Origin of the sequence: Streptomyces sp. Root1310, assembly GCF_001426425.1 — a bacterium.
GTDB lineage: Bacteria > Actinomycetota > Actinomycetes > Streptomycetales > Streptomycetaceae > Streptomyces.
The window spans coordinates 1,627,466-1,685,136 of sequence record NZ_LMEQ01000001.1 but is presented as its reverse complement, the minus strand read 5'-3'; the positions used below and the strand labels follow the sequence as shown (position 1 = coordinate 1,685,136).

General features: G+C 71.2%; 45 protein-coding genes, 1 rRNA gene and 1 pseudogene (1 of these 47 cut by a window edge). 28 read left to right on the top strand and 19 right to left on the bottom strand.

Annotated features, from left to right (window positions below; translation table 11 throughout):
• Positions 1-868 carry the 3' portion of a hypothetical protein gene (locus ASD48_RS07235; RefSeq protein ID WP_057601052.1) on the top strand. The gene continues 395 nt to the left of window position 1, outside the view, so the window shows 868 of its 1,263 coding nt (coding positions 396-1,263); the start codon falls outside the window, past its left edge; it ends in the stop codon at positions 866-868.
• A 78-nt stretch (positions 869-946) separates the two neighbouring features.
• Here the strand turns inward: ASD48_RS07235 and ASD48_RS07230 are convergent, their stop codons facing one another.
• Positions 947-2,443 carry an oligopeptide:H+ symporter gene (locus ASD48_RS07230; RefSeq protein ID WP_057600533.1) on the bottom strand — a complete coding sequence of 499 codons (1,497 nt, stop codon included), beginning with the start codon at positions 2,441-2,443 and terminating at the stop codon, positions 947-949.
• A gap of 527 nt (positions 2,444-2,970) precedes the next feature.
• Here ASD48_RS07230 and ASD48_RS07225 point away from each other — a divergent pair.
• Positions 2,971-3,648 carry a response regulator transcription factor gene (locus ASD48_RS07225; RefSeq protein ID WP_020128522.1) on the top strand — a complete coding sequence of 226 codons (678 nt, stop codon included), beginning with the start codon at positions 2,971-2,973 and terminating at the stop codon, positions 3,646-3,648.
• Between the two features lie 143 nt (positions 3,649-3,791).
• Positions 3,792-5,066, top strand: a complete 1,275-nt coding sequence (locus tag ASD48_RS07220) for an ATP-binding protein (protein ID WP_057600532.1) — start codon at positions 3,792-3,794, stop codon at positions 5,064-5,066.
• Between the two features lie 6 nt (positions 5,067-5,072).
• Here the strand turns inward: ASD48_RS07220 and ASD48_RS07215 are convergent, their stop codons facing one another.
• Complete coding sequence (locus ASD48_RS07215) at positions 5,073-5,597, bottom strand: GtrA family protein (RefSeq protein WP_063887404.1); 525 nt, start codon at positions 5,595-5,597, stop codon at positions 5,073-5,075.
• 198 nt (positions 5,598-5,795) lie between these two features.
• Between ASD48_RS07215 and ASD48_RS07210 the strand changes: the two genes are divergently transcribed.
• From ASD48_RS07210 to ASD48_RS07200, 3 genes are read left to right on the top strand one after another with little or no spacing between them, the layout of a single operon-like run.
• The gene (locus tag ASD48_RS07210) at positions 5,796-6,956 is read left to right on the top strand and encodes a 5-(carboxyamino)imidazole ribonucleotide synthase (protein ID WP_199875655.1); all 1,161 of its coding nucleotides are present in this window, start codon (positions 5,796-5,798) and stop codon (positions 6,954-6,956) included.
• Positions 6,953-7,474, top strand: a complete 522-nt coding sequence (purE, locus tag ASD48_RS07205; RefSeq protein ID WP_079073641.1) for a 5-(carboxyamino)imidazole ribonucleotide mutase — start codon at positions 6,953-6,955, stop codon at positions 7,472-7,474. The genes ASD48_RS07210 and purE overlap by 4 nt, the downstream gene beginning before the upstream one ends.
• A gap of 5 nt (positions 7,475-7,479) precedes the next feature.
• Positions 7,480-8,658, top strand: a complete 1,179-nt coding sequence (locus ASD48_RS07200; protein ID WP_057600529.1) for a dipeptidase — start codon at positions 7,480-7,482, stop codon at positions 8,656-8,658.
• On the opposite strand, the gene ASD48_RS07195 is transcribed toward ASD48_RS07200, so the two are convergent.
• Positions 8,607-9,746 carry an alkene reductase gene (locus ASD48_RS07195; protein WP_057600528.1) on the bottom strand — a complete coding sequence of 380 codons (1,140 nt, stop codon included), beginning with the start codon at positions 9,744-9,746 and terminating at the stop codon, positions 8,607-8,609. The genes ASD48_RS07200 and ASD48_RS07195 overlap by 52 nt on opposite strands.
• A 61-nt stretch (positions 9,747-9,807) precedes the next feature.
• Between ASD48_RS07195 and ASD48_RS07190 the strand changes: the two genes are divergently transcribed.
• Together ASD48_RS07190 and ASD48_RS07185 are read left to right on the top strand one after the other, a co-directional pair.
• On the top strand, positions 9,808-10,167 hold the full coding sequence (locus ASD48_RS07190) for a MerR family transcriptional regulator (RefSeq protein ID WP_057600527.1): 360 nt from the start codon (positions 9,808-9,810) through the stop codon (positions 10,165-10,167).
• Between the two features lie 126 nt (positions 10,168-10,293).
• Positions 10,294-11,508 (top strand): dipeptidase, encoded by a 1,215-nt coding sequence (locus ASD48_RS07185; protein ID WP_057600526.1) that lies wholly within the window; start codon positions 10,294-10,296, stop codon positions 11,506-11,508.
• A 65-nt stretch (positions 11,509-11,573) separates the two neighbouring features.
• On the opposite strand, the gene ASD48_RS07180 is transcribed toward ASD48_RS07185, so the two are convergent.
• Together ASD48_RS07180 and ASD48_RS07175 are read right to left on the bottom strand one after the other, a co-directional pair.
• The gene (locus ASD48_RS07180; protein ID WP_057600525.1) at positions 11,574-11,972 is read right to left on the bottom strand and encodes a VOC family protein; all 399 of its coding nucleotides are present in this window, start codon (positions 11,970-11,972) and stop codon (positions 11,574-11,576) included.
• A 295-nt stretch (positions 11,973-12,267) separates the two neighbouring features.
• Complete coding sequence (locus tag ASD48_RS07175) at positions 12,268-12,627, bottom strand: VOC family protein (RefSeq protein ID WP_057600524.1); 360 nt, start codon at positions 12,625-12,627, stop codon at positions 12,268-12,270.
• A 93-nt stretch (positions 12,628-12,720) separates the two neighbouring features.
• On the opposite strand from ASD48_RS07175, the gene ASD48_RS07170 reads away from it, so the two are divergent.
• Positions 12,721-13,248, top strand: a complete 528-nt coding sequence (locus ASD48_RS07170) for a CGNR zinc finger domain-containing protein (protein ID WP_057600523.1) — start codon at positions 12,721-12,723, stop codon at positions 13,246-13,248.
• 189 nt (positions 13,249-13,437) lie between these two features.
• Here the strand turns inward: ASD48_RS07170 and ASD48_RS07165 are convergent, their stop codons facing one another.
• The gene (locus ASD48_RS07165; protein WP_057600522.1) at positions 13,438-14,781 is read right to left on the bottom strand and encodes a UDP-glucose/GDP-mannose dehydrogenase family protein; all 1,344 of its coding nucleotides are present in this window, start codon (positions 14,779-14,781) and stop codon (positions 13,438-13,440) included.
• A 198-nt stretch (positions 14,782-14,979) separates the two neighbouring features.
• Here ASD48_RS07165 and ASD48_RS07160 point away from each other — a divergent pair, with 198 nt between their 5' ends.
• On the top strand, positions 14,980-16,137 hold the full coding sequence (locus tag ASD48_RS07160; protein ID WP_020128535.1) for an acyl-CoA dehydrogenase family protein: 1,158 nt from the start codon (positions 14,980-14,982) through the stop codon (positions 16,135-16,137).
• Between the two features lie 103 nt (positions 16,138-16,240).
• Here ASD48_RS07160 and ASD48_RS07155 read toward each other — a convergent pair whose 3' ends face one another.
• Positions 16,241-16,801: an acyl-CoA thioesterase gene (locus ASD48_RS07155; protein WP_057600521.1), complete on the bottom strand. Its 561-nt coding sequence runs from the start codon at positions 16,799-16,801 to the stop codon at positions 16,241-16,243.
• Between the two features lie 120 nt (positions 16,802-16,921).
• Here ASD48_RS07155 and ASD48_RS07150 point away from each other — a divergent pair, with 120 nt between their 5' ends.
• The gene (locus ASD48_RS07150) at positions 16,922-18,202 is read left to right on the top strand and encodes an LCP family protein (RefSeq protein ID WP_057600520.1); all 1,281 of its coding nucleotides are present in this window, start codon (positions 16,922-16,924) and stop codon (positions 18,200-18,202) included.
• A 66-nt stretch (positions 18,203-18,268) separates the two neighbouring features.
• On the opposite strand, the gene ASD48_RS07145 is transcribed toward ASD48_RS07150, so the two are convergent.
• Positions 18,269-18,631: a four-helix bundle copper-binding protein gene (locus ASD48_RS07145; RefSeq protein WP_057600519.1), complete on the bottom strand. Its 363-nt coding sequence runs from the start codon at positions 18,629-18,631 to the stop codon at positions 18,269-18,271.
• Positions 18,632-18,761: 130 nt separating this feature from the next.
• A complete protein-coding gene (locus tag ASD48_RS07140) occupies positions 18,762-20,132 on the bottom strand; it encodes an LCP family protein (protein WP_057600518.1) in 1,371 nt (456 codons plus the stop codon).
• Between the two features lie 225 nt (positions 20,133-20,357).
• Here ASD48_RS07140 and ASD48_RS07135 point away from each other — a divergent pair, with 225 nt between their 5' ends.
• Positions 20,358-21,401, top strand: a complete 1,044-nt coding sequence (locus ASD48_RS07135; RefSeq protein WP_057600517.1) for a glycosyltransferase family 2 protein — start codon at positions 20,358-20,360, stop codon at positions 21,399-21,401.
• Positions 21,402-21,483: 82 nt separating this feature from the next.
• Here the strand turns inward: ASD48_RS07135 and ASD48_RS07130 are convergent, their stop codons facing one another.
• The 4 genes from ASD48_RS07130 to ASD48_RS07115 form a co-directional block, all read right to left on the bottom strand.
• A complete protein-coding gene (locus ASD48_RS07130) occupies positions 21,484-23,067 on the bottom strand; it encodes an LCP family protein (protein ID WP_242432553.1) in 1,584 nt (527 codons plus the stop codon).
• Between the two features lie 132 nt (positions 23,068-23,199).
• Positions 23,200-24,975 (bottom strand): LCP family protein, encoded by a 1,776-nt coding sequence (locus ASD48_RS07125; protein ID WP_079073640.1) that lies wholly within the window; start codon positions 24,973-24,975, stop codon positions 23,200-23,202.
• 241 nt (positions 24,976-25,216) lie between these two features.
• Positions 25,217-26,323 carry an LCP family protein gene (locus ASD48_RS07120; protein WP_348983207.1) on the bottom strand — a complete coding sequence of 369 codons (1,107 nt, stop codon included), beginning with the start codon at positions 26,321-26,323 and terminating at the stop codon, positions 25,217-25,219.
• 688 nt (positions 26,324-27,011) lie between these two features.
• The gene (locus ASD48_RS07115) at positions 27,012-27,770 is read right to left on the bottom strand and encodes a TIGR03089 family protein (RefSeq protein ID WP_057600514.1); all 759 of its coding nucleotides are present in this window, start codon (positions 27,768-27,770) and stop codon (positions 27,012-27,014) included.
• Between the two features lie 139 nt (positions 27,771-27,909).
• On the opposite strand from ASD48_RS07115, the gene ASD48_RS07110 reads away from it, so the two are divergent.
• Positions 27,910-29,634: a peptidoglycan recognition protein gene (locus ASD48_RS07110; protein ID WP_242432521.1), complete on the top strand. Its 1,725-nt coding sequence runs from the start codon at positions 27,910-27,912 to the stop codon at positions 29,632-29,634.
• Between the two features lie 230 nt (positions 29,635-29,864).
• Positions 29,865-30,947 carry an NDP-sugar synthase gene (locus ASD48_RS07105; protein WP_057600512.1) on the top strand — a complete coding sequence of 361 codons (1,083 nt, stop codon included), beginning with the start codon at positions 29,865-29,867 and terminating at the stop codon, positions 30,945-30,947.
• A gap of 89 nt (positions 30,948-31,036) precedes the next feature.
• On the opposite strand, the gene ASD48_RS07100 is transcribed toward ASD48_RS07105, so the two are convergent.
• The 4 genes from ASD48_RS07100 to ASD48_RS07085 all read right to left on the bottom strand — a co-directional run bounded on the left by ASD48_RS07100 (position 31,037) and on the right by ASD48_RS07085 (position 35,332).
• Positions 31,037-32,041 (bottom strand): DNA-3-methyladenine glycosylase, encoded by a 1,005-nt coding sequence (locus tag ASD48_RS07100; protein WP_079073638.1) that lies wholly within the window; start codon positions 32,039-32,041, stop codon positions 31,037-31,039.
• 309 nt (positions 32,042-32,350) lie between these two features.
• Complete coding sequence (locus ASD48_RS07095; protein ID WP_057600510.1) at positions 32,351-33,700, bottom strand: coenzyme F420-0:L-glutamate ligase; 1,350 nt, start codon at positions 33,698-33,700, stop codon at positions 32,351-32,353.
• Positions 33,697-34,656 carry a 2-phospho-L-lactate transferase gene (gene cofD / locus ASD48_RS07090; protein WP_057600509.1) on the bottom strand — a complete coding sequence of 320 codons (960 nt, stop codon included), beginning with the start codon at positions 34,654-34,656 and terminating at the stop codon, positions 33,697-33,699. The genes ASD48_RS07095 and cofD overlap by 4 nt, the downstream gene beginning before the upstream one ends.
• A 130-nt stretch (positions 34,657-34,786) precedes the next feature.
• Positions 34,787-35,332, bottom strand: a complete 546-nt coding sequence (locus ASD48_RS07085; RefSeq protein ID WP_057600508.1) for a cysteine dioxygenase family protein — start codon at positions 35,330-35,332, stop codon at positions 34,787-34,789.
• A gap of 734 nt (positions 35,333-36,066) precedes the next feature.
• Here ASD48_RS07085 and ASD48_RS07080 point away from each other — a divergent pair.
• The 3 genes from ASD48_RS07080 (at position 36,067) to ASD48_RS07070 (ending at position 41,802) form a co-directional block, all read left to right on the top strand.
• Positions 36,067-36,336: a WhiB family transcriptional regulator gene (locus ASD48_RS07080; protein WP_020128551.1), complete on the top strand. Its 270-nt coding sequence runs from the start codon at positions 36,067-36,069 to the stop codon at positions 36,334-36,336.
• 208 nt (positions 36,337-36,544) lie between these two features.
• Positions 36,545-40,258, top strand: a complete 3,714-nt coding sequence (locus tag ASD48_RS07075) for a glycosyltransferase (RefSeq protein ID WP_079073637.1) — start codon at positions 36,545-36,547, stop codon at positions 40,256-40,258.
• Entirely contained in the window at positions 40,255-41,802 is a 1,548-nt protein-coding gene (locus tag ASD48_RS07070) for a DUF5719 family protein (protein ID WP_057600506.1), read from the top strand. Before ASD48_RS07075 ends, ASD48_RS07070 begins: the two co-directional genes overlap by 4 nt.
• Positions 41,803-41,864: 62 nt before the next feature.
• On the opposite strand, the gene ASD48_RS07065 is transcribed toward ASD48_RS07070, so the two are convergent.
• A complete protein-coding gene (locus tag ASD48_RS07065; protein WP_057600505.1) occupies positions 41,865-42,245 on the bottom strand; it encodes a metallopeptidase family protein in 381 nt (126 codons plus the stop codon).
• A gap of 366 nt (positions 42,246-42,611) precedes the next feature.
• Here ASD48_RS07065 and ASD48_RS07060 point away from each other — a divergent pair, with 366 nt between their 5' ends.
• The 9 genes and pseudogenes from ASD48_RS07060 to ASD48_RS07025 all read left to right on the top strand — a co-directional run bounded on the left by ASD48_RS07060 (position 42,612) and on the right by ASD48_RS07025 (position 53,233).
• A complete protein-coding gene (locus ASD48_RS07060; RefSeq protein WP_057600504.1) occupies positions 42,612-43,031 on the top strand; it encodes a DUF3499 domain-containing protein in 420 nt (139 codons plus the stop codon).
• 297 nt (positions 43,032-43,328) lie between these two features.
• Positions 43,329-44,537, top strand: a pseudogene (locus ASD48_RS07055) (L-lactate permease).
• 185 nt (positions 44,538-44,722) lie between these two features.
• On the top strand, positions 44,723-46,087 hold the full coding sequence (locus ASD48_RS07050) for a phosphomannomutase/phosphoglucomutase (protein WP_057600503.1): 1,365 nt from the start codon (positions 44,723-44,725) through the stop codon (positions 46,085-46,087).
• Positions 46,088-46,425: 338 nt separating this feature from the next.
• Positions 46,426-46,596 (top strand): Trm112 family protein, encoded by a 171-nt coding sequence (locus ASD48_RS41595; protein ID WP_079073636.1) that lies wholly within the window; start codon positions 46,426-46,428, stop codon positions 46,594-46,596.
• A gap of 211 nt (positions 46,597-46,807) precedes the next feature.
• Positions 46,808-47,941 (top strand): SIS domain-containing protein, encoded by a 1,134-nt coding sequence (locus ASD48_RS07045; RefSeq protein ID WP_057600502.1) that lies wholly within the window; start codon positions 46,808-46,810, stop codon positions 47,939-47,941.
• Positions 47,942-48,292: 351 nt separating this feature from the next.
• Entirely contained in the window at positions 48,293-49,444 is a 1,152-nt protein-coding gene (gene manA / locus ASD48_RS07040) for a mannose-6-phosphate isomerase, class I (protein ID WP_057600501.1), read from the top strand.
• Between the two features lie 135 nt (positions 49,445-49,579).
• On the top strand, positions 49,580-50,560 hold the full coding sequence (locus tag ASD48_RS07035) for a cation diffusion facilitator family transporter (RefSeq protein ID WP_057600500.1): 981 nt from the start codon (positions 49,580-49,582) through the stop codon (positions 50,558-50,560).
• Between the two features lie 394 nt (positions 50,561-50,954).
• Entirely contained in the window at positions 50,955-52,412 is a 1,458-nt protein-coding gene (gene ahcY, locus ASD48_RS07030) for an adenosylhomocysteinase (protein ID WP_057600499.1), read from the top strand.
• A 194-nt stretch (positions 52,413-52,606) separates the two neighbouring features.
• Complete coding sequence (locus ASD48_RS07025) at positions 52,607-53,233, top strand: hypothetical protein (protein ID WP_057600498.1); 627 nt, start codon at positions 52,607-52,609, stop codon at positions 53,231-53,233.
• A gap of 31 nt (positions 53,234-53,264) precedes the next feature.
• Here ASD48_RS07025 and ASD48_RS07020 read toward each other — a convergent pair whose 3' ends face one another.
• Positions 53,265-54,347 carry an RDD family protein gene (locus tag ASD48_RS07020; protein WP_057601050.1) on the bottom strand — a complete coding sequence of 361 codons (1,083 nt, stop codon included), beginning with the start codon at positions 54,345-54,347 and terminating at the stop codon, positions 53,265-53,267.
• Between the two features lie 129 nt (positions 54,348-54,476).
• On the opposite strand from ASD48_RS07020, the gene ASD48_RS07015 reads away from it, so the two are divergent.
• Both ASD48_RS07015 and ASD48_RS07010 read left to right on the top strand, forming a co-directional pair.
• On the top strand, positions 54,477-55,484 hold the full coding sequence (locus ASD48_RS07015) for a stage II sporulation protein M (protein WP_057600497.1): 1,008 nt from the start codon (positions 54,477-54,479) through the stop codon (positions 55,482-55,484).
• 645 nt (positions 55,485-56,129) lie between these two features.
• Positions 56,130-57,655, top strand: a 16S ribosomal RNA gene (locus ASD48_RS07010).
• Positions 57,656-57,671: the final 16 nt, after the last annotated feature.

Here is a 57,671-nt window from a genome sequence, read left to right as displayed (position 1 = left end):
GACACTGACCCCGGACGCGTACGTCGTCAACGCGCTGTCCACGGACACCAAGTGCGCGCCGACGGAGGCCGTCCAGCCGGCGGCGACCATCACCGTGACGGCGGGGGAGGGGGGTTCGGGATCCGGCTCGGGCTCGCCGAGTACGTCGCCCGACCCCTCGCAGAGCCAGAGCCAGTCACCCTCGGCGAGTGCCTCGGCCACCCCCAGCACCTCCCCTTCGGCGTCCGAGACCGGCGACGGCGGTCAGACCGACTTCACCGGCAAGGTCGTCGACATCCCCTACACCTGCCAGTCGCCGATCGGCGAGAAGAAGGCGACCTCGCCGATCCAGATCAACGCCAAGAAGAACGGCGGGAGTTACGACCTCACCGTGCAGTTCAAGAAGTCGGTCATGGACAGCCCGATCGACATCCCGGCCGGCAAGGTGAAGCCGACCATGCAGATCGTGCTGGGCGGCGCGGACTCCGGCTCGGTCAAGGTGGAGGGCCCGCTGAACTCCGCGCCGATCCCGCAGAACGAACCGATCGAGATCCCGGACCTCACGGGCGTCTACAAGCCCGGCGCGACCGGTGAGTCCACGCTCTCCCCGGGCGTCCTCACGATCGAGGCCATGGGCACGACCACCACCTGCACCCCGGACAGCACGGCCGTCTCCCTCACGCTGAACACCGCGGAACAGGCGAGCGGAGCGTCCGGCGGCAGCGGCTCGTCGTCGTCCTCGGGCGGCTCCGCGGCGACCGGCGGAGGCCTCGCGGAGACCGGCTCCGGCGACCACGGCACCCTGAAGGCGCTGGGTCTGGTCGCGGGTACGGCGATCCTGCTGGGCGGCGCGGTGTTCACGTTCATGCCCAGGAGAAGGGCGAGCTGAGCCGCGCGGCGCGCAACGACGGAGGGCCGCCGCACCCACGCGGGTGTGGCGGCCCTCCGGCATGCGCGGGAGCGGACGTCAGTGGACGTCGCCCATCAGCGCCTTGACCTTCTTGCGGTACATCCACACCGCCACACCGGCGACGACGGCGAGCACCGCCTCCAGGGCGACTATGCCCGTCTTGTTGAGGTCGACGCCCGCGATGGACAGCAGGCCGGTCGTGGCGTCACCGGCGGTGACGGCCAGGAACCAGACGCCCATCATCTGCGAGGCGTACTTCGCGGGAGCCATCTTCGTGGTGACCGACAGGCCGACCGGGGAGAGGGTCAGCTCGCCGACGGTCTGCACGAAGTAGATCGCCGCCAGCCACAGCGCGGCCGCCTTGTGACCGCCCTCGGCGATCGACAGCGGGGCCAGGAAGAGGAAGAAGGACGCGCCGACCAGGACGAGACCCATCGCGAACTTCGTCGCGGTGCTCGGCTCCTTGCCGCGCCGGGCCAGGGCCAGCCAGGCCCAGGCGAAGAGCGGGGCCAGGGCCATGATCAGGACCGGGTTGACCGACTGGTACCAGGAGACCGGGAAGTCCCAGCCGAGGACGCTGTTCTCCGCGGAGGACTCGGCGAACAGGGACAGCGTCGAACCGCCCTGGTCGTAGATCATCCAGAACACGGCCGCGGCGACGAAGAACCAGACGTACGCGGTCAGCTGGGACTGCTCGGCGCGGTCCAGCTCCTTGTCGCGCTTCATCCGGGCGATGACGACGACCGGGATGAGCAGACCGGCGACGGTGATCGGGACCAGCAGCCAGTTCAGCGTGTAGACGCCGGAGACACCGACGACCGCGTAGAAGACGATCGCGACGGCCGCCCAGAACGCGGCCTTGCGCAGAGTGGCCGCCTTCTCCTGCGCGGACAGCGGCGTGGGGACGACGTCCGAGCGGGAGCTCAGGTGGCGGCTGCCGAGCAGGAACTGGGCGAGGCCCAGACCCATGCCGAGCGCGGCCAGCGCGAAGCCCAGGTGCCAGTTGACGTTCTCACCGATGGTGCCGATGATCAGCGGCGCGGCGAACGCGCCCAGGTTGATGCCGATGTAGAAGAGCGTGAAGCCACCGTCGCGGCGCGGGTCGTCGGGCCCGTCGTAGAGGTGGCCGACCATCGTCGAGATGTTGGCCTTGAGCAGACCCGAGCCGATGGCGACCAGGCCGAGTCCGCCGTAGAAGGTGCCGGCGTTCGGCAGCGCGAGGGTCAGATGGCCGAGCATGATGATCGCGCCGGCAACGGCGACGGTCTTGCGGGGGCCGAGCACGCGGTCCGCGAACCAGCCGCCGGGCAGGGCGAGCAGGTACACGAGCGACAGATAGACCGAGTAGATAGCGGTCGCGGTCGCCGCGCTGAGGTGCAGGCCGCCGGGAGCGACCAGGTACAGCGGGAGCAGGGCCCTCATGCCGTAGTAGGAGAATCGCTCCCACATCTCGGTCATGAAGAGAGTGGCCAGTCCGCGGGGGTGGCCGAAGAAGGTCTTCCCGGAGCCGGGTGTGCCCGGGCGGACCGAGTCCTTCGTCAGGCTGGACGCCATGTCGTTCCTTGCTGCTCGGGACGCGCGCCGCGATGGAGCGTTGCGCGCCCGGTGGGGGGCGGCCGGCACCGGCGGAGCGCGTCGTCCACCCCCACGCCCCGGGGGAGTCCGCTCCGGGTCTCGGAGCGGCGGACGGCGACCACCGGGATCCACGCCCCCTCGAGTCGGGGGCCCGGCCACAGGTCATTCCTTTCGAGGCCGGCGGGGACCGGCCCGCACACAAAGGAGACCCTCGACGTCAAGCCGACCGCCGAAGGTCCATGCGTGCTACAGGCGTTACCTCACCATACGGCAGCACAACGCCTGATATGGAAGGACTTGAGACACGGATCACAGGTGATCAAGGAACCGTGGGCGAGCTTTCGAAGGTCTCCACCAGGATGCCATCCACCGACCGTAGGTCCGTACCAAGATCTACGGAGGGACGGCCGACCGCTCGGCACGCCGCCTGTCCGGCATGTCCGTGAGTAAGAAACAGCCGGGCGATCACACTTCGGCCGCCGCCCGGCGCGGACTACCATCAGCTCATGACCCGTGTACTGCTCGCCGAGGACGACGCGTCCATCTCGGAGCCGCTGGCCCGCGCCCTGCGCCGGGAAGGTTACGAGGTCGAGGTGCGTGAGGACGGCCCCACCGCGCTCGACGCCGGAATGCAGGGCGGCGTCGACCTGGTCGTGCTCGACCTCGGGCTGCCCGGCATGGATGGTCTGGAGGTGGCCCGCCGGCTGCGCTCGGAGGGACACGCCATCCCGATCCTCATCCTGACCGCGCGCGCCGACGAGGTGGACACCGTCGTCGGTCTGGACGCGGGCGCCGACGACTACGTCACCAAGCCCTTCCGGCTCGCCGAACTGCTGGCCCGGGTCCGGGCCCTGCTGCGGCGCGGCGCGTCCGAGCCCCAGCAGCCGCCCGCCACGCACGGCGTCCGCATCGACGTGGAGTCGCACCGCGCCTGGATGGGCGAGGAGGAACTCCAGCTCACGGCCAAGGAGTTCGACCTGCTGAGGGTCCTCGTCCGCGACGCGGGCCGGGTCGTCACCCGCGACCAGCTGATGCGCGAGGTCTGGGACACCACCTGGTGGTCGTCGACCAAGACCCTCGACATGCACATCTCCTGGCTGCGCAAGAAGCTCGGCGACGACGCGGCGAACCCCCGTTACATCGCCACCGTGCGCGGCGTCGGCTTCCGCTTCGAGAAGAGCTGAGCGCTGCTGAGCGCTCCGCGGGGGTGGGCCCGGCCGTGCGCGTCGCGTGGCCGGGTGCGTCGGTGGGGACCGGTCGCGCCGTTCCCCGCGCCCTGAGCCGGTTTCCCGCGCCGGTCCTGTGAAGTCACCGTCCGGAGGGCACCGTGCGTCGCCGTCTCATTCAGTCCACCCTCGCCGTGGTGCTCGTCGTCATCGCCGTGTTCGGGGTGTCCCTCGTCATCGTCGAGACCCGCACCATCAGCAACAGCGCCCAGGAACGGGTGGACTCCGAGGCGCTGCGGCTGGCCAGCATCGTGGACAGCCGGCTGGTGGGCTCCGAGCACGTCACCGCCGAGATACTGCGCGACCAGGTCACGCAGGACCGCTACGCCGAGATCCGGATCCCCGGCCGGACGGTCATCCAGGTCGGCACCAGGCCCCAGGGCGATGTGATCAAGGCGACGGCCCGGGGCGAGGAGGGCGAGACCGTCCTCGTGCAGGAGCCGCGCTCCACCGTCACCCGGGAGGTCGGCCGCACGCTGCTGATCATCGGCCTGGTGGCGCTGCTCGCGGTGATCGCGGCGGTGCTGCTGGCCATCCGCCAGGCCAACCGGCTCGCCTCCCCCCTGACCGACCTCGCCGAGACGGCGGAGCGGCTGGGCTCGGGCGACCCGCGGCCCCGGCACAAGCGGTACGCCGTTCCCGAGCTCGACCGGGTCGCCGACGTCCTCGACGCCTCCGCCGAGCGCATCGCCCGCATGCTGACCGCCGAGCGCCGTCTCGCGGCGGACGCCTCCCACCAGCTGCGCACGCCGCTGACGGCCCTCTCCATGCGTCTGGAGGAGATCACCCTCACCGACGACCCGGACACCGTGAAGGAGGAGGCGACGATCGCCCTGACGCAGGTGGAACGCCTGACGGACGTGGTCGAGCGCCTGCTGACCAACGCCCGCGACCCGCGCACCGGCTCGGCGGTCACCTTCGACCTCGACGAGGTCATCCAGCAGCAGCTCGCCGAGTGGCGCCCCGCCTACCGCGGCGTGGGGCGGGCCATCGTCAGCTCCGGCAAGCGCCATCTGCGGGCGGTGGGCACACCCGGCGCGGTCGCCCAGGTCCTGGCCGCCCTGATCGAGAACTCCCTCATGCACGGCGGCGGCACGGTGGCGCTGCGCACCCGTGTCACCGGCAACCAGTCCGTGGTCGAGGTCACCGACGAGGGTCCCGGCGTCCCCGCCGATCTGGGCGCCCGCATCTTCGAGCGGGCCATCAGCGGCCGCAACTCCACGGGCATCGGCCTGGCGGTGGCCCGCGACCTGGCGGAGGCCGACGGCGGCCGTCTGGAGATGCTCCAGGCCCAGCCCCCGGTCTTCGGACTGTTCCTGTCCAGTACGCCCCCGCAGAAGCGGACCGCGGAGGACGGCGAGCCGACGGTCAGATAGGGCCCGTCAGCCGACCCGGGTGCCGGCCCTCGGCTCGGGCTTGCGGGTCTGCTCGGTCACCGTCAGGAACGGCTCGGGGCCGGTCACGCCGGCCACGGCCTCCTTCGCCGGCAGCGTCCGGAACACCCACGTCCGGTACGACCAGAACCGGAACAGCGTCGCGATCCCGATGCCGACGAACTTGAACACATTGCTCTGGATCGGGCTGTCCCAGCCGAAGCCGTACGTCGCCGCGAACAGCAGACCGTTCTCGATCACGAGTCCCACCGCGCTGAACAGCAGGAACAGCGTCATCTCCTTCGTTCGCCCGCTCTTGTCGCGGTCACGGTAGGTGAAGTAGCGGAACCCCACGTAGTTGAAGGCGATGGCCACGACCGTCGCTATGACACTGGCCCGCACCACCTGGAGGTCGGTGAGATGCCGGACAAGGTTGAAGACCCCGAGGTTGACCAGCAGCCCCGCGCCGCCCACCGCTCCGAACTTCGCGAGCTCGCGGACGACCCTCCTCAGCCCCGAGGAACCATGCGCCATGGTCGTACAGGCCCCCGTCCGGGTTCGGTTTCGTCAACCCAGCCATGCTAACCACCACTCTTGTCGGTTTCCTGTGGTCCGGCTCACGGGCCCGTGACCAGCGGGGAAGAAGCGGGGAAACGGTCGGTATGAGACGGGAAAGGTCCCGGTAAGAGGCGCGGAATTCGGCCGCGCCGGCGTGGCCGATACCCTGGGGGCGTGACGTTCCCGGTAGTCGGCATGGTCGGCGGGGGCCAGCTCGCTCGTATGACACACGAGGCGGGCATCCCGCTCGGCATCAGATTCAAGCTCCTCAGTGACACCCCACAGGATTCCGCGGCGCAGGTCGTGAGCGATGTCGTCATCGGCGACTATCGCGATCTCGACACGCTCCGTGAGTTCGCGCGCGGGTGCGATGTGATCACCTTCGATCACGAACACGTACCCACCGAGCACCTCAGGGCGCTGGAGGCGGACGGCATCCCCGTCCGCCCGGGCCCCGACGCGCTGGTGCACGCCCAGGACAAGGGGGTGATGCGCGCGCGGCTCGACGCGATCGGCGTTCCGTGCCCCCGGCACCGGATCGTGACCGACCCGGCCGATGTCGCCGCGTTCGCCGCGGAGGGCCTGGCCGAGGGCGCCGGCGGCGACGGCTTCCCGGTGGTCCTCAAGACCGTCCGCGGCGGCTACGACGGCAAGGGCGTGTGGGTCGTCGACTCGGTCGAGGAGGCGGCGGAGCCCTTCCGGGCCGGCGTCCCGGTCCTGGCGGAGGAGAAGGTCGACTACGTCCGCGAGCTCGCCGCCAACGTCGTGCGCTCCCCGCACGGGCAGGCCGTCGCCTACCCGGTGGTCGAGTCACGGCAGGTGAACGGCGTCTGCGACACGGTGATCGCCCCGGCGCCCGGCCTGGACGGCACCCTCGCCCTGCGGGCCGAGGAGATGGCCCTGCGGATCGCCAAGGAACTGGACGTCGTCGGGCACCTCGCCGTCGAGCTGTTCCAGACCCGCGACGGACGCGTCCTCGTCAACGAACTGGCGATGCGCCCGCACAACTCGGGTCACTGGTCGATGGACGGCGCGATCACCTCGCAGTTCGCCAACCACGTCCGCGCCGTCCTCGACCTCCCCCTCGGCGACCCGCGTCCGCGCGCCGGGTGGACGGTCATGGTCAACGTCCTCGGCGGCGACTACCCGGACATGTACTCCGCGTACCTGCACTGCATGGCCCGCGACCCCCAGCTGAAGATCCACATGTACGGCAAGGACGTGAAGCCCGGCCGCAAGGTCGGACACGTCAACACCTACGGCGACGACCTGGACGACGTCCTCGAGCGCGCACGTCACGCAGCCGGTTACCTGAGAGGCACGATCACCGAATGAGCCCTGTTGTAGGCATCGTCATGGGGTCGGACAGCGACTGGCCGGTCATGGAGGCCGCCGCGCAGGCCTTGGACGAGTTCGAGATCGCGTACGAGGTCGACGTCGTCTCCGCGCACCGCATGCCGCGCGAGATGGTCGCGTACGGCGAGCAGGCGGACGGGCGCGGGCTCAAGGTGATCATCGCGGGCGCCGGCGGCGCCGCCCACCTGCCCGGCATGCTCGCCTCCGTGACCCCGCTGCCGGTGATCGGCGTGCCCGTGCCCCTGAAGTACCTGGACGGCATGGACAGCCTGCTGTCGATCGTGCAGATGCCGGCCGGTGTCCCGGTCGCCACGGTCTCCGTGGGCGGTGCCCGCAACGCCGGTCTGCTGGCCGCCCGCATCCTCGCCACCCAGGACGAGGAGCTGCTCGCCCGCATGCGGGACTTCCAGCAGGAGCTGAACGACCAGGCCACCGAGAAGGGCAAGCGCCTGCGTGCCAAGGTCGCGGGTTCGAACGGCTTCGGTTTCGGAAAGTGACGCAGATGACCTCACTGGACGCGGCCCGCGAGCTCCTGCGCGAGTTCCCCGTCGTCGACGGCCACAACGACCTGCCCTGGGCGCTGCGCGAGCAGGTCCGCTACGACCTCGACGCCCGTGACATCGCCGGCCACCAGCACGCCCACCTGCACACCGACATCCCCCGGCTGCGCGCGGGCGGGGTCGGCGCGCAGTACTGGTCGGTGTACGTGCGCGCGGACCTGCCCGACGCGGTCCCGGCGACGCTGGAGCAGATCGACTGCGTACGGCGGCTCATCGCCCGCCACCCGCGGGACCTGCGGGCCGCGCTCACGGCCGCGGACATGGAGACGGCGCGCACGGAGGGGCGTATCGCCTCGCTCATGGGGGCGGAGGGCGGCCACTCCATCGCCAACTCGCTCGGCACCCTGCGCGGCCTGTACGCACTCGGGGTGCGCTACATGACGCTCACCCACAACGACAACGTGGACTGGGCGGACTCCGCGACCGACGAGCCCAAGGCCGGCGGCCTGACCGCGTTCGGCCGCGAGGTCGTGCGCGAGATGAACCGCGAGGGCATGCTGGTCGACCTCTCGCACGTGGCGGCGACGACGATGCGGGACGCGCTCGACGCGACGGCCGCGCCGGTGATCTTCTCGCACTCCTCCGCGCGGGCGGTGTGCGACCACCCCCGCAACATCCCGGACGACGTCCTCGGACGCCTCTCCGCCAACGGCGGCATGGCGATGGTGACCTTCGTGCCGAAGTTCGTCCTGCAGGCGGCGGTCGACTGGACGGCCGCCGCCGACGACAACATGCGCGCCCACGGCTTCCACCACCTCGCCACCACGGCCGAGGCGATGAAGGTCCACCGGGTCTTCGAGGAGACGAACCCCCGCCCGATCGCCACCGTCGCCACGGTCGCCGACCACCTCGACCACATGCGCGAGGTCGCCGGCATCGACCACCTCGGCATCGGCGGCGACTACGACGGCACCGCCTTCACGCCCGACGGCCTCGACGACGTCTCCGGCTATCCCAACCTGATCGCGGAGCTCCTCGACCGCGGCTGGTCCCGGCCGGACCTCGCCAAGCTGACCTGGCAGAACGCGGTACGCGTGCTCGGCGCGGCGGAGGACGTGGCCCGCGACCTTCAGGCGACCCGGTCGCCGTCCCACGCGACGATCGAGTCGCTGGACGGCTGAGCGGGTCCGTCGGACAGGGCGGGGTAGTCGGTGTAGCCGACCGCCCCGCCCACGTACATCAGGTAGCGCTCCCGCAGCGGGTTCAGCGGGGCCCCCTGCCGCAGCCGGGCGACCAGGTCGGGATTGGCCAGGAACGGCCGTCCGAGGGCGACCAGGTCGGCCCCGGCGGCGAGCAGCCGGTCGACCGCGCGGGAGACGGCGTCCGCGGTGAGTTCCGTCAGCACGGGGTTGGCGACGAGCGCCCCCGGCCACTCGGCCCGGATCCGGCGGAACAGCGGTGCGTCCGGCTCGGCGTACACCACGTGCAGGTACGCGAGCCCGAGACCCTTCAGCCGCTCGACGAGCGCCGGGTAGAGCTCCGCCGTGTCGTCGTCCTCCTCCTCGATGCCGTTGAAGGTGACGCCGGGCGAGATCCGTACGCCCACCCGCTCCGCGCCGATCTCCGCGGCGACCGCCTCCGCCACCTCCGCCGCGAACCGGATCCGCCGGGCGACCGGGCCGCCGTAGGCATCGGTGCGGTGGTTGGTGTTGCCGGCCAGGAACTGGTGCAGCAGATGGCCGTTCGCGGCGTGCACCTCCACGCCCTCGAACCCGGCGTCGAGCGCGTTGCGGGCGGCCGAGGCGAAGTCGGCGACGGTGGCCGCGATGTCGTGCGGGTCCATCTCCCGGGGCGTGACGGCGGGCCGGTGACCGTCCGGCGTGAAGATCGTCTCCGGCAACGGGACGGGGGAGGGGGCGACCGGCGTCAGCCCGCTGGTCGCCGGATGCCCCACCCGCCCGCCGTGCTGGAGCTGGAGGAACATCCGCCCGTCCGCCTCCCGTACGGCGTCGGTGACCCGCCGCCATCCGGCCACGTGCTCGGGCCGGTGGATCGCGGTGATGTTCGGATACGTCTGCCCGACCGCGTTGGGCGTGGCGGCCTCGGCGATGATCAGGCCGGCGGACGCACGCTGGGCGTAGTACTCGACCATGAGGTCGCCCGGCGTGCCGTCGGCGGCGGCTCGGTTGCGGGTCAGCGGGGCCATGACGAGACGGTGGGGGAGGGGGAGTTCTCCCAGCCGGAACGGGGTGTCCTTGGTCGGTGTCATGGCGGTACCGTAAAAGCTGACACTGATGTCAGCTTCAAGTCATTCGGGACCGGGGGCGGCCATGCGGATCGGTGAACTGGCGCGGCGCACGAACGTCAGCGAGCGCTCCCTGCGCTACTACGAGGCCCAGGGGATGCTGGCCGCCGACCGCACCCCCGGCGGCCACCGGGACTACCCCGAGCGGGCCGTCGACCGGGTCGTGCTCATCCAGGAGCTGTTCGCGGCCGGGCTGCACAGCACCAGGATCGCCCAGCTGCTGCCCTGCATGCGGGACTCCGACGGCGGCCCCTCGGCCGTCGCCACCCCCCGGCTGGTCGCCGACCTCGCCGCGGAGCGCGACCGCATCGACCGCACCATCGCCGACCTGGTCCGCTCCCGGGACACCCTGGACGAGGTGATCCGGGTGGCCGAGGGCACCTGACCGGGCGCCGGGGCGTCCGTACCCCGATCGCCCAGTGACCCGTACCCCGAACGCCCCGTCCACCAGGAAGCCGGCCGTCCGCCGTGCGACGGTGACCGTACTGCTGATCGACGTACGGAGACCGCCATGGCCGACCTCCATGACGAGCCGCACACCCTTCCCGAGGTCGGTGAGCTCGACGGCGAGGCGCAGGCGGCTCCGTCCGGCCCGTCCGGCCCGCCCAGCCCGTCCGGCCCGTACGCGCCGCTCACGGCCGAGAAGGCCGCGGAGGCCGTCCTCCCGGCCCTCGATGTCGCCGAGGCCGTCCAGGCCGCGCAGGAGGTGCTCGAGAGCACCCCGCTGGAGCGCGCCCGCGCCCTCCTCGCCGCGCACCCGGTCGCCGACGGCTACAGCGGACTGCCCTCGGCCCTGCGGCACCTGCCCTGCTACGACCTCCAGCTCGGCGAGAGCGCCGTCGACACGGACGTGCCCCGGCTGCGCCGGGGCAATGTCGGCGCGCTGCTGTGGTCGCTGCACCTGCCCGAGGGCCTCGCCGCCCACCGGGCCGTCGGGGCCACCCTGGAGCAGCTGGACCTCGTCCGGTCGGTGATCGCCGCCCACCCCGAAGGGCTGCGGCTCGCGCGCAGCGCCGGACAGATCATCGACGCCCGCAACTGCGGCCGCGTCGCCGTGGTCCTCGGCCCGGCCGCGGCGGCCGCGCTCGACGACTCGCTGGGCGTCCTGCGCGTGCTGCACTCCCTCGGGCTGCGCGTCCTCACCCTCTCCGGCACCTCCTGGGCGGGGGGCGACGCGGGACTGACCCGGTTCGGCGAGGAGGTCGTGCGCGAGATGAACCGGATCGGCGTGCTCGCCGACCTCTCCGGCGCCGGCGACCTCACCGTCGGCCGCGTCCTCACCCTCTCCAAGACGCCGGTCCTGTGCACCCGTTCCGCCGCCCGCGCGCTGCGCCCCCACCCCGCCAACCTGTCCGACGAACTGCTCGCCGGGCTGGGCGAGGCCAGGGGACTCTGCCTGGTACCGCTGACCGCCGAGCAGACCGGCCCCGGCCTGCGGGACGTGGCCGACCACCTCGACCACGTCCGCGCGATCGCCGGCCCGGACTGCGTCGGCCTGTCCGGGCTCTACGACTCCGGCGCCGCCCACCCGCAGGGCCTCGCCGACGCCTCCGGCTATCCGCACCTGATCGCCGAGCTGCTCCGCCGGGGCTGGCCGGAGACCGACATCGCCCTGCTGACCTGGGGCAACGTGCAGCGTGTCCTGCGCACCGCCGACTTCACGGCCCGCGCGACCCAGGACCGCAGGGAGCCGTCGACGGTGCGGATCGCGGAGCTGGACGGATAGCGCCGCCGGGCAGGTCGTCGGACAGGGCGTCCGGCAGGCCGTCGCGGGACCGCCGGGCGGGGCCGCTACGGGTGCTCGACCCGGCACAGGCAGAACGGATGCCCCGCCGGATCGGCGTACACCTGGAAGTCCTTCTTCTCCCGGTCCTCCAGATCCAGCGGCCGCGCGCCCAGCGCCAGCACCCGCTCGTGGGCCGCGTCGATCTCCGCCCAGGTGGCGCCGCCGTCGAGGTCGAGGTGGAACTGCTGCGGATTGCGGTCGGCGCGCGGCCACTCCGGCGGGGTGTACCCCTCGACCTGCTGGAACGCGATCCGGGGACCGCCGGGCACGTACAGGACGAACCAGTCGTCCTCACCGTCCTCGGCCTCGGGTGTACCGCCCAGGACCGCCGCGTAGAAGTCGGCGAGCGCGCGCGGGTCGGGGCAGTCGAGGACGACGGAACGGAAGCGGGCGACGGGCGGCATGGAATCCTCCTGGCGAGCGCGGTACGGGGCTTGGACACGGGACGGTCGTAAGGTTTCAGCGCTGCGGCCGGCTTCGGCGCCCGAGCGCCTCACCGGTCGTGGGGCGGCAGCGTCTGCGCCGCCTCACCGGTCGTGCGGCTTCGGCGTCTGCGCAGCCCACCGGGTGTGCGGCCTCAGCGGTCGTGTGGCTTCAGCGGTCGTGTGGCTTCAGGGGTCGTGTGGCTTCAGGGGTGTGCGGGGTCATCGGTCGTTGCGGCTTCAGCGGTCGTGCGGGGTTCCGGTGGGCGTGCGGGTCTCAGCAGCTGCACAGGCAGAACGGGTGCCCAGCCGGATCCGCGTACACACGCCAGCCGCGCGAACGGTCCTCCGCGTCCAGCGGCTTCGCGCCCAGCGCCAGCACGCCCCGCTCGGCCGCGTCCAGGTCGTCGACGGTCAGGTCCAGATGGAACTGCTGCGAGTGCTGGGGCGCGGGCCACGCGGGCGGTACGAACCCGGCGGCGGCCTGGAAGGCCAGCGACTGACCGCCGGGCACCCGCACGTCGACCCAGTCCCCCTCGCCCTCGACGGTGCCGCCCAGCACCTCGGCGTAGAAGCCGGCCAGGGTGCCCGGGTCGGGACAGTCCAGAACGACGACACCCAGCTTGGCGAGAGCCATGACTTCCTCCTGGCGATCGGACTGGTTACCTCCAGAGCCGGGTAACCAGTAACGGTTACTGCATGCTCCCGCATTGGCGGTAACGTCGCAAGCATGAATGACCGATCGGCGGCACCCGGGAGCCTGGCCCTGGTCGAGGCCCTGGTGAACACGCTCGACCTCGAGTCGGGCGCGGACGCGCTGGACACGGCGGAGGGCCGGGCCCGGTTCGGGCTGCCGGAGAACACCGACGCCGCCGGGGACGCCGTGGGCGAGGTGGCGCGCGCCCGTGAGCTGCGCGAGTCGCTGCGCGCGGCCCTGCTGGCCCACGCGGGCCATCCGCCGCACCGCGAGGTGACCCCGCTGGGCGAGCTGCTGGCGTCGGCGCCCCTGCTGGTGACGATCGACGAGCAGGACGGCTCCGCCCGCCTGGCCGCCGCCGGCGCGGCCTCGCTGCTGTCCCGTACGGCCGCCGCGGTGGCGGAGGCGCTGATCGCGGGCACCTGGACCCGGCTGAAGGCCTGCGAGGCCGCCACCTGCCACTGGGCGTACTACGACCGCAGTCCGGCGGGCCGCGGGCGCTGGTGCTCGATGCAGGTGTGCGGGGCGCGCGCGAAGATGCGCCGGTACCGGGCGAAGTAGTTCACCGGCCGGGGCACAGGCCGGTGGTGCAGAATGCAGCAAGACGCCGGTTCGGCCGACTGAGCCTCGGCCGAACCGGCGTCGCTCCGTGGACCTGTGCCCGCGCCTCGCGTGCGGGCGTGCCCGTACCGGCGCCGATGCCCGCGCCCGCGCCCGGTACGGCGCCGGTGGCCGCGCTCGCTTCTGCGCTTACGCGGTCGGGCGGCCCATCGCCCGGTACGTCCATCCGGCCTTGCGCCACAGGACCGGGTCGAGCGCGTTGCGTCCGTCGAGGACCAGCCGGGTCGTGGCGACCTCCCCGAGCAGCGCCGGGTCGAGCTCGCGGAACTCCTGCCACTCGGTGAGGTGCAGTACGGCGTCGGCGCCCCGGACGGCCTCCAGGGCCGAGTCCGCGTACGCGAGCGTCGGGAAGACCCGGCGGGCGTTGGCCATGCCCTTCGGGTCGTACACCGTGACCTGCCCGCCCTGGAGATGGATCTGACCGGCGACATTGAGGGCCGGCGAGTCCCGTACGTCGTCGGAGTCGGGCTTGAAGGTGGCGCCGAGCACGGCGATCCGCTTGCCCAGGAAGGACCCGCCGCCCAGCGCCTGCCGGGCCAGCTCGACCATCTGTCCGCGCTGACGCATGTTGATGGAGTCGATCTCGCGCAGGAAGGTCAGCGCCTGGTCGGCACCCAGCTCACCGGCACGGGCCATGAAGGCCCGGATGTCCTTGGGCAGACAGCCGCCGCCGAACCCGATCCCCGCCCGCAGGAACTTCTTGCCGATCCGGTCGTCGTAGCCGATGGCCTCGGCCAGCTTGGCGACATCGCCGTCGGCGGCCTCGCACACCTCCGCCATGGCGTTGATGAAGGAGATCTTGGTGGCGAGGAAGGAGTTCGCCGAGGTCTTCACCAGCTCGGCGGTGGGGAAGTCGGTGACGACGAAGGGCGACCCCTCGCCGATCGGCGTCTCGTACACCTGCCGCAGCAGCGCCTCGGCCCGCTCGCTGCGCACCCCGACGACGATGCGGTCCGGGTGCAGGGTGTCCTGGACCGCGAACCCCTCGCGCAGGAACTCCGGGTTCCAGGCGAGCTCGGCGTCCGCGCCGGCGGGCGCCAGCTCGGCGATCGTCCGGGCCAGCCGGTCCGCGGAGCCCACCGGCACGGTGGACTTGCCGACGACGAGCGCGGGCCGTGCCAGATGCGGCGCGAGGGAGCCCATGGCGGACTCGACGTACGACATGTCGCACGCGTACTCACCGTGCTTCTGCGGGGTGTTGACGCACACGAAGTGGACGTCGCCGAAGGCCCCCACCTCGGCCCAGTCCTGGGTGAAGCGCAGCCGTCCGCTGGACCCCTCGAACCCGGGGACGTGCCGGCGCAGCAGCTCCTCGAGCCCCGGCTCGTACATGGGGGTCTCGCCGCGTTCCAGCATCTCGATCTTCTCGCGCACGACATCGAGAGCGAGCACCTCGAAACCCAGCTCGGCCATGGCCGCGGCGTGCGTGGCGCCGAGATAGCCGGTGCCGATCACGGTGATCTTGAGGGCCATGAATGCTCCAGGTGGGGATGGCGTCGCTGCGCGCCCGAGCATAGTCGGGGCGTGCAGGCTCCCCTCACCGGGCAGTTGTCAGAGGAAAGCCCCCTGTCGCCAAACTCACGTATCACTCGGGTGGGTGGACGCCTAAAATTTGAGTTACTTAACGGTAATTAGCGTCGGTGACCGTAGCGTTTTGGAGCGTGAGACACCTTGGCCGGATCGGCTGACTTCGACCTGTACCGCCCGTCCGAGGAGCACGACATGCTCCGCGACGCCATCCGCTCGCTGTCCGAGGCGAAGATCGCGCCGTACGCCGCCGCGGTGGACGAGGAGGCCCGCTTCCCGCAGGAGGCGCTGGACGCGCTGGTGGCGAGCGACCTGCACGCGGTGCACGTCCCCGAGTCGTACGGCGGCGCGGGTGCGGACGCCCTTGCCACGGTGATCGTGATCGAGGAGGTCGCCCGGGCCTGTGTGTCCTCCTCGCTGATCCCCGCGGTGAACAAGCTCGGCTCCCTGCCGGTGATCCTCTCGGGCTCCGAGGACCTGAAGAAGAAGTACCTGACGCCGCTCGCCAAGGGCGACGCGATGTTCTCGTACGCCCTCTCCGAGCCGGACGCGGGCTCGGACGCGGCCGGTATGAAGACCAAGGCGGTCCGGGACGGCGACCACTGGATCCTGAACGGCGTGAAGCGCTGGATCACCAACGCGGGCGTCTCCGAGTACTACACGGTGATGGCCGTGACGGACCCGACGAAGCGCTCGAAGGGCATCTCGGCCTTCGTCGTGGAGAAGTCCGACCCGGGTGTCTCCTTCGGGGCCCCGGAGAAGAAGCTGGGCATCAAGGGCTCCCCGACCCGTGAGGTCTATTTCGACAACGTCCGGATCCCGGCCGACCGCATGATCGGCGAGGAGGGCACGGGCTTCCTCACCGCGATGAAGACCCTGGACCACACCCGCATCACGATCGCCGCGCAGGCGCTGGGCGTCGCGCAGGGCGCCTTCGACTACGCCAAGGGCTACGTCCAGGAGCGCAAGCAGTTCGGCAAGGCGATCGCCGACTTCCAGGGCATCCAGTTCATGCTCGCCGACATGGCCATGAAGATCGAGGCCGCCCGTCAGCTGACGTACGCGGCGGCGGCCAAGTCCGAGCGGCTGGACGCCGACCTCACCTTCCAGGGCGCGGCCGCGAAGTGCTTCGCCTCGGACGTGGCGATGGAGGTCACCACGGACGCGGTCCAGCTCCTCGGCGGCTACGGCTACACCCGGGACTACCCGGTGGAGCGGATGATGCGCGACGCGAAGATCACCCAGATCTACGAGGGCACGAACCAGGTCCAGCGCATCGTCATGGCGAGGAACCTGCCGTAACCGGTCACGGAGCGACGGCCGGAGGGCGCCCGGGGGACCGGGCGCCCTTCGCCGCTTCCGCTCCTTCGCGGAGACGGCGCCGGCGGGCGGGCGGATTGCCCGCTCAGTCCTCGAGCCCCTCCGCGATCCGGCGCTCGCGCAGTTCCCTGATCGCCCGGCGCCGGGCCAGCCGGTGGGTGCGGCGGATCTGGGCCTCCTGGTAGCGGCGCTTGTCGCGTTCCGTCTCCGGGAGGACCGGGGGGACCACGCGCGGCTTGCCGTCGGCGTCGACGGCGGCGAAGACGAGATAGGCCGAGCCGACCTGGGTGGGCGGAGTCGACTCGTTCCAGCGCTCGGCCAGGACCCGGACCCCGACCTCCATCGACGTCCGGCCGGTCCAGTTGACCTGGGCCTTCACATGGACGAGGTCGCCGACGCGGACCGGCTCCAGGAACACCATCTCGTCCATGGAAGCGGTGACGGCGGGCCCACCCGAGTGCCGTCCGGCCACCGCGCCCGCCGCGTCGTCCACGAGTTTCATGATCACACCGCCGTGCACCGTGCCCAGCAGGTTGGTGTCGTTGTGGGTCATGATGTGGCTGAGGGTGGTGCGGGACGCGGATGTGGGCTTGCCCGGGATGTCCGGGGTGCTGCCCGAGTCCGCCGCGGTGACCTGGTCTGTCATGTCCTCCACCTTATGCCGACGGGGACAAGCCGGGACTTTGTGTCAGCTTGGCAACAGCGGGGCCCTGATTCTCCGACGGCCCTTGTAAGGCACACAGCCCTGCCCTGCACACTGGTCCGCATGAACGATTGGCCCGAGGGGTGGTCCGACAGTGACCGCGGCAACCGGTACGGCGGCGGCAGCGCGAACGCGCAGCCCGAGAGCCCGCGTGTCATGCGGCAGGTCCGCCGCGGCCCGGCCGCGCCGCCGCAGGGCGCCGGAGTCCCGCCGCAGCCGTCGTACGTCAACGGCCAGGGATACGGCGACTACACGAACGCCCAGAACACCGGCTACGACAGCGGCTACAGCTCGGGCGAGGTCTACGGGGGCGGCGGCGACCCCGGCGGTCCGGGGGGCCTCGGCACCCGCGCTCCGCGGCCCGCGCCGAACTGGCGCCGCCGCATCAAGTGGACGGCGATCACCGTCCTGACCGTGCTGGTCGTCACATCGGTGGCCACGTACTTCTGGGCCGACGGCAAGCTGAACCGCGAGGTCGACCTGTCGAAGGTGATCGACCGGCCCGAGGCGGGCGAGGGCACCAACTACCTGATCGTCGGCTCCGACAGCCGTGAGGGCATGTCCGCCGAGGAGAAGAAGGAGCTGCACACCGGTTCCGCCGAGGGCAAGCGCACGGACTCGATGATGATCCTGCACACCGGCTCCAACGGCGACACGCTGATCTCGCTCCCGCGCGACTCCGACGTGGAGATCCCGACGTTCGTCGGCTCCGAGTCCGGCAAGACCTACAAGGGCACCGGCCGGCACGTGAAGCTGAACGCCGCCTACGCCGAGGACGGGCCGGAGCTGCTCGTGCGCACAGTCGAGTTCAACACCGGTCTGCGCATCGACCACTACGTGGAGATCGGTTTCGCCGGCTTCGCGAACATCGTGGACTCGGTCGGCGGCGTCGAGATCGACATCCCGCAGGACATCAAGGACACCAAGTCGGGCGCCGACTTCAAGAAGGGCAAGCAGACCCTGAACGGCGAGGAGGCCCTCGCGTTCGTCCGCACCCGGTACGCGCTCGCGGGCTCCGACCTGGACCGTACGAAGAACCAGCAGAAGTTCCTCGCGGCCCTCGCCAACCAGGTGGCCACCCCGGGCACGGTCCTCAACCCGTTCAAGCTCTACCCGACCATGAGCGCGGGCCTGGACACCCTGATCGTCGACAAGGACATGGGCCTGTACGACCTGGGGTCGATGTTCTTCGCGATGAAGGGCGTCAACAGCGGTGACGGCAAGTCGATGAACATGCCCATCTCCGGTTCCACCGGCGGCAACCTCGTCTGGGACAAGGCGAAGGTGAAGACGCTGGTCAGCCAGCTGAAGAACGACGAGAAGGTCACCGTCTCGGGCAACTGAGCCGGCCGCACGGCGCTGCACTCAGGGGCACCCGCACGGGTGCCCCTGAGTTCGTTCGGGCGACGGTCACATGGTGGCGCCGGCCATCGTGCGGCACATCTCGGCGCAGCGGCGACAGGCCTCCGCGCAGCGCATCATCTGCGGATCGTCCGGCATGGCCATACACGCCTCGGCGCACATCTCGCACGCCTTGGCACACATCGCGCACATCTCGGCCGACATGGGCGAGCGCCGCATCATCATGTCGGCGCACATGCGGGTCGTCTCCGAGCAGTCCATGAGCGCGCGCATGATCTGCATCTGGACCTGGCCGCCCATCTGCATGCAGGAGCTCATGGTCTCCTCGCAGATGCTGTGGCAGGACATGCACGCCTCGACGCAGTCCTGCATCTGCTGGCTCATGGCGGTCATGGTTCCGGGCTGGGTCATGGCTCCTCCTGGGGGTGAGGGGGCCCGGCGGGCCCCGTGCGTGCCCTTCCGTCGTACGCCTCCCACGTGCCCCGCGCCATCGGGCGGACGGCTCCATTCCGTACGTTTCGCGACATAAACGCACATCTGCCTAGGGGCAGCCCACCTCGTCCCCCCGCACCACTGCCGACTCGCCCTGCTCCACATGGGCCGCCCGCACCTTGCGGACCTTGTGGAAGTCCGTGCCCGCGATGACCTTCAGCGTGGACCCGAGGCCCTTCACCGCCCGCAGTTCGCTGCCCGGCAGGGCCGTCGCGAGCGACTTCGCGGAGCGGTCCCAGCGGGGGTCGTAGGCGACGACCGTGCGCCGGGCCGAAGGGTCGGCCGCGCTGACCGGCTGCCGGGTCGTACGGAAACCCGTCGCCGCCAGCGCCGCGTCCACCCGCTTGCCCAGTCCCGCCGTGCGGGTGCCGTTCTCCACCTGGACGCGGATCTGCTCCGGGGCCACGTCCACGCGGGTGGCTCCGCCGTCGCGCGGCCGGGCCCCCGCGGCGGCGAGGGGCTCGTCCTCGCGCAGGGCCCGGAAGAGACGCTGCGCCTTCACGGTGTCCCACTTGAGCGTCGAACCGAGGCCCTTCACGACGTATCCCATCTCGCCGATGGGGACCGTCGTGAACTCGGAGGAGGAGGGGGAGAAGGTGCGCATCGCCCGGCCGAGGTCGAGGAGCTCGTCCGTGCCGAAGCCCCGGTCGGCCCGTACCGAGCCGAGCACCGCCCGCGTCACGTCCCGGAACCGCAGCGGGTTCAGCAGCACCCCGGAAGAGGTGGCCCGGTCCACCAGGGCCGCCAGGAAGCGCTGCTGCCGCTTCATCCGGCCCAGGTCGGAGGAGGCGTCCGTGTGGCGGGAGCGGACGTACTGGAGGGCCTGGCCGCCCTTGAGCGTGTGTGCGCCCGGTGCCAGGTCCAGGCCCGTGTACGAGTCCTTCAGGGGCTCCGCCGTGCAGATCCGCACGCCGCCCAGCACGTCCACCGTCTTCATGAAGCTGGTGAAGTCGACCTCCAGGTAGTGGTCGATCTTCACGTGGGTCATGTTCTCGACCGTGCGGACGGTCAGCTGCGGACCGCCCTCCGCGTACGCCGAGTTGATCTTGATCGGGTGGCCGCCGTGCTCCTTGCCGGTGACCTGGTCGGTGTGCGGCGGCGTCTCGGCGTAGGAGTCGCGCGGGAGACTGACGACGCTGGCCCGCTCACGGTCCTCCGAGATGTGCACGATCATGATCGTGTCGGTGCAGTGACAGGGGGCCCCGCCCAGGCGGTAGCGGCGGCGCTCCGTCTCCGTGATGTCGTCGCGGCCGTCGGTGCCGACCAGCAGGACGTTCATGCCGTGGCCGGCCCGCGGACGGTTCTTCATGTCCTTGAAGGGGTCGACCCGGGCGATGTCCGCGTCGAGACCGGCGACCACCGAGTGGCCGATCCCCGCGGCGGCGAGCAGCACCACCGAGAGCGTGGTCGTCGCCCGCATGGCCCAGCGGGGGCGTCCGCGTCGGGCGCTGGGACGGGGTGCGCGGCGCCGCGGGTGGGGTCGACGCGGGGGCCGGGGCGGTGTGGGGGGCATACGGGGCACCTCCGGGCGGCGGCGGTGGGCGGGGGGAGCCGTTGGAACGGTAGGCCCATACGATCTGCCGACCGGCGCAGCGCACCCGGCGGGGCGGGCCGTGTCCCCCGTTCGCGGTAACGTGAGCCCCCTATGAACGCCAAGCCCGACGTGCAGCTCCCCGCCGTGTCCGTCATCATGCCCGTCCTCAACGAGGAGCGGCATCTGCGCGGAGCCGTCCAAGCGATCCTCGCGCAGGAGTACGCCGGCGAGATGGAGGTCGTGATCGCCATCGGTCCGTCCGCGGACCGCACGGAAGAGATCGCGGCCCAGCTCGTCGCCGAGACAGCCTCCGGCAACAAGCGCGTGCACACGGTCCCCAATCCCTCAGGGCGTACGCCCGCCGCCCTCAACGCCGCGATCAAGGCGTCACGCCATCCGATCGTCGTCCGCGTCGACGGGCACGGCATGCTCTCCCCGAACTACATCGCCACCGCCGTACGCCTCCTGGAGGAGACCGGTGCGCAGAACGTCGGCGGGATCATGCACGCCGAGGGCGAGAACGACTGGGAGCACGCGGTGGCCGCGGCCATGACCTCGAAGATCGGGGTCGGCAACGCCGCCTTCCACACGGGAGGGCAGGCAGGCCCCGCGGAGACCGTGTATCTCGGCGTCTTCCGGCGCGCTGCGCTGGAGCAACAGGGCGGCTACAACGAGGAGTTCATCCGCGCTCAGGACTGGGAGCTGAACTTCCGGATCAGGGAGGCCGGCGGCCTCATCTGGTTCTCGCCCGAGCTCAAGGTGTCCTACCGGCCGCGGCCCAGCGTCAAGGCGCTCGCCAAGCAGTACAAGGACTACGGCCGTTGGCGGCACGTCGTCGCCCGCTACCACGAGGGCTCCATCAACCTGCGCTACCTCGCCCCGCCCACCGCGGTCTGCGCGATAGCCGCCGGCATCGTCGTGGGCGCCGCGCTCACCCCGCTGGGCTTCGTGATCCCCGGCGGCTACCTCGCGGCGATCGTCGCCGGGTCGCTGCCGGCCGGCAAGGGACTGCCGCTGAAGGCACGGCTCCAGATCCCCGTGGCCCTCGCCACCATGCACATGTCGTGGGGCTTCGGCTTCCTGACCAGCCCGAAGGCGCTGGCCAGGAAGGTCATCGCCTCGCGGCGGCCCGCGGTGCTCAGCGACACGCACTGAGCACCGCCGCACCGCTCCGCCGACCGAGGTCGCGCTCCGCAGCACTTCCGGAGCGCGCCCTCGGGGCAGCACAGGACCCGGGCTACCAGGTGTAGTTCGGGTCCACGTGCATGCACTGGGTGGTGTCAGACGCGTTGATCGCCCCGGCCGTGTCGGGCGTCGTGTCGTTCTTCACCGGCGCCTTGTACGCCGTCCCCGACCGCCAGTCCGCGCCCACGACGACCGTGACCCCGGAGACCTCGGTGGACTTCTTCACCTGGCCCGCCGGGATACCGAGAGCCTTGGCGACCGCCTCGGCGTCGCCCTCCAGATCGGCGCTCGGGTAGCGGACCACCGTGGCCGCCGTGGCCGTGGCCGGCGAGGTGTCCGCGACGGCCTCGGTGAAGCCCTTGCCCTGCAGCAGGCCCTTCACCGCCGTGGCCCGCCCGCGCACCGCCGCCAGCGTGCTCGTGGACGTCCCGTTGTGCACCTGCACCGCGATCTCGCCGGGCGCGGCGGCCGGGTCGGTGACCGTCGGAGTCGGGCTGGCCGTGGCCTTCTTGGCGTCCTTGCCGTCGAGGGCGATGTCCTCGCGCACCAGGCGGAACAGCTGCTTGGCGTCGTCCGTGGGCACCACCCGGCTGCCCTGGTAGCGGTTCGGCATCGTCGTCATCGTGATGCGCTCGGTGGGCACCTTCTTCAGCTCGCCCGCCAGGTCGTACATCTTCGTGATGGTGTCGAGGCCGTCGTCGACGGTGATCGCCTTGGTGGCCGCCTCGGCGAGCTTGCGCAGCTTGTTGGGATTGGTCAGCTTGGCGTTGGCGCGCAGCTCGCGGACCATCGAGTTCATGTACATGTGCTGCGCCTTGGCACGGGCCAGGTCGGTGTCGTCCTCGAAGCCGTAGCGGGTGCGCAGCCACTGAAGGGCCTGCTTGCCCTTGACGGCGTGCGTGCCCTCCTCCAGCTTCAGACCGGAGCCCTTGCCGGTGCTGGTGTGCGAGTAGACGTTGGCGTCCACGCAGACCGGGACGCCGCCGATCGCGTCCGCCATCGACACCACACCGGAGAAGTCGATCATCATGAAGTGGTCGATGTGGATGTCGGTGAGCTTCTCCCAGGTGGCCACGGTGCAGCCGGGACCGCCGCGGCCGAGCGACACGTTCGTCATCTCGTCGGACAGCGCCTGGTAGGTGGTCCCGTCGTCGGGGTCCGTGCACTTGGGGATGTCCAGCAGCGTGTCGCGCGGCATGCTCACCACCGACATGTTGCTGCGGTCCGCCGATATGTGCAGCAGCATCTGGACGTCCGCGAGCGGGGGACCGTCGAAGGTGTCCTTGGCGCCGCCGAGCTTCTGGTTCTCCGCCGTGTCACGGGCGTCCGAACCGATCAGCAGGATGTTCAGCGCCGTCTGCCCGGCCGAGTTGGCCTCCGTCCTGGCCGCCCGGTCCTTCGCGTCGCCGATGTTCAGGTCGTCGCTCTTGATGTTCGCGTTGAGGTGTTCGTAGTAGAGGTATCCGGCCCCCGCGCCGCCGAGTATGACCACCGCGAGCACCGTCGCCGACCAGCGCAACGCGCGTCGACGCCGGCGTCTGCGATTCGCGTTCCGGTCCGCGCCGCGCCCGCCGCCCGCTCCGCCGTCCCCCTCGGCCGCGGTCTCGTCGTGTTGTTCCCGCGCCGTCAGGGACATCGTGTCCTCGACCGCGGGAGCCTCCCTCCGCACCCCACTGCTCCCCGCCAATTCCCCTGCCCCTCCCCGCCGTGCGCCTGACACGGGCCCGTCCCGCGTCAAGTCAGACGCACGACGGGCCCGAAGGGTTACCTACTTGGCGCACTCGACCTTGTCCGCCGTGGACTTCTGGACCGTGTCCGGCACAGTGGTCGGAGCTGTGAGCGAGACGCCCGCGCCCTTGAAGTCCTTGCCCAGCGTCAGCGTCATCGTCGGCAGACCCTGGGAGTTCTCGACACTCTTGCCCGGCTTCAGAGCGGTACCGGGCAGCCCCATGATGGCGGCGAGCTTGCGTGCCTGGTCGGCCTGGTCGGGCGCGTACTCGAGCGTCGTCTTGCTCAGTGCCGCGGGCGCGTTGCCCGCGTTCTCGGACTTCGTCACGCCCTCATCATTCTGCAGCCAGTTAAGAGTTTCCTGTGCGCTGCCGGCCGGAGCGCCGCCGTTCATGACCTGCACCCGCACCGCGGAAGCGGCGGACTGGGTGCCCTTGAGGCGGGCCGCGGCGGCCTTGGCGGCCGCGTTCTTGGACGCCGCCGCCTGCTCCTTCACCTCGGTGAAGGAGACATCGTCCTTGATCATCTGGAAGACGGTGGGCGCCGTCGAGGTGTTCACCACGACCGTGGCCGCGACCTTCTCGGCCGGGTTGTCGACCACCGGCACGGTGGTGAAGGTCAGGTTCTTCACGTTGAGTTTGCCCAGCTCCAGACCCAGGTCCTTCAGCTTGTCGATGGTGTCCAGCTGGGAGTCGACGGTCAGCGCCTTCGTACCCGCCTCCGCCAGCTTGATCATCTTCGTCGGGCTGGTGAGCGTGTCGTTCGACTTCAGCTTGCGCATCAGCGCGCTGAGGAACTGCTGCTGCAGTTCGATCCGGCTCAGGTCACCGCCGAAGCCCACGGAGTGCCGGGTACGCACGAAGGCCAGCGCCTGCTCGCCCTCGATGGTGTGGGTGCCCTTGGACAGCTTCAGATGCGAGTCCTCGTCGTCGATGTCCTTCGCCAGGCACACCTCGACGCCGCCGACCGCCGTGGTCAGCGTCTTGACCGCGTTGAAGTCGGCCACCATGAAGTTGTCCGCCTGGATCCCGGTCAGCTCGGTGACCGTGCGCACGGTGCAGCTCGGCGTGCGGTTGTCCTGCCCGAGGCTGGTGTTGAAGCGGACGTTGTCGGAGCCCTTGATGACCTTGGTGGAGCCGTCCTCCTGCTTGGTCTCGCAGTCCGGGACGTCCACGATCAGGTCACGCGGGATGCTGAGCGCGGTCGCGTTCGTCCGGTCCTTGGAGACGTGCAGCAGGATCGTGGTGTCCGCGTGGCCCACGCTGCCGGAGTCGCCGTAGCCCTCGTTGCCCGAACCGGTGCGCTTGTCGGTGCCGATCACCAGCAGGTTGATGGCCTTGTCCTTGCTGAAGCCACCGGTGCTCGCGCCGTCGTCGGAGACGGACGTGATGTTGTCGTTGAGGTGCTCGAGATAGAGATAGGCCGCACCGGCCGTACCCACGAGGACGAAGGCCATGATCCCGCCGGTCCACAGCAGGATCTTCTTCGCCTTCGACTTCTTCTTCACCGGCCGGCGGCCACGCCGGTTCGCCGCCGGTTCCTCCGGCGGTGCGCCCCGGCGCCGGCGCGGCCCGGGAACCTCCGGGTCCGGCGTCTCCTCGGGCGACGACGACTCCCGGCCCGGCGCCGCCGTACGGCGGCGCGCCGGACCTCCTGCGTCACCGGTCCGACCGGAGTCGGATCTACGAGGCCCCGGCACCGCCGATTGCGGTGTGGAAGGAGTCAGTCGCAGTTCGTATTCGCCGGTGTTCGGATTGAGCACCCACTGGTCTGCGGGGTCGATGTTGTCCGCCCGCCCACGGCCTTGCGCGTCCACGGTTGTCCGAATCCTCCGTCGGGGCCACGCGGCGCCTTTCCCCCTCTAGGCGCTCGGGTCTCGGTCACTCGGTGCGCGACCCCAGGAAGACCTCGTGGCCGGGGGCACCGGATCGCTCACACTATCCGCCAGGTTCGGCGCCGAGCGACGGCCGTGACAAATTCCACGCCCCTACATGCGGGCAATCCGCCCTATTTCTTTGAACTTGTGTTCGTCGCGAGAGGTCCGCTTGGCAAGCGCTTTACCCGCAGCCGTCCTCGGCGGCGGTGTTCCCGCGGAATGTGGGAGCGGGCGGAGTGGGCGAAACCGCCCCGGAAGCCGCAGGTCCGGAAGGCCGGAATGCGAACGGACCGTAGTCGCCCGACTCCGTGGGGGCGGGGTTCGTGGGAATTTCCTGAGAAACCGCCACCGGCCCGTCCGTTCGCAGCCGTTCGAAGAGTTTCTCCGCCTCCGGCTCCACAAGCTGGTCGCGATTGGCGTTGTAGACGTACGACTCCCGCGGAACGGTCAGGAATTGCACATGTTCGGTGGGAATGTCCCGCAGGCCGCGCACGAGTTCGTACAGTCCGCGCAGGCTCGCCAGATCCGGGTCGGTGGTGAGCGAGGACGTGGCCGCGTCCAGCAGCGGATACAGCTTCACCGGGTTCAGCAGGACGTCATTGCTCTGCACCTTGTTGACGAGTGCCCCGAGAAACCGCTGCTGCCGGTCCATCCGGTCGGTGTCACTGCCGTTCCCGAGGGACTTGCGGGCCCGCACGTACCCGAGCGCCTGCTCCCCGTCGAGCGTGACCCTCCCGGCGGGCAGCCGCAGCTTGGCGGCCTTGTCGTCGATCGGCTCCTTCAGACACACCTCGACCCCGTTCACGGCGTCGACCATGTCCTTGAACCCGCTGAAGTCGACGACCACGTGATGATCGATCCGCACGCCCGTCAGCTTCTCCACCGTCCGGATCGTGCAGGCCGAACCCCCGCTCTGGAACGCGTAGTTGAACATCGCGAACATCGGCTCGGTCCGCGTTCCGTCCGGTCGCAGGCAGCCCGGCACGTCCACCATCAGATCGCGCGGGAGGGAGACGGCGGTCGCGCTGCGCCTGCCGGCCGCCAGGTGCAGCAGGATCGTCGTGTCCGACCGCTCGGTCCCGGAGTCGCGCCCGTACTTCCGGTTCCCGTCCCCCGACCGCGAATCGGACCCGATGAGCAGGATGTTCTGCGCGTCCTTCACCAGTGAGGTCGGCCGCTCCCTCGCATACCGCGCGAGCTCCGCCGCGGCCGCGTCGTCGGGCGTGATGTTCCCGTCCAGCTTCGCGTAGACGACCCACCCCGCGACCCCGACCCCCAGGACGACCATCCCCGCCGCCCCCGCCCCGTACCGCATCCACCGCCGCCGACGCCGCCGTATGAGCCCCCGCCCGTCGGCGGACGCCCCCACCCCCGGCCCGAGGGGCCCACCGGAACCCGCCGCTTTCCTCACGTCCGATCCACCCCTCCCGCCTCCGGACCCGCTTCGGCCGCACGAGCGTGTAGAGCTGTCCCTACGACGATGCCGCGAAGTGGGCGGCGAGGGGCGACGGGCGTGGGCCGAACGGGTGAGGCGGGCCTCGGGGGGCGTTTGGGGCGGGGGTGCGTAGACCCGGCCCGTCCGGCGCGGGGATGAGCCCGTCCGGTGCCCAGTGCGCGGGGGTGCGTGGAATCAGCCGGTCCGGCGTGTGAGGACCAGGCCCCTTCGGGGGGCCGACGCAGGGGGCTTGGGGGCGGCTGCCCCCGTGGACGCCGGGGGTCTGGGGACTGCCGGGGCCTGGGGACTGCGTTCCTAGCAACGCCGGAGTGGACGCGAGGGGCCTGGGGGCGGCCCTGGCGACGCCGACGTGGACGCCGGGGGTTGGGGGTGGCCGCCCCTGGCAAGGCCGAAGTGGGCGCCGGGGGCCTGGGGGCTGCGTTCTGGCAAAGCCGGCGTGGACGCCGGGGGTCTGGGGACTGCCGCCCCCGGCAGCGCCGACGTCGACGCCGGGCGCCGGCCCTGCCGCCCGCCCGGAGGGCTACCGCGCGGTCGCCGTCACCCGCTCACTCTCCACCCGCCGAGCCACAGCCTCCTCGCCGGCCTCCGCCAGGTTCACGCACAGCACCACGGACCCCCCGCTCGCCAGCGGCGCGTACAGCCCGGCGCTCAGCCCCTCCCACGTGTCGTACGCCAGCCCCGACAGCAGCCGGGAACCGGGCCCCGTCAGCCCCAGCCCCGCCGCCTCCGCGCGCGCCCGCTCCACGACCTCGGCCCCGGTGTACTCGGCCCCGGCCACGATCAGCGCGGGCTCCTCGGGATCGACGGGGGCGTACGGCGCGAAACGGTCCCCGAAGGTCGGGACGTTCACGGCGTAGTCGTCGTACCCGTCCGGCGGGCCCGGCACGAACCGCCGCCCGAGCGGCGCCAGCGACAGCGCGTACCGCTCGCCCCGGCACGCCAGCCCCGCCTCGAACGACCCGGGCCCGGCGACGACGAAGTCCGCCCGCGCCGGATCCCCGGCGACGTCCGCGACGACGCCCACCGACGAACACGCCAGCAGCCACACCGCCGTCTGCCAGTGTGCGGGCAGCAGCAGCGCGACCCGGTCACCGGGCTCGGCGGACAGTCCGTCCTGGAGCAGGTTGGCGGTTTTGGCCACCCAGTTGGCGAAGGTGGCGACGGACAATTCGACCCGCTCGCCCGTGGCGTCGTCGTAGAAGGTCACCAAGGGGCGCGCGGGGTCCGCGGCCAGCGCGGAACGCAGCAGGTCGGCCGGGGTGCGATCGGTGGCAGTCACCCGCGCAAGCGTACGCGCCGCCCCGGCCGCCGTGCCGGTCGGCGGACCCTCCCGGAGCCACCGGTTCGGCCGAACGCACCCGACGGCCCGTCAACTCCCCGATGGACAGAAATGTATGGATATGTCCAGGATCGTTGGCATGCGCGGATTGCTTGCTACCTCGATCGGTGTCACCTGCGCGGCGGCACTCGCCCTCCCGCTGACGCCGCCCGCCAGCGCGGCGACGGCGCGACCGGCGTCCGCCGCGGAGGCGGCGCCCAGCGGGACGGCCAGGGCCACGAGCCCCGACACCCCCGTCACCTCATCCCTCCCCGACTCGTCCCTCCCCGACTCGTCCGTCCCCGACTCGTCCGTCCCCGACTCGGCCCTCCCGGCCCTCCCGGCCCACCCGGTCCACCCGGTCCACCGGGCCCACCCGACTCTTCCCGACCTCCCGGGCAGTACCCAGTCGCTGCCTCTCACCGCTCTCGCCCGCGACCGGGCATCGGGCGGCGGCGCCGCCGACCAGGGACTGCCCCGCCGGGACGTGCGCCACTTCTCCCTCCTCGGCGTCGTCTGGGACGACCCTGCCGCCGAACTCCACGGCCGCGTCCAGGTCCGTACCCGTACGTCCGACACCGGCGCCTGGTCCGGCTGGCAGGACGTCGAGACCCACAACGCCGACCACGGCGCCGACCCCGGCACACCCGAGAGCGCCTCGGGCCGGATCCGCGGCGCCACGGCCCCCCTGTGGGTCGGTGACTCCGACGGCGTCGAGATCCGGGTCCATCCGGACACCGAACGCCGTACGGAGGAGACGGCGCCCGGCGCCCTGCTCCCCTCCGGCCTGCGCCTCGAACTCGTCGACCCGGGCTCGGCGCCCCCCGAGCACGCCCCCGCGGGCCCCCCGCGCAGCCGGACACTGACCACCGGGTCCGCCCCGGCCGGCGCCCCGGAAGCGATGGACCCGCCCGACGCGGCGACCGGGAAGAGCGCCGAGACCGCGACGGCGGCCGACGAGGCCGAGGCCGGCGAGGGGCTCGTAGCCGGCGAAGGGATCGAATCGGGCGAAGGCGCCGAGGCGTCCGAGGGATCCGAAGGGGCCGAGCCCGCGGCCATGACGGCCATGACCGCCGAGGCGACCGCGGCCTCCGCCGCCAACGCCCCCCTCGCCCCGCTCGGCGCCACGCAGATCCCCGCCCTGGACCGCCTGGGCACCGAACGCGAACTCCTCGCCCTGCGCGGGGCGGAGTTGACGCAGGCCCAGCGGGCGAAGCCGTACATCGGCCCGCGGCCGAGCATCGTCACGCGCCGCGGCTGGGGCGCCGACGAGAAGCTGCGGGAGAGCGGCTTCCGCTACACGACGAAGGTCAAGGCCGCGTTCGTGCACCACACGGCGTCGGGCAACGGCTACAAGTGCTCACAGGCCCCGTCCGTCATCCGTGGTATCTACCGCTACCACGTGAAGAGCATGGGCTGGCGAGACATCGGCTACAACTTCCTCGTCGACAAGTGCGGGAAGATCTACGAGGGTCGCGCCGGGGGAGTGGCGAAGCCGGTCCTCGGCGCCCACACCCTCGGGTTCAACAGCAACAGCATGGGGATCGCCGTCCTCGGCACGTTCAGCTCCGCCAAGCCGACCACCGCCACGGTCGACGCCGTCGCGCGCCTGACGGCATGGAAACTCGGCCTCTTCGGGGCGAATCCGAAAGGAAAGACATACCTGAAGTCCGGCGGTGGCAATCTCTACGGAAAGGGAAAGAACGTACGACTGAATGTGATCTCGGGTCACCGGGACGGGTTCGCCACGGAATGCCCAGGCAGGCAGCTCTACGGCAAGCTCGGCTCGGCCCGCTCCACCGCGGCGCGCTTCCAGGGGCGCTGAGGCGGGCGATCCGGTTCGGGAGCCCCGGGGCCTGGGGAGGCCCCGGAGGCCGCACGCCCCCGGACGGCCGGAGCACACATCCAGATGGGGGCACATTCAGCCCGTCGGGGGGACAGTCTCCAGGGACTGGGACGGAACACCAACGGCCTGGAAGTCGCCACGCAACGGTCTGCATACACTGGCCGGTCGAATGACGGTTCGACCGGTCCCGGCAGGAAGCAGAGACGACGGTGACAGAAGCGATCCTCCTGGTCGGCGGCAAGGGCACCCGACTGCGCCCACTCACGGTGCACACGCCCAAACCCATGGTCAGGGCGGCGGGGGTGCCGTTCCTCACGCATCAACTGGCGCGGGCCAGAGCGGCGGGCGTGGAGCACATCGTGCTGGCGACGAGCTATCTGGCGGAGGTCTTCGAACCGTACTTCGGCGACGGCTCGGCACTGGGCCTGCACATCGAGTACGTGACGGAGGACGAACCGCTCGGCACGGGCGGCGCGATCCGCAATGTGGCGTCCCGACTGCACTCCGGCCCCGACGACCCGGTCCTCGTCTTCAACGGCGACATCCTCACCGGCCTGGACATCAGAAGGCTGGTGGCCACCCACGAGGCGACGGCGGCGGACGTCTCCCTGCACCTGACGAAGGTGACTGACCCGAGGGCCTACGGCCTGGTCCCCACCGACGAAACGGGCAAGGTCCTGGCGTTCCTGGAGAAGCCGCAGACCCCGGAGGAGATCGTCACCGACCAGATCAACGCGGGGGCGTACGTCTTCCGCCGCTCGGTCATCGACACGATCCCGCAGGGCCGCCCGGTGTCGGTGGAGCGCGAGACGTTCCCCGACCTCCTCTCGGCCGGCGCCCATCTCCAGGGCATGGTCGACTCGACGTACTGGCTGGACCTGGGCACCCCGGCGGCGTTCGTCCGGGGCTCGGCGGACCTGGTCCTCGGCCGGGCCCCGTCCCCCGCGGTCCCCGGCCGCTGCGGCGACCGCCTGGTCCTCCCGACGGCCAGGGTCGCCCCCGACGCGAAGCTGACGGGCGGCACGGTGGTGGGCGAGGGCGCCTTCGTCGCGCAGGGCGCGAGGGTCTTCGGCTCGACGATCCTCCCCGGCGCCGTCATCGAACCGGGCGCCGTCATCACCGACTCCCTCATCGGCACCCGGGCCCGCGTGGGCGAACGCTCCGTGCTCACGGGCACGGTCATCGGCGACGGCGCGATCGTCGGCCCCGACAACGAACTGCGTGACGGCGCGCGGGTGTGGTGCGACGCGAGAATCCCGGCGGGCGCGGTCCGCTTCTCGTCGGACCAGTGACCTTCAGCCAGGCCGCACCCTGGCGAGGAGGGGAACGAACGGGGGCGGCGGGGGCGAACCCCTCCGCCGCGGCCCGCCCGGAGGGCGCCTCACAACTTCCCGATGTCCCACCGGGGCATCTTCGGCACCCGCCGCGCCGGCGTCCGCCCACTCAACAAGATCAACCGAGCCGCCCGGTGCCGCTGCCCCGCGTACGGCTCCAGCAGCTCCAGCATCACGGAGTCATCGGCTTCCCGATCCCCCGCCAACGCCCACCCCACGATCCCCGGCAGATGCAGATCCCCCACGGTCACCGCGTCCGCCGCCCCGTGGCTGCGCTGCACGGTCTCCGCGGACGTCCACGGCCCGATCCCCGGCACGACCTCCAGCCGAGCCTGGGCCTCGGCCGGAGCCATCCGCACCGCTTCCTCCATCCGCGCGGCGACCCGCACGGCCCGCAGGATCGTCGACGCCCGCTTGTTGTCTACGCCCGCCCGATGCCACTCCCAGGACGGGATCAGCGCCCAGGTCCGGGGCGCCGGCATCACCCAGAGCCGCCCGTCCGCCGCGGGCCCCGGCGCCGGCTCCCCGAACTTGCGCACCAGCAGGCGCCAGGCCCGGTACGCCTCGTCGGTGGTCACCTTCTGCTCCAGCACGGAAGGGATCAGCGACTCCAGCACCAGCCCGGTCCGCGTCAGCCTGAGGCCCGGCCGCCGATGCCGGGCCGTCGCCACCACGCGATGCCGGGGCACGAACTCCTCCGGCGCGTCCGATGCCCCTAGCAGGTCCGGCAACCGGTCCAACAGCCACTCCGCGCCCGGCCCCCACGCTTCCCCGCGCACCGCACCGCCGGCCGCGGCGACGCGCAGCGTCCCCGGCCCGGCGGGGGTGAGACTGGCCCGCCACACCGACCCGTCCGGCGTCGCACGGAACGTCGGATCACCCGGTCCGCGCCGGAGCGGCCCGAGGACCAGCCCCAGATCGATCGGCCCCCCCGGCACCCAGGTCCGGGCCCGACCGGCCGCCGAGGCCTGCCGCGGCACTCCGGCGGGCACGCCGACATGCCCACCGCGCACGGTCGTACGGGTGGGTTGGGGAGCGAACCGTCCTGACACGAAAAGTCCCGGATAGAGGAAGAGAGGTGCTACGAGAGTAGGCGCACCCAGGCAAAGTCCGCCGCGCGACGCCCGTACCGGCACCACGCGGGCCACCGTGATGCCCAGAACGGGCACCAGGCAGGCCACCGCCCGACGCCCATTCCGGCGCCACGCGGGCCAGCGCCCGGCGCCCGTTCCGGCGCCACGCGGGCCACTCCGACACCGACGTCGGCACCAGGCGGCCACCGCGAGCCGCGCACCTCACCCCGCCGGACCGCGGTCCTCACCGCAGCGAGCCACGTACCCCGCCGGGCCGAGTCGCGTACCTCACCGCACCTCGACGAAGTCCCCGACCTGCCGCTCGCCACGGGCCCGGGGCTCCTCCGCCGCGTGCCCGATCGCCACCGCCCCCATCGGGTCCCAGCTCTCCGGCAGCTCCAGCACCTCCCGCACGACGTCCCGGCAGAACATCGTCGACGACACCCACGCGGACCCCAGCCGTTCCCCGGCCAGCGCGACCAGGAAGTTCTGGACGCCGGCCCCGGTCGCGACCACGAACATCTCCCGCTCGGCCGCGTCCCGCCGCGCGTCGCCGTAGGTGTGCGACCCGTCCATCACCAGACACGGCACGACCAGACAGGGCGCGTCGCGCAGGACGTCGCCCCGCCGCACCCGCTTGGCGATGGACTCCTCGGATTTCCCGTCCCGCCGCAGATCCGCGATCCACGCGTCCCGCATGGCGTCGAGCAACCGGACCCTCGACCCCGCCGACTCCAGCAGCACGAACCGCCACGGCGTCGTGTGATGCGGCGCCGGCGCCGTGACGGCGGCCGCCACCGCCCGCCGTACCGCCCCGGGATCGACCGGCTCGTCGGTGAAGGACCGCACCGTCCTTCGCTGGGTGACCGCCAGCCGCACCGCCTCGGACGTCCCGAGCCGGAACATGTCGTCGCGCGCGCCGCGCACCATGACCCGCGCCCCGCCCAGCGCACCCCTGTCGGCCCCATCGGCTCCGGCGGCCCCGGTGTCGTCGGCCACGACGACGTGTCCCAGCCCCCGCACCACGGCCACGGGCAGCCCGGCGGCCTTCCCCTTCACGAGGTCCCCGGCACCGGCCAGTTCGTCCGCCGTGGCGACGACCGTCGCGCCCAGCGGATTGCCGTACGCGTCCGTGCCCCCGCGCAGGTCGTCCAGCACCCGCACCCCGGCCGCGCCGATCGCCACATCGGTCAGCCCGGCGCGCCAGGGCCGTCCGAAGGTGTCGGTGACGACGACCCCGACGTCCACACCGAGCGCGTCCCGCAGTCCGGCGCGGATCGTCCGCGCCGACGCGTCCGGGTCCTCGGGCAGCAACAGCACAGTCCCCGCAGGGGTGTTGGAGGCGTCGACACCGGCGGCGGCCATGATGAGCCCCTGCCGGTTCTCGACGATCCGCAGCGCCCCGCGCCGGGCCACGACCCGTACGGTCTCGGCGTCGATCGCGGCCTCGCGGTCGTCGGCCCGGACGATCCGCCCCTCCGCCTTGGACACGATCTTCGAGGTGACGAGCAGGACGTCACCGTCGGCCAGGCCGGGCTCGGCGGCCGCGATCAGCTTCGCGAGGTCGTCCCCTGGCCGCACCTCGGGCAGTCCGGCCACGGCCCAGACCCGGTAACCGGTGTCGAAGGACCCGCTCATGCCCCGCGCACCTCCTCGGCCAGAGCCAGCGCCTCCCGGGCCATCTGCGCGGTCGTGTCGAGGTCGCTCATCATCAGCGGGACGGCCCGGCAGCGGATACCGGCCGCCTCCACCCGCTCCACGGTGCCCGCGTCCACGGTGTCGACGAGCCAGCCGTCCAGCAGACCCGAGCCGTAGTGCTCGGCCACCGCCGCGGCCGTCGACTCCACGCCGACCGCCGCGAGCACCTTGTCGGCCATGCCGCGCACGGGCGCGTCCCCGACGATGGGGGACAGGCCCACCACCGGGACCCCGGCCTCGGCGATCGCCTCGCGGATGCCCGGCACGGCGAGGATCGTGCCGACCGAGACGATCGGGTTGGACGGCGGGAAGAGGATCACGTCCGCCGCCGCGATGGCCTCCAGTACCCCCGGCGCCGGCTTCGCCTGCTCGGCGCCGACCGGCACGACCGCCTCCGCCGGCACCGACGCCCGCAGCCGCACCCAGTACTCCTGGAAATGCACGGCCTTGCGTTCGCCGTCCGCCTCGACCGCGACATGGGTCTCCACCCGGTCGTCGGTCATCGGGATGAGCCGGACGCCCGGCTGCCACCGGTCGCAGAGCGCCTCGGTCACCGCGCTGAGCGGGTAACCGGCGCCGATCATCTGCGTCCGCACGATGTGTGTGGCGAAGTCCCGGTCGCCCAGCCCGAACCACCCGGGCCCGGCGCCGTACGCGGCGAGCTCCTCCTTCAGGTGGAAGGTCTCGTCGGCCCGCCCCCAGCCCTGCTCCTCGTTGATGCCGCCGCCGAGCGTGTACATCACCGTGTCGAGGTCGGGACAGACCTTCAGCCCGAAGAGGTGGATGTCGTCGCCGGTGTTGCCGATGACCGTGATGTCCGCGTCCGGCACGGCCTGCTTCAGACCGCGCAGGAACCGGGCACCGCCGATGCCGCCTGCCAGAACCACAATGCGCATGAGGGCAAGTCTCGCAGGCGGCCACGACAGCCCGTCGGCCGGTTGTGGACAACCACCCGCCTGTGGATATCCGGGGATGTCCGGCCCATCCGTACGCGCCGACGGCGCACGGCATCCGCTCACGCGCGGATCACGAGCTGACGACGTCCACCTGTCCGTACGGGTCGGGCGCCGCGCAGGCGACGGGGGTCCTCCCGGCCGGGTACAACCGGGACCGGGGGTGCATGGGCATGTCCGTCAGGCCCGGGAAGTACACGTGCAGGCTCACCGCGGGCTCCAGCGCGTCGTTGACGACCTCGTGCGCGTACCCCGGCGCGAACACCCGCTGCACACCCGACCCCAGCACCCGCTTGCCGCGCTCGGTGCGCTCGGTCAGCTCGCCGTCCAGGACGGTGAGCACACCGGAGGAGCCGCCGTGGTCGTGCAGCCCGCTGCCCTGGCCGGGCACCCAGGACAGCAGCCACACCTCGTAGCCGGGACCGGTGCGCAGCCGGTGGTACCAACGGGTCGTCGCGTCGTAGCGGACCAGGTGCTCCCACTGGGAGCGGTCCGCGGCGATCGAACGGGCCAGGCCGACGAACTCGGCGACGGTGGCCGGGTGCTCGCGCGGTGCCTGGAGGAGGTGCGGGACTTCGAGGATGTCGCCCGCGATCTGGAGGTCGCTGTCGCTGTTCATGGGGTGCGGTGGTTCCTCGGCGGAAGAGGGGGAAGAGTGGGGGGCCTGCTGGGTGTCGCGTACCGTCCGCCCGGATCACGGGTGGAGCAGGAGAGCCCTGATCTGGGCCGACGGGAAACAGCAGCCGAGTCGCGGTGGACTCAGGAGGAGCAGCCGGAGCGCGTTGGGCTCAACAGCTGGAACGACGACAACAGCTACAGCGAGCGCGGGCAGCACCGTGGGACCCGGCGGAGCCGGTCGAGGTGAGTGCCAAGTTCGCGAGCATGCCCATAAGGACAGCGGTTCACACCTTCACTGTCAACTCGACGCCCGGTATGTGGGACCGGGTTCACCTCATCCGGTCCATCTGACAGGTGAAAGGTTTGTGCACACGTCCTTCGGGACACATGGCGCACAAGCCGGGCGCGCAAGCCTCGTGGCGATCCCGTGATCCGAATGTGATCAGGTTCGCTTCCGCGCGCGTGCCGCAACGAGATCGCACCTCTGGGCGTCCTTCTCCGTGCAAGCGCTGTGCGGGGCGGGTGGTCCTCCGGGGCTTCATCTGCTTGTCAAGGTTTATGGCGATTTGAACACTTACCGCATGGCCTTGGTTCCGCAGAGTGAATAAGGGGCCCAATAGCAGATCTCGGCTTGACTCGCCCGGAGCAGCACACTTGTAATTTCACTCGTGTCGTTCAGCCGAAATCGGTAACGGCCAGGTCACGGGGACGCGAAAGACAGAGCGAGGGGCGCACATGACCGAGCTGGTGCAGCAACTGCTGGTCGACGTCGACGACGCGGACGAGGAACTCGGCTGGCAGGAGCGCGCGCTGTGCGCCCAGACCGATCCCGAGTCCTTCTTCCCCGAGAAGGGCGGCTCCACCCGCGAGGCGAAGAAGGTCTGCCTCGCATGTGAGGTCCGCTCCGAATGCCTTGAGTACGCCCTTGCCAACGACGAGAGATTCGGCATCTGGGGCGGCCTGTCCGAGCGGGAGCGCCGCCGGCTGAAGAAGGCGGCGGTCTGAGAACCGCCCGGTTCGACAGCGCAAGGGCGTCACGGCATCGAGGTACGCACGCAAAAAGGGTCCGAACGGCCCGTCGCACGTGGGTTGTCCACAGGCGGCGGGCCGTCGTCCTGCCCAGCCGATAGTGTGGGCGCTCGTCCGAGACACCCCGCCGCACCACACGGCGCAGGCGTCCACCGCAGTCCACCGAACCGGGGCCCGTACCTCGATGTCCGTGCACAGCCACACGGCAGCCCATCAAGACCGCGCTGCCACACCTGAGTTTCCGCGTCATGTAGTGACCGCGGTGATCGTCGCCCACGACGGTGCCCGCTGGCTGCCCGACGCGCTCGCCGGGCTGCTCGGCCAGGAGCGCCCCGTCCAGTCCGTCATGGCCGCCGACACCGGCAGCTCGGACGACTCCGCCCGCCTGGTCACCGAAGCCCTCGGCGACGACCGCGTCCTGCACCTCGCCCGGCGCACCGGGTTCGGCCAGGCAGTGGAGGAGGCCAACCGGACGGCCCCGGTCCTCACCCCCGAGGAACTGCCGTACCTGAAGCGCCCCAGCGGCTGGGACCCCGTCACGCGCACCTGGCGCGACGACAACTACGACCTGCCGGAGCTCCCGCACGGAGAGCCCGTCCAGTGGCTGTGGCTGCTGCACGACGACTGCGCCCCGGAACCGGACGCCCTGGCGGAACTGCTGCGCGTGGTCGACAACGAACTCGAACTGGGCCGGGACGACGTGGCCGTCGTCGGCCCCAAGCTCCGCGGCTGGTACGACCGCCGCCAGCTCCTCGAGGTCGGCGTCACCATCGCCCACTCCGGCCGCCGCTGGACCGGCCTGGACCGCCGCGAACAGGACCAGGGCCAGCACGACCACGTCCGGTCCGTGCTGTCCGTGTCCACCGCCGGCATGCTGATCCGCCGCGACGTCTTCGAACAGCTCGGCGGCTTCGACCGCCGCCTGCCCCTGATGCGCGACGACGTCGACCTGTGCTGGCGCGCACAGGCCGCCGGCCACCGCGTCCTCATCGCCCCCGAGGCCGTCGTACGGCACGCCGAGGCCGCCTCCCGCGAGCGCCGCACCGTCGACTGTGCGGGCCGCACCAGCGCCTCCCCGCACAAGGTCGACAAGGCCGGCGCCGTCTACACCCTCCTCGTCAACAGCCGCACCGCCCTGCTGCCCTGGATCCTGGTGCGTCTGGTCCTCGGCACCCTGCTGCGGACCGTCGCCTACCTCGTCGGCAAGGTCCCCGGACAGGCCGTCGACGAGATCCGCGGTCTGCTGGGCACCCTGCTGCGACCCGAGCGGATCATCGCCGGGCGGCGCAGGCGCGGGAAGCCGGCCGTCGACAAGGATGAGCTGCGCCCCCTGTTCCCGCCCCCCGGCGCGACGGTGCGGGCCACCGTCGAACAGGTCGCCGGCGACTTCTTCGGCTCCTCCGACCCCGAAGCCGTGTCCGGCGCGGGCCGGCACGGCGGTGCCGTCGAGTCGGGACCCGGCGGTGACGACGCCGACTTCCTCGAGATCGAGCAGTTCGCCCGCCTCAAGCGCATCGCGCGCAAGCCCGGCCCGGTGCTCTTCCTGGTCCTGCTGCTCGTCTCCCTGGTCGCCTGCCGCAACCTCCTCGGCGGTGGCGCGCTCGCGGGCGGCGCCCTGCTGCCCGCCCCCGCCGACGCCTCCGAGCTGTGGTCGCGCTACCTCGACGCCTGGCATCCGATCGGCGCGGGCGGCACCCCGTCCGCCCCGCCCTATCTCGCGATCATCGCGACGCTGGCCACCCTGCTGTTCGGCTCGACCGGACTCGCCCTCACCGTGCTGCTCGTCTGCTCGGTGCCGCTGGCCGGCCTCGCCGCCTACTTCGCCTCCCGGCCGCTCGTCGAGTCACGCCTGCTAAGGGCCTGGGCGGCCGTCGTCTACGCCTTCCTGCCCGCCGCCACCGGCGCCCTCGCCGGCGGCCGGGTCGGCACCGCCGTCCTCGCCGTCCTGCTGCCGCTCATCGCCCGCGCGGGCGTCGCCGCGAGCGGCCTGACGCACGCGTCCGGCGCCCGCGGCAGCTGGCGCGCCACCTGGGCGTACGCGCTGCTGCTGACGATCACCACCGCGTTCACGCCGATCGTCTGGCCCCTCGCGCTCGTCCTCGGCATCGCGGTCCTGGCCGTCCGCCGTCGCGAGATCACCGCCTACGGCCTGCGCTTCCTGGCCCAGCTGGGCACCCCCCTGCTGATCCTCGCGCCCTGGTCGCTGTCCCTGCTGCCGTTCGGCTTCTTCACCGAGGCCGGTCTCGACTACGGCGCGTCGACCGCCACCGCGCTCGACCTGCTCGGCGCCAGCCCCGGCGGCCCCGGCACCGTCGACGGCCTGATGCTCATCGGCATCGTGCTGGCCGCGCTGGCCGCGCTGCTGCGCTCCGAGCGCCACTTCGGTGTCTGGGCGGCCTGGGCGGTCGCCCTCGTGGGCCTCGTCTTCGCGGCCCTGTCCAACGGCTCCACCTGGGCCGGGCCCGCCACCCTCGTCTACGGCATCGCCCTCCTCGCCGCCGCCGTCATCGGCGCCGACGGGGCACGCACGCGGGTCGCCGAGCAGAGCTTCGGCTGGCGCCAGCCGGTCGCCGCCCTCATCGCCTTCGCCTCGGCCGCCGGTCCGCTGCTGGTCGCCGCCGGCTGGATGATCGGCGGCGCCGACGGCCCCCTGGAGCGCCGCGACCCCGTACAGGTGCCCGCGTTCGTCGCCGAGGAGGCCGGCAACCGCGACCAGGCCCGCACCCTCGTCCTCGACAGCGACTCCGCCGCCCACGTCGCCTACATGCTGGTCCGCGGCTCCGGCGCCCGCCTCGGCGACGCCGAACTCGCCGCGGCCGACGGCGAGAACAAGCAGCTCGACAAGGTCGTCGCCAATCTCGTCGCCGGCTCCGGCGCCGACCAGGCCGACCAGCTCGGCAAGTTCGCCGTGGGTTACGTCCTCGTCCACAAGGGCGCGCCCCGCGATGTCACCCGCGTCCTGGACGCCACACCCGGCCTGAAGCGGCTCAGCCAGCAGAACGGCAGTGCCCTGTGGCGGGTCGATCAGGAGGTCTCCCGCGCGGCCGTCGTCGCCGCCTCCGGCAAGGGCACCGCGACCCCGGTCGCCGCGGGCCCCGTCGACATCCACACCACCGTCCCCGACGGCTCCGGCAGCCGCGTCCTGCGCCTGGCCGACACCGCAGCCGAAGGCTGGACGGCCACCCTTGACGGCAAGCCCCTCACCCCCACCACCGTCGACGGCTGGGCCCAGGGCTTCGAACTCCCGGCATCCGGCGGGAAGCTGGACGTCACCTACGACGACCCGTTCACCCACACCGTCTGGCTGTGGGCGCAGGGCTTCCTCGCTCTCGTCCTCGTCGTCCTCGCCCTCCCCGGCCGCCGCCGCGACGTCGACGACGACCTTCCCGAGGAGGAGCCGGTCCCGGCCCAGGCGGTCGACGGCGAGGGCCGCCGCGCCCGCCGCCTGCGCGCCCAGGCCGAGGCCGAGGCCGAAGCGCCCGGCCACCAGGAGGAGTTCCCGTCCGCGCCGCAGGAGGAGTCCCCGGTCGCGATTCCTCAGCAGCAGTCGTACGACATGGGAGTCCCCCCGGACGCGCAGGGCGGGGAGTGGGGCGGCGACCGGGCGGGCTACGCGGACGCCGAGTACGGCGGATACACGGGCGAGCAGTACCAGGGCGCCCAGCAGTATCCGGCGGGCGGCTACGACCAGCAGGCCTACGACCCCTACCAGGCCGGCCAGTACGACCCGTACGCCTACGACGGCCAGGCTCAGCAGGCGCCGTACGACCCGACCTACCAGCAGCAGCAGGGTTACGACCCGTCGGCCTACGACCAGGGCGGCTACGACCCCGCCTACGACCCGGACCGGCACCCCCACGGCACCGGCAACGAGCGCCCCGACGGGAGCCAGCAGTGAACCGCACCACCCTGTCCCTGATCGCCGGCACGGCCGCGCTCGCCGCGGTCACCGGGTTCGCCACGCTCAACCAGCCGGACGCGGCCCCCGCCGACACCGCCCAGGCGGCCGCCGAACTGCCCGTGGAGCGCACGAGCCTGCTCTGCCCCTCGCCCAGTACGTCCGACCTCGCCGACACGTCCTACACGTCCTTCACGCCCGTCACCAAGGGCACGGACGGCGACGGCACGGCCGAACTCCTGGCAGCCACCGCGGAGTCGGCGCCCGCGACGACCGACAAGACGGACAGCGAGACGGACAGCAAGACGACGGACAAGACGACCGACAAGGCGAGCGACAAGAAGAAGGCGACGAAGCCCGTCGTCACGCCCAAGGCGCCCGGCACCCCGGCCGTCGGCGAGACCTCCGGCGGCGAGACGCCCGCACTGCTGGGCACCGCCGAGGGGAAGTTCGCGCCCGGCTGGACCGTCCAGGAGACCACCGAGGTCACCGCGGGCAGCGGCCGCGGCCTCCAGGGCGTCACCTGCACCGCGCCGGACACCGAGTTCTGGTTCCCGGGCGTCAGCACCGTCGCCGACCGCACGGACTACGTCCACCTCACCAATCCGGACGACTCCGCCGCCGTCGCCGACATCGAGCTCTACGGCAAGGACGGCGCCCTCCAGACCACGGTGGGGGAGGGCATCACGATCCCGGCGCACTCCAGCGAGCCGATCCTGCTGTCCACGCTCACCGGCGAGAAGCAGGAGGACCTCACCGTCCACGTCAACGTCCGCAGCGGCCGGGTGGGAGCCGCCGTCCAGGCCCTGGACGAGAAGCTCGGCGGGGACTGGCTGGCCGCCTCCACCGACCCCGCGGGCACCCAGGTCGTCCCCGGCATCCCCAAGGACGCCACCGCCGTCCGCCTCATCGCCTACGCGCCGGGTGACGCGGACGCCGACCTGAAGGTCCAACTCGCCTCCCCCTCGGGTCTGATCACCCCGGCCGGACACGAGACGCTGCACGTCAAGGCGGGCATGACGGCCTCGGTCGACCTCGGTGACGTCACGCGCGGGGAGGCGGGCTCGCTGGTCCTGACCCCGACGGACCAGTCGGTGCCCGTCGTCGCGGCCGTCCGGGTCCTGCGCGGCAAGGGCGCCCAGCAGGAGTCGGCGTTCATCACCGCCACCGCCCCGGTCGGCACGCGCGCGTCCGCCGTCGGCAACAGCGCCAAGGGCTCCACCCTCTCCCTGACGGCCCCCAAGGGCACCGCCAAGGTCAAGGTCACCGCGTCCGCTGGCAGTGGCGGCGGCACGGCCGCGTCCCAGACGTACACGGTCAAGGCCGGCACCACGCAGGAGGTCGAACTCCCCGTACCCGCCGGCCTGAAGGGCACCTACGCGCTGACCGTGGAACCCCTCACGGACACCCCGGTCTACGCCTCCCGCACCCTGACGGCCACCACGGAGGGCGTCCCGGGCTTCACGATCCAGACCCTCCCGGACGACCGCGGCACGGTGGCGGTCCCGGAGGCCGACGAGAACGTCGCGGTGCTGCAGAAGTAACCCGGAAAGGCTGTCGAGGTACCTCGTAAGGGGGGCGGGGGAGACGGCGCGGGGTGAGGGGTTCAGTCCTCGCCGTAGCGCGGATCCACCGTCTCCGGAGTCAGCCCCAGCAGCTCCGCGACCTGCTCGACGACCACCTCGTGCACCAACGCGGCCCGCTCGTCGCGCCCCTTGGTGCGGATCTCGACCGGCCGCCGGTAGACGACGACCCGTGCCCGCCCGCCCTCGCGCGCGGGAATCGTCCCGCCCAGCGGGACCGCCTCGTCGTTCCACGGCTCCGGCGCCGCGTCCAGACGCGGCACCTCCAGCACCATGAAGTCCATGTCGGCGAGCTGCGGCCACCGCCGCTCCAGCCGTTCCACGGAATCCTGCACGAGATCCGCGAACACATCGGCACGGCTTGCGGCCAACGGAACCTGGGGCGGCGCGATCGGCCCCCGCATGCCCCGGCCGTGGCGGTCGCGACGACGGGGTCCGGGGCCTGCGGCGGGGGGCGGTACGGGGCTGTCCATCACTACTGAAGCGTAGTCCCCGCAGCGATCCGGTGCCCGGCCCCACACGGCAGCCCGGCCGCCGCCGACGGCCGCCGTGCCGCGCATGTCGCGGGATGACCATTCCAGCCAACGTTGGGCTCGATTCCGTATCTCTCCGGGACCGGCGAACTCATCGCAATTGATGCCGTTTGTGTCGAGTGGTGACCACGGGCCGAGGCCTTCGTGTGTTTAGGGACTGGTGTTCGCGCAGGTCAGCGGGGTATGACTGGAGAGGCGCGTGGGGCGTTTCACAACCCGACACGGTGGAGTGACCTGGTGGAGAGTCGTCGCGGCCCGCTCAAGAGTGCGGTACCGTCCAACGTCGTGAGCCCTGTACGTCGCTGTTCGCGAACTGCCTGCGGCCGACCCGCCGTCGCGACGCTGACGTACGTCTACGCCGACTCGACCGCGGTCCTCGGCCCGCTCGCGACCTACGCCGAACCCCACTGCTACGACCTGTGCGCCGAGCATTCCGAGCGCCTCACCGCCCCGCGCGGCTGGGAAGTCGTCCGGCTCCTCGACGGTTCGGCTCCCGCGCGCCCCAGTGGTGACGACCTGGAAGCCCTTGCCAACGCCGTCCGTGAGGCGGCCCGCCCGCAGGGACGCGCGGCTGGGCCCGGCGGCTCCCGCGCGATCGACCCGATGGAGGTCGCACGCCGCGGCCACCTGCGGGTGCTGCGCTCGCCGGACAACTGAGCCGGTCTCCCCTCTCGTCCGCACGGACCGGTGCACACCCAGCGACGCGCCGTTGTCGCGGACACGACCATTCCGTTCGGCCGAAGAACCAGAAATCGCTTTCCGCATGACGGAAGCGTGACCGGAAGCCCGCCCGGCACGGCGGCCGGAATCGCGACCGCCCACGCGACCAGCGGAACGGCCGTAAGGCGACCGCCCTCGTCGTCGCCCTCGCCATCGCGCACGTGACCGTCGGCGTCATCGGAAGCGCGGGACCGGAAGAGCGACCGGAAGCGTGATCGGTATCGGGGGACGCCCGTGTACGTGCAGGAACCGCAACCTGTCGCCGACTCGCTCGGCCTGTCCGCCCTCGTCACGGCCCTGCCCCTGGTGATCGTCCTATCCTGCTCGGCGGCGTCCGCCTCAAGGCCCATCCGGCGGGACCGACGGGTCTGTCGGCCGCCGTCCTCGTGGCCTGCCTCGCCGTATGCGTCACCGACCTGCCGCTGGACAGCGTGGCCTCGGTGGCGGACTGTCAGACGCCGTTGCTCACCCTCGTCGTGCCGCTCGTCCTGGCCGGCCTGGTGAACGTCCGACGAGGTCTGCGCGAGGCCCGGGTTCCCGCCCTGCCCGCGGAACCGCCTGCGCTGTAGCCCAGTTCGCCGCCTCCGACTACACCTCCGCGCAACTCGCCGACATCAGCGCCGCCTTGGCGGGCCTCGCGGCTGGGCCGACGTACCGCACACGCGCGTGCCCGTACGTCCCTGAAGCGGTGCGCGCTTCGGTGCTGACGGGCACCCGCAGCGAGGAGTTGGACGAACGGGGCCCGCGCGCCGAGGTCGTGCGCGCCTACACCCCTACGCGCTGATCGTCGTGGCTTCGGTGGCCCAGATCCCCTCTGTCAAGCCGGCTCGCGCGGGTCACCCGGACCTTCGATCGGCCCTTGCTCAACGGGGGTACCCCGGACGGGAATCCGGTCGGCGGCAACCTCTTCACCTGGCCGGTCGTCTCGACGGGCGGCACCCTCGTCCTGCTGGCCGGGATCGGCGCCGCGGCCGTACTCCGGCATCCACGCGCGCGTGGCGCGCAGGGAACGGGCCGCGACAGTGCACGAGTTGAGTTACGCGATCCTCACCCTGACCTCGGTCCTGGCCCTTGCCCACGCCATGAACCTCTCCGGACAGGCCGTCACGATCGGCCACTTCGTGGCGGCGGCCGGCGCGGGCTGGCCTTTCCCTCTCGTGCTGGGCTCGCTCGGCGTCGCCGTCTCCGGCTCGGACACCTCAGCCAACGCGCTCTTCGGCTCCCTCCCGGTCACCGCGGCCCGCGAGACCGGTCTCTCCCAGGAGCTGCCGGCCGGCGACAACAGCTCCGGCGGCGTCCTCGGCAAGATGATCTCGCCGCAGAACCTCGCCCTCGCCCTCGCCTGCGCCGCAGCCGGCCTCGCGGGCCGGGGGGGGGGCGACCTGCTGCGCAAGGTGCTCCCGTTGGAGCCTCGGACTGCTCCTTGTGATGTGCCTCCTGTGATGCCTGATCGTGGTCGGGCAGAGCTCACCCGTACCGGACTGGATGCTGACGTAGCGGCCCCACCTCGGACGACGGCGGATCATGGCGGAGCGGTTACGTCTGTGGGTCCACTCGGCGGCCCCACCGCGGGCGGTGAACCGGCCCGGGTAGTTTGTGGTGACCTACAGACTCCAGGAAGGCTGGCCGTGGCTGCTGATCTGTCACAGATCGTGAAGGCGTACGACGTACGCGGGGTGGTCCCGGACCAGTGGGACGAGACGCTGGCCGAGCTCTTCGGCGCCGCGTTCGCCCGGGTGACCGGAGCCGAGGCGATCGTCGTCGGCCACGACATGCGCCCTTCCTCGCCCGTCCTGACCGGCGCCTTCGCGCGCGGGGCGGCGGCCCTCGGCGTACACGTCACCGAGATCGGCCTCTGCTCGACGGACCAGCTCTACTACGCCTCGGGCGCGCTCGACCTGCCAGGCGCCATGTTCACGGCCTCGCACAACCCGGCCCAGTACAACGGCATCAAGTTGTGCCGCGCGGGGGCCGCCCCGGTCGGCCAGGACACGGGCCTGACGGAGATCCGCGAACTGGTGGAACGCTGGATGGACTCGGGAGCCCCCGCGCCGGCCCCGACCCCGGGAACGATCACCACCGCCGACACGTTGAAGGACTACGCGGCGCACCTCCGCGCACTCGTCGACCTGACCGCCGTCCGCCCCCTGAAGGTCGTGGTCGACGCGGGCAACGGCATGGGCGGCCACACCGTCCCCACGGTCTTCGACGGCCTGCCCCTGACGCTCGTCCCCATGTACTTCGAGCTCGACGGCACCTTCCCCAACCACGAGGCCAACCCGCTGGACCCGGCGAACCTTGTGGACCTACAGAAGCGCGTCCGCGAGGAGTCCGCCGACCTCGGCCTCGCCTTCGACGGGGACGCCGACCGCTGCTTCGTCGTGGACGAGCGGGGCGAGCCGGTCCCCCCGTCCGCGATCACGGCCCTGGTGGCCGCCCGCGAGCTCGCCCGCAACGGCGGCCGGGGCACGATCATCCACAACCTGATCACCTCCTGGTCCGTCCCGGAGGTGGTGAAGGAGCACGGCGGCACCCCTGTCCGCACCCGGGTCGGCCACTCCTTCATCAAGGCGGAGATGGCCCGCTCCGGCGCGATCTTCGGCGGCGAGCACTCCGCGCACTACTACTTCAAGGACTTCTGGAACGCCGACACGGGCATGCTGGCCGCCCTGCACGTCCTCGCGGCCCTCGGCGGCCAGGACGGCCCGCTCTCCTCCCTGGTCGCGGAGTACGACCGCTACACCGGCTCCGGCGAGATCAACTCCACCGTCGCCGACCAGGCGGACCGCATCGCCGCGATCAAGGCGGCCTACGGCGACCGCGAGGACGTCACCCTGGACGAACTCGACGGCCTGACTGTCACCGCCACCGACTGGTGGTTCAACGTCCGCCCCTCCAACACGGAGCCGCTCCTCCGTCTCAACGCGGAAGCGCGCGACGAGCCCACGATGGCCAAGATCCGCGACGAGGCACTGGCCATCATCCGAGCCTGAAGGCCCAACAGGCCCAGCAGGCCCAGCAGGCCCAGCAGGCCCAGCAGGGCGTCACAAGGCGTGGCGGAGGCTCGAGGGGGCAGCGCACGGCTGGAAAAGGGGTTAATGGGGGCGAAATCTCCAGGGGGTCGAAGGGGCCAAGCCTCCGGAGGTGGGAAAGGGCAAGGGCGGCCGGGGCCCAAAGCCCGAGGCCCCCGACGCCCCGACGGGCCGATCATCAGCCCCGTCCCACGCGCGCCCCCTCCCACCCCCCGCCCCGTCTCGCTCAACCCCCACGCCCCAACGCCACCAGCGGTACCCTGACCAGGCACATCCGCACACCCCCGAAGGGACACCCCATGCCGCTCGAAGCCGGCCTCCTGGAGATCCTCGCCTGCCCCGCCTGCCACTCCCCCCTGGAGGAGCAGGACACGGAGCTGATCTGCACGGGCCAGGACTGCGGCCTGGCATACCCCGTCCGCGACGGCATCCCCGTCCTCCTCGTCGACGAGGCCCGCCGCCCCGCGTAACAGCGCTCCGCGCGACCCCACACCGTGCCGCGCGACGGGACAAGGCGCCGCCCCCGAGCCGGCTGCCGTCCCGGCCCGAGCGCCCCGGCGCCCGAGCACCCCGGCGCCCGGCCGCGCCCGGTGCCGAGCACCAGGCCTCCCGGGCGACGCCCCGCCACACCCCACCCGGCCCGCAAACCGACGACGCCCCAGGCGATCGGAGACTGCCGACATGCTCGACGACTCGCTGCTCGACACGCCGGAGGCCCTGGCCGAGGCCGATCACCGGGCCCTCCTGCGCGGAGCGGCCGAAGCCGGCGCCCGCGTCCGCACCGCCGCCCGGTACGCGGCCGAGGCCGGTGTCCACGACCTCCAGCCGGACGGCCGCCCCCGCGCGATCCTCATCGCGGGCCCCGGTGCGGCGGCCACCTGCGTCGCCGACCTCCTCGGCACGCTCGCCGGCGCCGCCTGCCCCGTCATCCGACTGACACCCACCGGCGTCGCCCCCGCCGCAGGCGCCCTGCGCTGGGAACTGCCAGGCTGGGCGGGCTCCGTGGACCTCCTCCTCATCGCCACCCCCGACGGCAGCGAGCCCGGCCTCTCCCTCCTCGCCGAACAGGCCTACCGCCGCGGCTGCACGGTCGCCGCGGTGGCCCCCGCCGACTCCCCGCTCACCGAAGCGGCCGGCGCCGCCCACGGACTGTTCGTGCCGCTCGCGACCGCGCCGTACGAACAGGACGAGGGAGTACCGGACGCCGCCTCCGCCCCCGGAATCCTCTGGGCCCTGCTCACCCCCCTCCTCGCCCTCCTCGACCGCGTCGCCCTGCTCTCCGCCCCGCCCGAGGAGCTCGAACGGGTCGCCGACCGGCTCGACCAGGTCGCCGAACGCTGCGGCCCCGCCGTCGCGGCCTACAGCAACCCGGCGAAGACCCTGGCCGGCGAACTCGCCGACTCCCTCCCGGTGATCTGGACCGAAGGCACCTCGGCCGGCCCGGCGGGCCGCCGCTTCGCCGCCGCCCTCGCCGAACTCGCCGGGCGCCCCGCCCTGGTGGCCGAACTCCCGCAGGCCCTCGCCGAACACAACGCGATCCTCGCCGGCCCCCTCGCCGCCAGCGCCGACCCGGACGACTTCTTCCGCGACCGCGTCGAGGAAGCGCCCGCGCTGCACGCGCGCGTGGTGCTGCTGCGCGACCGTCCGATCGGCGGCCTCACCGCCGCCTCGGCCGCCCGCGAACTGGCCCTCAGCCACGACACGCCGATCAGCGAACTCGAGCCCGAGGCGGGCGACGCCCTCGTCACCCTCGCCGAACTGATCGCCACCACGGATTTCGCCGCCGTCTACCTGGCCCTCGCCTCAGGATCCTGACGATCCGGACTCGACCCGTCCGTCGCCCGAGAATCACGAGATACCAGGCGGCGGACGCCAGACGGCGGACATCAGACGGTGGACCATATACGGCTGACACCGGACGGCGGACGCCAGACCGCGGACACCAGGCGGCGGACGACAAACGGCTGACGACAAACGGCTGACGACAAACGGCTGACGACGCGCGACAGACGGCAGAAAGACCTACGGACCGCTAGAGCTCACAGACCTACGGACCGCTAGAGCTCACAGACCTACGGACCGCTAGACCTCCCAGACGTACGAACCGGCAGACCTCCACACCGGCAGACCGACCGGCAGACCCGACCGGCAGGCAGAGAGAACCGCATGGACCGCCTCGACAACACCATCCGCCCCTACGCCTGGGGTTCCCCCACCGCGATCCCGCACCTGCTCGGCACCGAGCCCACCGGCGAACCGCAGGCCGAGATGTGGATGGGCGCCCACCCGGGCGCACCCTCACGCACCGACCGAGGCACCCTCGTCGAGATCATCGCGTCCGATCCGCACCAGGAACTCGGCGCGGCGACGGTCACCAAGTTCGGCCCCCGCCTCCCCTTCCTCCTCAAGATCCTCGCCGCCGGCGCCCCCCTCTCCCTCCAGGTCCACCCCGACCTGGCACAGGCCAAGGAGGGTTACGCGGACGAGGAGCGCCGCGGCATCCCCGTCGACGCACCGCACCGCAACTACAAGGACGCCAACCACAAGCCCGAACTCATCTGCGCCCTCACCGAGTTCGACGGACTGTGCGGCTTCCGCGCCCCCTCGCACGCGGCCGACCTGCTGGACGGCCTCGGCGTCGACTCCCTCAAGCCGTACGTCGACCTGCTGCACGCCCAGCCGGAGGAAGCCGCCCTGCGCGAGGTCCTCACCGCGATCCTCACCGCCGACCGCGAGGAGATGGCCCACACGGTCGCCCAGGCGGCGGCCGCCTGCGACCGCCTCGGTGGCGACTACGCCCCCTACGCCGGCATCGCCCACCACTACCCCGGCGACCCCGGCGTCATCGCCGCGATGCTGCTGAACCACGTCCGACTCCAGCCCGGCGAGGCCCTGTTCCTCGGCGCCGGCATCCCGCACGCCTACCTCGACGGCCTCGGCGTCGAGATCATGGCCAACTCCGACAACGTCCTGCGCTGCGGCCTCACCCCCAAGCACGTCGACGTCCCCGAACTCCTGCGCATCGTCCGCTTCGAGCCCGCGGACCCCGGCGTCCTGCGCCCCGAGGCCGCCCCGGACGGCGAAGAGGTCTACGACACCCCCATCGACGAGTTCCGCCTGTCGCGCTACGTCCTCCCGCCGGGCGCCGCCGCCCACGACCTCACCCTCCCCACCCCGCAGATCCTGCTCTGCACCGCGGGCACCGTCCGAGCGGGCGAGCACGCGCTGACGCCCGGCACGTCTGTCTTCGTCCCCGCGGGGCACAAGGCCGAAGTGGGCGGGGCGGGTACGGTCTTCCGGGCCACGGTCGTCGTATGACTCCCGTCGTGACGACCTGACGCACCGCTGCCGAACAGGGCTGCAAGAATGGCCCCCCGGCAAAGGACGGGCAAAGCCGAAGTCGGCCCCGCCCTGCACGGCGTACGCACGTAGGCGAAGGGACAACGCGAAAACATGAGCGCGTCAGGCGGCACCAAGGCGATCGTGGCGGCACTGGGGGCCAACCTCGCGATCGCGGCATCGAAGTTCGTGGCGTTCGCGTTCAGCGGCTCGTCGTCGATGCTCGCCGAAGGCGTGCACTCGCTCGCCGACTCCGGCAACCAGGCCCTGCTCCTCGTGGGCGGCAAGAAGGCCCAGCGCGAGGCCACCCCGCAACACCCCTTCGGCTACGGCCGCGAGCGCTACATCTACGCCTTCCTCGTCTCCATCGTCCTCTTCTCGGTCGGCGGCATGTTCGCCATCTACGAGGGCTACGAGAAGATCAAGCACCCGCACGAGATCGAGCACTGGTACTGGCCGGTCGGCGTCCTCGTCTTCGCGATCATCGCCGAGGGCTTCTCCTTCCGCACCGCCATCAGGGAGTCCAATCCCTTGCGGGGCGAACACTCCTGGACGGAGTTCGTCCGCCGGGCCAAGGCCCCCGAGCTTCCGGTGGTCCTCCTGGAGGACCTCGGCGCCCTCGTCGGCCTGATCCTCGCGCTCGGTGGCGTCGGCCTGGCACTGCTCACCGACGACGGTGTCTGGGACGGCATCGGCACGCTCTGCATCGGTGTCCTCCTCGTCCTCATCGCGCTCGTCCTGGCCGCCGAGACCAAGTCCCTCCTGCTCGGCGAGGCCGCGACCGCCGAAGACGTGCGGAAGATCGAGGCGGCGGTCGTCGACGGCGACACCGTCACCCGCGTCATCCACATGCGCACCCTCCACCTCGGCCCCGAGGAACTCCTGGTCGCCGCCAAGATCGCCGTCCAGCACGACGACACGGCCTCCCAGGTCGCCACCGCCATCAACGCCGCCGAGGCCCGCATCCGCACCGCGGTCCCCATCGCCCGTGTCATCTACCTCGAGCCCGACATCTACAGCGAGGCCGAGGCCGCCAAGGGCTCCGACCGCGAGGCGACCCCGGGCGGCCCCGCCCAGCACCCGACCGAGCACTGACCCGTACCACCCCGGCAGGGCCCGCCCCACACCAGGCGGGCCCTGCCGCCGTTCCACCCGCCGTCCCTTCCTCCGCCCCCTCGCCCTCCCCAGCCCCTCAGCCCCTCAGCCCCTCAGCCCCAGTACATTCCTGATCGCGATCGGCTCGATCTGATCGGAGGTGGACTGGGGCCGCCCCGCCACTCCGGTGTAGCTTGGAACGGAGCCAGACGTCGCTGCTGATGGCGGTCGGGCGGTCCCGGTACGGACCGTCCGAGGGAGAGAGGGCCTCCGACGGACTGCGCTGCGCGCACTCGGGCATGCCCATGCCCTTCATCGGGCACCCCTGTGTCCGCCGCCGCGCAGACCAGCCGTACTCCACTCTCTCGACCAAAACCCCGAGGAGCAGCTCACTATGACGACTGTCGACAAGCGACAGGACTTCAAGGTCGCCGATCTCTCCCTGGCCGCCTTCGGCCGCAAGGAGATCACCCTCGCCGAGCACGAGATGCCCGGCCTGATGGCGATCCGCAAGGAATTCGCCGCCACCCAGCCGCTGGCCGGCGCCCGGATCATGGGCTCGCTGCACATGACGGTGCAGACCGCCGTGCTGATCGAGACCCTGGTCGCCCTGGGCGCCGAGGTCCGCTGGGTGTCCTGCAACATCTTCTCCACCCAGGACCACGCGGCCGCCGCGATCGCGGTCGGCCCGAACGGCACCCCCGACGACCCGCAGGGTGTCCCGGTGTTCGCCTGGAAGGGCGAGACGCTGGAGGAGTACTGGTGGTGCACGGAGCAGGCGCTGACCTGGCCGGGCAGCCCCACCGGCGGCCCGAACATGATCCTGGACGACGGCGGTGACGCCACCCTGCTGGTCCACAAGGGTGTGGAGTACGAGAAGGCCGGCAAGGTTCCCCCGGCCGACACGGCCGAGAACGACGAGCACCGGGTCGTCCTGGAGCTGCTGAACCGGACCATCACCGAGGGTTCGCAGAAGTGGACGCGGCTCGCGTCGGAGATCCGCGGTGTCACCGAGGAGACCACGACGGGTGTGCACCGTCTGTACGAGATGCACCGCGACGGCAGCCTGCTGTTCCCGGCGATCAACGTCAACGACGCGGTCACCAAGTCGAAGTTCGACAACAAGTACGGCTGCCGGCACTCCCTGATCGACGGCATCAACCGCGCCACCGATGTCCTGATCGGCGGCAAGACCGCGGTCGTCTTCGGCTACGGCGACGTCGGCAAGGGCTGCGCGGAGTCGCTGCGCGGCCAGGGTGCCCGGGTCATCGTCACGGAGATCGACCCGATCTGCGCGCTCCAGGCAGCGATGGACGGCTACCAGGTGACCACCCTGGACGAGGTCGTCGAGACGGCCGACATCTTCGTCACCACGACCGGCAACAAGGACATCATCATGGCCTCCGACATGGCCAGGATGAAGCACCAGGCGATCGTGGGGAACATCGGCCACTTCGACAACGAGATCGACATGGCCGGTCTGGCGAAGATCCCGGGCATCGTCAAGGACGAGGTCAAGCCGCAGGTCCACACCTGGAAGTTCCCCGACGGCAAGGTCCTCATCGTGCTGTCGGAGGGCCGTCTCCTGAACCTGGGCAATGCCACCGGTCACCCGTCGTTCGTGATGTCCAACTCCTTCGCGGACCAGACGCTGGCCCAGATCGAGCTGTTCACCAAGCCCGACGAGTACCCGGTCGACGTCTACGTGCTGCCCAAGCACCTCGACGAGAAGGTCGCCCGTCTCCACCTGGACGCCCTCGGCGTCAAGCTGACCACCCTGCGTCCCGAGCAGGCCGCGTACATCGGTGTCGAGGTCGAGGGTCCCTACAAGTCGGACCACTACCGCTACTGAGTCCACGGCTCCACCCGCTGAAGACGCGCCCGTGCACTGACGCGCTCCTCAGCACCAGGTAGCTCCTCCGAGGCAGGCCCCCGCACCCCCGTGCCGGGGGCCTGCCCCTTCGGCCCACGGCCGGACCGGCCGTCAGCCTGGCTGGCCGACCCGTCGAGACGGACCCGACCAGCCCGTCACACCCCAGGACCCCGATGCCCCGCGGCCGATATTCGCTCCACGATCCGCACGATCACACCCCCCTCGCACACGAGCACTTCCAATGCGCCCCCGGCCCCTCCGGCTGGCGCTACGTCTCCCGACTGACCACCCCCGCCGGCGAACACTCCGGCTCCGTCGATCTCACCCTCGACGACCTCGGCCGCCCCCTCCGCCTCGAACTCCACGCGAGCAGCTGGCAGGTCCGCGGCGCAGCCCTCGACGGCGTCACCTGGGTGCGCACCGACCCCACCGGCACTCAGGCCACAGAAGGCAACGTCCCCGCCCACGCCTTCACCGGCACATCCCCCGCATTCCTCATCGCCACCAGCCGGCTCCTCCGCCTCACCCCCTCCTCGTCCCCCTCTTCCCCGGCGACCCGAGTACGCCTCGTGGCCTTCACCGATCCGGTCCTCGCCCCGCGCACCGTGGACCAGTCCTGGGCCTTGCTGAGAAGAGAAACACACGCCACTGACAACGGCCCCCTGACCGTGGACGAATACCAGGTCACAGCCCTGGACACCGGGGAACAGCACATGGTGCACATCACCGGCGACGTCGTCCTCGCAGCCCCCGGCATCGAGCTCGAAGACCTCGAAACACCCCCGTCGACCTTCGACTGACGCCACTCCTGGTGGCCCCACCCGGGCGGGGCTACGCCGGCGGCGCGAACCCCGTGGCAGGCCCCTGCGACGGTTCGTCAGGCGACTCCTGCACCGGCCCCCCGGGCCGTCCCGCGTCCGCCGACGGAGCCCCAGCAGCCACAGCGGACGACTGCTCCGCAGCAGGCCCGTGCACCACAGGCGGCCCGTACGACGGCGCGTACGACACCGGCGGCACGGGCTGCCCGTACGGCACGGGCAGCCCGTGCGGCGTCGGCGGGCCGTATGGCGTGGGCTGTCCGTACGGCATCGGCGGGCCGTAGACCCCGGGCGCACCGCCCAGGCCTCCGGCCCCACCCTGACCCCCGGGCCACCCCGCCACCGGACCGTTCCCGAAGGCCCGCCGCGCCTCCCGGACCTGGCGCTCCTGCACCACCGCCGCCAGATAGGCGGCCGCCGGCACCCCTTGCGGTACCGGCGTCCCCGTGCGCGCGGCGAGATCTCCGGCCAGCCGCGCCGCCATCGCCCAGCCGACCTGCGGGTCCAGCTGGTTCATCCGCCCCAGGTACTGGCGCACCGCCAGCCACAAGCCGTCCGGCACCGACGAAAGATCAACCGACTGGAACCGCCCCGCCAACCACGGCGGAGGCGGTGGCACGAAACCGTTCCGCGCCACGGGCACCCGCTCCCGCACCACCAGCGTCCCGGCGAAGACATCCCCGAGCCGGCGCCCCCGCGCCGACACGAGCGAGGCGATACAGGCCACCACCCCGATCGTCAGCAGAATCTCCACCACACCCAGGGCGCCCCGCACCAACGCGTGCCGGAACCGGATCGGCCCACCGTCGTCCCGCACCACCCGCAGCCCACACGCCATCTTCCCGAGCGACCGCCCATGGCTGAGCGTCTCCACCGCGATCGGCCCGCCCACCAGCACCAGCAGAAACGTCGCGATCGACAGCGCGATCTGCGCCGCCTCGTCCAGGGAAGCCGTAGCCGCCACCAGAGCGATGCTCACGACGACGTAGACCACGAACGCCACGGTCACGTCCAGCAGCACGGCCAACGCCCGACTGGGCAGCCTGGCGGGCCGCAGCTCCAACGCCACGGCCTCACCCGTCACCAGCTCACTCACGCCCGTCGTCCCTTCCCTGGCCACCCCGAGAACGGCCAGTCTGCCAAGCTGAGGGCACATCGCGCCGCAGTACGACAAGCTGACATCCATCACCGGCCGCCGACGAACAGCCGAGGAGCAGGCACACCGATGGACCTCGACGTCTTCGTCTCCGCCCACCGAGCCGAATGGGACCGTCTCGACGCCCTCCTGCGCCGCCGGCGCAGCCTCACCGGCACCGAGACCGACGAACTCGTCACCCTCTATCAGCGCACCGCCACCCACCTGTCCCTGGTCCAGTCCAGCGCGCCCGACCCGCAGCTCACCGGCCGGCTCACCCAACTCGTGGCACGCGCGCGCAGTGCGGTGACAGGAACCCGTCGCGCCTCCTGGCGCGATGCGACGCGATTCCTCACGCAGGGCTTTCCCGCCGCGGTCTACAGGTCACGCCACTGGTGGGTGCCCACCGCACTCCTGTCCACCGCCGTCGCCGTCCTCCTGGGCTGGTGGATCGGCACCCACCCCGAGGTCCAGTCCTCCATAGCGGCGCCCGACGAACTGCGCGAGCTCACCCGACCCGGCGGCCTGTACGAGACGTACTACTCGAGCCACCAGGCCGCGGCGTTCGCCGCCCAGGTCTGGACGAACAACGCCCAGGCCGCCGCGATGTGCCTGGTCCTGGGCGTCTTCCTGGGCCTGCCGGTCCTCTGGATCCTCTTCCAGAACATGCTCAACCTCGGTATCGGGGCCGGCCTCATGTCCTCGGCGGGCCGGCTCGACACCTTCCTCGGCCTCGTCCTCCCGCACGGCCTGCTCGAGCTGACCGCGGTCTTCGTCGCGGCCGGCACCGGGCTCCGCCTGGGCTGGACAGTCATCGACCCGGGTCCACGCACCCGGCGCACCGCCCTGGCCCAAGAAGGCCGAGCCGCGGTCGGCATGGCGATCGGCCTCGCACTGGTCCTCTTCGTCTCCGGCGCCATCGAAGGCTTCGTCACCCCGTCGGGCCTGCCGACATGGGCCCGCATCACCATCGGTATCGCAGCCGAGCTCGCCTTCCTCGCATACGTCTATGTCCTGGGCGGCAGAGCCGTCCGGGCCGGAGAGACCGGCGACCTCGAGGCCGCCGAGCGCAGCGCCGAGGTGCCGACGGCCGCCTGATGTGCGGAGGGCCCCGCCGGGCTGCTAGTCTCCTCTTCGCCCCACAAAAGCCGTTGACACGGAGCGCGTGGGGAGGTAGATTCGAACAGTTGCCTGGAACTGGACAGAGTCCGGTCGGCAGCGGTTAGTATCTACGAGCCTCGCGAATCCATGATTCCGCAGAGGCACCCCCGATAAGTCGGAAAATGAATGGCCGGTCAGACCGCCCAGGAACTTCTGATAAAGTCGGAACCGCCGGAAAGGAAACCGCGAAACAAAAGCGGGAACCTGGAAAGCACCGAGGAAATCGGGTCGAGAAAAGATCTGATAGAGTCGGAAACGCAAGACCGAAGGGAAGCGCCCGGAGGAAAGYCTGAGAGAGTCTCTCGGGYGAGTACAAAGGAAGCGTCCGTTCCTTGAGAACTCAACAGCGTGCCAAAAATCAACGCCAGATATGTTGATAGAGTACAAAGGAAGCGTCCGTTCCTTGAGAACTCAACAGCGTGCCAAAAATCAACGCCAGATATGTTGATACCCCGTCCCCGGCAGTGATAGCCGAGGATGAGGTTCCTTTGAAACAAAACACAGCGAGGACGCTGTGAACGGCCGGGCTTATTCCGCCTGGCTGTTCCGCTCTCGTGGTGTSSACCGGATTACCGGTAAACATTCACGGAGAGTTTGATCCTGGCTCAGGACGAACGCTGGCGGCGTGCTTAACACATGCAAGTCGAACGATGAACCACTTCGGTGGGGATTAGTGGCGAACGGGTGAGTAACACGTGGGCAATCTGCCCTTCACTCTGGGACAAGCCCTGGAAACGGGGTCTAATACCGGATAACACTTCCACTCGCATGGGTGGAGGTTAAAAGCTCCGGCGGTGAAGGATGAGCCCGCGGCCTATCAGCTTGTTGGTGAGGTAATGGCTCACCAAGGCGACGACGGGTAGCCGGCCTGAGAGGGCGACCGGCCACACTGGGACTGAGACACGGCCCAGACTCCTACGGGAGGCAGCAGTGGGGAATATTGCACAATGGGCGAAAGCCTGATGCAGCGACGCCGCGTGAGGGATGACGGCCTTCGGGTTGTAAACCTCTTTCAGCAGGGAAGAAGCGAAAGTGACGGTACCTGCAGAAGAAGCGCCGGCTAACTACGTGCCAGCAGCCGCGGTAATACGTAGGGCGCAAGCGTTGTCCGGAATTATTGGGCGTAAAGAGCTCGTAGGCGGTCTGTCGCGTCGGATGTGAAAGCCCGGGGCTTAACCCCGGGTCTGCATTCGATACGGGCAGACTAGAGTGTGGTAGGGGAGATCGGAATTCCTGGTGTAGCGGTGAAATGCGCAGATATCAGGAGGAACACCGGTGGCGAAGGCGGATCTCTGGGCCATTACTGACGCTGAGGAGCGAAAGCGTGGGGAGCGAACAGGATTAGATACCCTGGTAGTCCACGCCGTAAACGGTGGGAACTAGGTGTTGGCGACATTCCACGTCGTCGGTGCCGCAGCTAACGCATTAAGTTCCCCGCCTGGGGAGTACGGCCGCAAGGCTAAAACTCAAAGGAATTGACGGGGGCCCGCACAAGCAGCGGAGCATGTGGCTTAATTCGACGCAACGCGAAGAACCTTACCAAGGCTTGACATACACCGGAAACGTCTGGAGACAGGCGCCCCCTTGTGGTCGGTGTACAGGTGGTGCATGGCTGTCGTCAGCTCGTGTCGTGAGATGTTGGGTTAAGTCCCGCAACGAGCGCAACCCTTGTTCTGTGTTGCCAGCATGCCCTTCGGGGYGATGGGGACTCACAGGAGACTGCCGGGGTCAACTCGGAGGAAGGTGGGGACGACGTCAAGTCATCATGCCCCTTATGTCTTGGGCTGCACACGTGCTACAATGGCCGGTACAAAGAGCTGCGAAACCGTGAGGTGGAGCGAATCTCAAAAAGCCGGTCTCAGTTCGGATTGGGGTCTGCAACTCGACCCCATGAAGTCGGAGTTGCTAGTAATCGCAGATCAGCATTGCTGCGGTGAATACGTTCCCGGGCCTTGTACACACCGCCCGTCACGTCACGAAAGTCGGTAACACCCGAAGCCGGTGGCCCAACCCCTTGTGGGAGGGAGCTGTCGAAGGTGGGACTGGCGATTGGGACGAAGTCGTAACAAGGTAGCCGTACCGGAAGGTGCGGCTGGATCACCTCCTTTCTAAGGAGCACTTCTC

Excerpts from the sequence above, each read along its gene's own strand:
- ASD48_RS07230 (WP_057600533.1), bottom strand. The coding sequence starts at position 2,443 with ATGGCGTCCAGCCTGACGAAGGACTCGGTCCGCCCGGGCACACCCGGC.
- ASD48_RS07225 (WP_020128522.1), top strand. The coding sequence starts at position 2,971 with ATGACCCGTGTACTGCTCGCCGAGGACGACGCGTCCATCTCGGAGCCG.
- ASD48_RS07215 (WP_063887404.1), bottom strand. The coding sequence starts at position 5,597 with ATGGCGCATGGTTCCTCGGGGCTGAGGAGGGTCGTCCGCGAGCTCGCG.
- purE (WP_079073641.1), top strand. The coding sequence starts at position 6,953 with ATGAGCCCTGTTGTAGGCATCGTCATGGGGTCGGACAGCGACTGGCCG.
- ASD48_RS07200 (WP_057600529.1), top strand. The coding sequence starts at position 7,480 with ATGACCTCACTGGACGCGGCCCGCGAGCTCCTGCGCGAGTTCCCCGTC.
- ASD48_RS07195 (WP_057600528.1), bottom strand. The coding sequence starts at position 9,746 with ATGACACCGACCAAGGACACCCCGTTCCGGCTGGGAGAACTCCCCCTC.
- ASD48_RS07190 (WP_057600527.1), top strand. The coding sequence starts at position 9,808 with ATGCGGATCGGTGAACTGGCGCGGCGCACGAACGTCAGCGAGCGCTCC.
- ASD48_RS07185 (WP_057600526.1), top strand. The coding sequence starts at position 10,294 with ATGGCCGACCTCCATGACGAGCCGCACACCCTTCCCGAGGTCGGTGAG.
- ASD48_RS07180 (WP_057600525.1), bottom strand. The coding sequence starts at position 11,972 with ATGCCGCCCGTCGCCCGCTTCCGTTCCGTCGTCCTCGACTGCCCCGAC.
- ASD48_RS07175 (WP_057600524.1), bottom strand. The coding sequence starts at position 12,627 with ATGGCTCTCGCCAAGCTGGGTGTCGTCGTTCTGGACTGTCCCGACCCG.
- ASD48_RS07170 (WP_057600523.1), top strand. The coding sequence starts at position 12,721 with ATGAATGACCGATCGGCGGCACCCGGGAGCCTGGCCCTGGTCGAGGCC.
- ASD48_RS07165 (WP_057600522.1), bottom strand. The coding sequence starts at position 14,781 with ATGGCCCTCAAGATCACCGTGATCGGCACCGGCTATCTCGGCGCCACG.
- ASD48_RS07155 (WP_057600521.1), bottom strand. The coding sequence starts at position 16,801 with ATGACAGACCAGGTCACCGCGGCGGACTCGGGCAGCACCCCGGACATC.
- ASD48_RS07150 (WP_057600520.1), top strand. The coding sequence starts at position 16,922 with ATGAACGATTGGCCCGAGGGGTGGTCCGACAGTGACCGCGGCAACCGG.
- ASD48_RS07145 (WP_057600519.1), bottom strand. The coding sequence starts at position 18,631 with ATGACCCAGCCCGGAACCATGACCGCCATGAGCCAGCAGATGCAGGAC.
- ASD48_RS07140 (WP_057600518.1), bottom strand. The coding sequence starts at position 20,132 with ATGCGGGCGACGACCACGCTCTCGGTGGTGCTGCTCGCCGCCGCGGGG.
- ASD48_RS07135 (WP_057600517.1), top strand. The coding sequence starts at position 20,358 with ATGAACGCCAAGCCCGACGTGCAGCTCCCCGCCGTGTCCGTCATCATG.
- ASD48_RS07130 (WP_242432553.1), bottom strand. The coding sequence starts at position 23,067 with ATGTCCCTGACGGCGCGGGAACAACACGACGAGACCGCGGCCGAGGGG.
- ASD48_RS07120 (WP_348983207.1), bottom strand. The coding sequence starts at position 26,323 with ATGGTCGTCCTGGGGGTCGGGGTCGCGGGGTGGGTCGTCTACGCGAAG.
- ASD48_RS07110 (WP_242432521.1), top strand. The coding sequence starts at position 27,910 with ATGCGCGGATTGCTTGCTACCTCGATCGGTGTCACCTGCGCGGCGGCA.
- ASD48_RS07095 (WP_057600510.1), bottom strand. The coding sequence starts at position 33,700 with ATGAGCGGGTCCTTCGACACCGGTTACCGGGTCTGGGCCGTGGCCGGA.
- cofD (WP_057600509.1), bottom strand. The coding sequence starts at position 34,656 with ATGCGCATTGTGGTTCTGGCAGGCGGCATCGGCGGTGCCCGGTTCCTG.
- ASD48_RS07085 (WP_057600508.1), bottom strand. The coding sequence starts at position 35,332 with ATGAACAGCGACAGCGACCTCCAGATCGCGGGCGACATCCTCGAAGTC.
- ASD48_RS07080 (WP_020128551.1), top strand. The coding sequence starts at position 36,067 with ATGACCGAGCTGGTGCAGCAACTGCTGGTCGACGTCGACGACGCGGAC.
- ASD48_RS07075 (WP_079073637.1), top strand. The coding sequence starts at position 36,545 with ATGTCCGTGCACAGCCACACGGCAGCCCATCAAGACCGCGCTGCCACA.
- ASD48_RS07065 (WP_057600505.1), bottom strand. The coding sequence starts at position 42,245 with ATGCGGGGGCCGATCGCGCCGCCCCAGGTTCCGTTGGCCGCAAGCCGT.
- ASD48_RS41595 (WP_079073636.1), top strand. The coding sequence starts at position 46,426 with ATGCCGCTCGAAGCCGGCCTCCTGGAGATCCTCGCCTGCCCCGCCTGC.
- ASD48_RS07045 (WP_057600502.1), top strand. The coding sequence starts at position 46,808 with ATGCTCGACGACTCGCTGCTCGACACGCCGGAGGCCCTGGCCGAGGCC.
- manA (WP_057600501.1), top strand. The coding sequence starts at position 48,293 with ATGGACCGCCTCGACAACACCATCCGCCCCTACGCCTGGGGTTCCCCC.
- ASD48_RS07035 (WP_057600500.1), top strand. The coding sequence starts at position 49,580 with ATGAGCGCGTCAGGCGGCACCAAGGCGATCGTGGCGGCACTGGGGGCC.
- ahcY (WP_057600499.1), top strand. The coding sequence starts at position 50,955 with ATGACGACTGTCGACAAGCGACAGGACTTCAAGGTCGCCGATCTCTCC.
- ASD48_RS07025 (WP_057600498.1), top strand. The coding sequence starts at position 52,607 with ATGCCCCGCGGCCGATATTCGCTCCACGATCCGCACGATCACACCCCC.
- ASD48_RS07015 (WP_057600497.1), top strand. The coding sequence starts at position 54,477 with ATGGACCTCGACGTCTTCGTCTCCGCCCACCGAGCCGAATGGGACCGT.